Source organism: Pararhodobacter sp. (assembly GCF_034676545.1).
Taxonomy (GTDB): Bacteria; Pseudomonadota; Alphaproteobacteria; order Rhodobacterales; family Rhodobacteraceae; genus Pararhodobacter.
Genome location: NZ_JAUCBZ010000015.1, coordinates 465001 through 521873 on the forward strand (window position 1 = coordinate 465001; position 56873 = coordinate 521873).

Sequence of the window (56873 nt, forward strand, 5' to 3'; positions counted from 1 at the left end):
ATGGATCGCATTGACGAGCTTGTCCTTGGCGAGGCCGGGGTGAATGGAGACGCCGGTGATTGAGACGACAGCCTGGTCAGCAGAGAAGGTCTCGTATTCGATCTCGCCCACCTCGGCCGCATCATAGGTATAGGCGAAGTCGACGCCGAGGTCCGCGGGGAGCTTGGAGTCGACGCCCCGGCCGATCTCTTCGTCGGGGGTGAAGGCGATCCGCAGCGTGGGATGCGGGATCTCGGGGTTGGCCAGCAGATGCCGGGCGGCGGCCATGATGATCGCGATGCCGGCCTTGTCGTCGGCCCCCAGCAAGGTCTTGCCGGAGGCGGTGATGATGTCGTGGCCGACCTTCGTCGCGAGATAGGGGAACTCGTCGGGGGTGAGGGTCAGGTTGGGGGCGTCGGGAAAGGTGATCGCGCCGCCATTATAGCCGCGGATCACGCGGGGTTTCACGTTGGTCGCGTTGAATTGGGGGGCGGTGTCGACATGGGCGAGGAATCCGATGGTCGGGCCGGGGGCGGTGCCGGGGATCGTGGCGAGGACGGTTCCGTAATCGGTGAGGGTGACATCTTGCGCGCCGATCTCGGTCAATTCGGCCACCAAAAGCCGTGACAGATCGAGTTGAATCGCGGTGGAGGGGCTGGTGGGGCTGTCGGCGTCGGATTGGCTGTCGATCGCGCAATATCGGATCAGGCGGTCGGTGAGTTCGGCGGTGAAGTCGGTCATTTTGCACCCTCTGGTTTTCGGAATGAGGCAACCAGATCGAGGGTTTGTCAAGCTGGGCTGGAGCGCGCCCGGCAGATTGTCCCGCCGTGGGACAAAACGCGGGACACATGATTTCAAAGACTTGGCGTGCAGCATTTACCCGGTGTTAAGGCTTGTGGGCGGGATGTCTGCCGGGACGGACGGTGCGTGCAAGCACGCACCCTACGGGTTGCACATAGGATTGACGCAGCAGGGCAGCCGCGCCAACGTCGCCCGACACGATAAAGGGGAACAGAATGCATCCGACGATTGAACGCATGATGGCGGTGGTTGCCGCGGGCCGTGAGGCGGATATCCACAGCCTTCTGGCCGAGGATGTCGATTTCCTGCCGCCGACCTACTGGAAAACATGGACCGGCCGCGAACCGGTGGCGGCTTTGCTGGGCCATGTCGGGCGGATCTTCTCGGATTTCGAATATCGCCGGATCATGGGGGACGGCAACGACTGGGCGCTGGAGTTCCAATGCAAGATCGGGGATCTGGACGCCGTGGGTGTCGACCTGATCACGCTGGACGACACCGGGCTGATCGCCACCTTTGAAGTGGTCATGCGCCCGCTGAAATCCGTCGAGGCGCTGCGGGCGGCGATGAATGCCTCGGTGGCCAGCGACCCGCGCTTCGCGGCGTTTCGGGCGGCGCTGAGCTGACACTATAATGGCAAAGGGCGCAGCAAGGCGGCTGCGTTGACACCCCGTGTCCTGACAAGAGCACCTTTGACCGGCAGCGACTGCAGGGCCAGCAAAACCCTGCAACAACCGCACGGGTTTCGGACGGGATTTGTGGAAGGGCCACGCGGGATCGTTTGCGCCTGTTCCAAAAAGGAGGGTTATGAGAACATGCGCGTAATATTGTCTGGTGTATGCCATCTGGGTTAAAGACAGCCGGTTAAAAAATAAGGAGCTTTAGAATGAACATCAAACGTGCACGTGTAATCAGTGAAAATATAACTTTTTTCAACACCGCACTGGAAAATCTCGCGGCGAGGCATTTCTTTACTGAGGCTGTGCGTTGCGTCGAATACGATCCCCCACTATCACTTGCAGGCATAACTTGCTTGATATGCGGGATCGAAGGTTCGTTACGATTTAGTGTGGAAGAGCATTGCACACAAAAAAAATCGTCCGAAACGATTGATTTAGATAGTTCTCTTAACTTCAATAATCGCCTCTTACAGAAGGCGGCTCAACTTGGTTTCAACATTGAGGTGCTCGCCTTCCACGAGGAGGTTGGTAAAATGGCAAAACTCGTCGAAGTTAAAAAACCGCCAGTTGGGATAGTTATGTGGAGAAACGAACTGACACATGGTCGCGCGTATAGGGCGGCAGCGAACTTCGGACAAAGTGACTGGAGTGATCCAATTATGCTGGAGCCAGCATTCAAAGAAATGCTGGATATTTCTTACAGATACTCCCAGGAATTAGCAAAGTTCAGAGGCGTCGAGTTAAGTCCTGACAACGATTTAAATCCTTTTGGTATTTAGTTTAGAATATTTGGTCAAAACCAAGCCTCCCAAAAACCACCGTTCCCGAACGCAAAACGCGCGCCCCAAGGGACGCGCGCTTTTTTGTCGTCTCGTGACAGACCTTAGCCCAGCGACGGATCAATCGCTTTGCAGGCGTCGACCAGACCTTTGACGGCCTTGACCGATTTGTCGAACATCTCCTGCTCTTCGGCGTTCAGGGTGATGTTGACGACACGCTCGACCCCGCCCGCGCCGATGATGGTTGGCACGCCGACATACATGTCGTTCACGCCCAACTCACCATCGCAATAGGCCGCACAAGGCAGCAGGCGCTTTTGGTCGCGCAGATAGGCTTCGGCCATTTCAATGGCGCTGGTGGCCGGAGCGTAGAACGCCGAGCCGGTTTTCAGCAGGCCAACGATCTCGGCGCCGCCGTCGCGGGTGCGCTGAACGATGGCGTCCAGCTTGTCCTGCGTGGTCCAGCCCATCTCGACCAGATCGGGCAGCGGGATGCCGCCAACGGTGGAATAGCGCACCGAGGGCACCATCGTGTCGCCGTGGCCACCCAGCACAAAGGCGGTGACGTCGCGCATGGAAACGTTGAATTCCGAGGCGAGGAAGTGACGGAAGCGCGCCGAATCAAGCACGCCAGCCATGCCGACAACCTTGTTGGTCGGCAGACCCGAGAACTGCTGCAGCGCCCAGACCATCGCATCAAGCGGGTTGGTGATGCAGATCACGAAGGCGTCGGGGGCGTGCTGCTTGATGCCTTCGCCAACCGATTTCATGACCTTGAGGTTGATGCCCAACAGGTCATCGCGCGACATGCCCGGCTTGCGCGCCACGCCAGCGGTGACGATGCACACGTCAGCGCCAGCAATATCGGCATAGTCGTTGGTGCCGGTGAAGCTGCCGTCAAAGCCCTCGGACGGGCCGGATTCGGAAATGTCGAGCGCCTTGCCCTGGGGGATACCCTCGGCAATGTCGAACAGGACAACGTCGCCGAGTTCCTTGATCGCGGCGAGATGGGCGAGCGTGCCGCCGATCTGGCCCGCGCCGATGAGGGCAATTTTGGGTCTGGCCATTAGAGTTCTCCGGTCAGTTGCGGTTTTCGCGCTATGCGTAAGCCCTCAGCGGGCGTCGCGCAAGCCTCGCGGCGTCGCAGCAAACCGGATTATGTCGCTGTTATCGCTGTCAGCGTCGTTTTGCCACGACGCTATGCGATCAGGCGGGGTTGCCGCGCGCGGGTTGCAACCCGTGAGTCGCGTCAAACCCGGTGCCGTTCGCCAGCAGACAACTGCGGCCATCGGGGAGATGCAGCACCAGGCTCCAGGTGCCGGAGCTGGCCGCGAACAGGTCAAGCGTGGCACCGCGATTGGCGACCCCGGTGGCAAGGCGCTCCTCGCCGCGCTGGTCGATGACGAATTGCAAGACCTGCTCGCGTGGGGCGCAAGGCAGGGATTGGGCGGCCGCGGGCGTGGCGGCAATGACCAGGGAGGCGGCGACGGATCCAAGCGAGCGAAACATGGGGAAACCCTTTGTGGTTGATGCGTCGGACCAGTCTGCCGGGGTATGGGAAATGAGGCCCTAACGGTGCGTTCTCTCTGCACCGCAGAAAATACCGCTTGCCATTTGTGACGGAATTTGGTGGTTTGCGCGCAATATTGTTTCACGGGAGAAGATCATGGACAGCCGCCCTTTCCGCTCGATGCTGTATATCCCCGGCTCGAAAGAGCGCGCGATGGAGAAGGCCCGGAGCCTTGCCACCGACGCGATCATCTTTGATCTGGAAGACGCGGTGGCGGTCGATGAAAAGGCCAATGCGCGCGAATTGCTGGCGAAAACGCTGATGACGTCGGAGTTTGGCCCACGGGCAAAAGTCATACGGATCAACGGCTTCGATACGGAATGGGCCGAGGCGGATCTGGAGGTGATTGCCCAGGCGCGGCCCGAGGCGATCTTGTTGCCCAAGGTGAACTCGGCGGCGGATATTCAGGCGCTGGCCGACCGGCTGGAGGCGCGCGCACAAACCGCCGACACGGTGATCTGGGCGATGATGGAGACGCCGCAGGGCATCCTGAACGCCGGGGAAATCGCCGCCGCGCCGCGGATGGCCGGGTTCGTGATCGGCACCAATGATCTGGCCAAGGAGCTGAACTGCCGATTCCGCGCCGACCGATTGCCGATGCAGTATGCGTTGCAGACCTGTCTGATGGCGGCGCGCGCGGCGGGGATCGTGGCGGTGGATGGCGTTTACAATGCGTTCAAGGACGACGAAGGGCTGCGGGTCGAGTGCGAACAGGGCCGCGATCTGGGGTTTGACGGCAAGACCCTGATCCACCCGGCGCAACTGGCAATTGCCAACGCCGCCTTTGCCCCCGACGCCGCCGCGATTGATCTGGCGCGGCGCCAGATTGCCGCCTTTGACGAGGCGACGGCCAAGGGGCTGGGGGTTGCGGTTGTCGATGGCAAGATCGTGGAAAATCTGCATATCGTGACGGCCCGTGCGACTCTGGATCGTGCCGAGGCCATCGCAACGCTGCAAAAGGGACTGTAAGATGGGATATGTACTGCTGACGGCAGGGGTCCTGTTATGGGCCTACTCGCATTTGATGAAACGACTCACACCGGGCCTGCGCGCCAGGATGGGTGAGAATGGCGGCAAGATGGCCGTCAGTGTGATGTCGATCATCGCGATTTACCTGATGGTCAAAGGCTATGGCCGCGCCGCGCCGATCGACCTGTGGAACCCGCCCGCGTTCATGACGCATATCAACAACACGCTGATGCTGATTGCGGTGTTCCTGCTGGGGCTTGGCTATTCGCGCGGCGTGCTGCGCAGCAAGATGCGGCATCCGATGCTGGGCGCGGTCAAGGTCTGGGCACTGGCGCATTTGCTGGTCAACGGCGATCTGGCCTCGGTGATCCTGTTTGGCGGGTTGCTGGCCTGGGCGGTGGTCGACATGATCATGATCAACCGGCAAACACCGCCCTGGGTGCGGCCCGCGGCTGGCCCGGTGATCAACGACGTCCTTTATGGGGTGATTTCGCTGCTGGTGTTCGGCGTGATCGCCTATGTTCACCTGTGGCTTGGCGTTTCGCCGTTTGGGGGCTGATATGAAACTGTACCGACTGCTGACCGAGGACGACACGTCAGAGTTCTGCCACAAGGTCACCTTGGCCTTGAACAAGGGCTGGGAGTTGCATGGCTCGCCAACCATGGCGTTTGACGCGGCGCGGGGCGTGATGCGCTGCGCGCAAGCGGTGACCAAAGAGGCGCCGGGAACCTATACGCCCGAGACGAAATTGGGCGTGCAATAGGGGGCGCTGCCCCCTCGCCCTGCGGGCTCACCCCCGGAGTATTTTTGAGCAAGATGAAGGGGCCCCAAAACAAGGGGTGAAGGATCATGAAAACCAATCCCGGCCGTTTCTTTGAGGATTACCGTCTTGGCGAGGTGATCCGCCATGCGGTGCCGCGCACGCTTTCGGGGGGGCGAGCGGGCGTTGTATCATGCGCTGTATCCGGCGCGGGGCGCGTTGTATTCCTCGGATGAATTTGCCCGCGCCAGTGGTCTGGCCGCCAGTCCTCTGGATGATCTGATCGTGTTTCACACGGTGTTCGGCAAGACAGTGCCCGATATCAGCCTGAATGCGATTGCCAATCTGGGCTATGCCGAGGGGCGGTTTTTGCAGCCGGTCTATCCAGGGGATACGCTGGCCTCGCGATCCGAGGTGATCGGGCTGAAGCAGAACTCGAACGGGAAATCGGGCGTGGTCTATGTGCGCACCACCGGCACGAACCAGCGCAGCGAGGCGGTGCTGGAGTATGTGCGCTGGGTGATGGTGCGCAAGCGCGATCCGGAGGCCCCGGCGCCCGAGGTTCTGGTGCCGGATTTGGCGGATGTTGTCGATGTTAGCGATTTGGTCATCCCTGAAGGGCTATCGTTTGAGCGTTACGACTTTGAACTGGCTGGCGAGCGGTATCGGGCGCGCGATTACGCGGTCGGCGAGGTGATTGAACATGTCGACGGTGTGACGGTTGAGGAAGCCGAGCATATGCTGGCGACCCGGCTGTGGCAGAACACCGCCAAGGTGCATTTCGACGCGACGCACCGCGCCGACGGGCAACGGCTGATTTACGGCGGGCATATCATCAGTCTGGCGCGGGCGCTGTCGTTCAACGGCCTGGCGAATGCGCAGATGATGGTGGCGATCAACGGCGGGGCACATGCCAATCCGTGCTATGCGGGCATGACCGTCAAGGCATGGTCCGAGGTGTTGGATGTCGCTGCAACCAGCGCACCCGGTGTTGCAGCGGTCCGGTTGCGGTTGGTGGCGACCAGCGGCGCTGGGACGGCCTTGCGCGGCGAGGATGGGAAATACCGGCCCGAGGTTTTGTTGGACCTGGATTATTGGGCCTTGATGCCGGCGTGAGTGCTGCGCCACTGTTTCGCCCTTGGCGTAGTTACAAAAAATCAACATTCCCGCGCCATATGATGGGTGCCGACGTATTTCAGTTGCCGGATCGCGGATCATGGTGCTTGTGCTCAGGTATCATTGGAATGGCCTTGCATGGCCACTCTTCAACAGTCATGGAGATGACCCAGAATGAAGCCTTCGTTTGTCGTGATCGCAATGGCCGGTTTGCTGATGGCAACCGGGACGGCCTCGGCGCAATCGCTGTCCTTTGGCGCGACTTTAACTTCGGACTATATCTCTCGTGGCGTCAGCCAGACGGGTCACGACCCGGCGTTTCAGCCATGGATCGAATACGAGTCGAATGGCTGGTACGCGGGTCTGTGGGCGTCAAATGTGGCATTCGCACCGGACAACGTGGAAATCGACCTGTATGGCGGCTATCGCTGGGCGATGAACGCCACCAGCCTGGACGTCGGTTATGCGCGCTATTTCTATGACAGCACCGGCGACGCAAGCGGGGAACTCTATTTGCTGGTCGAGCAAGGTCTGGGTGAAACCGCCGCGATCAATGGCGGCATCTATCTGGGGCATTCGGGCGGGCTGACGATAAACGACGCGCATATCGGCTTCAGCGCCAGCCTGATGCCCAATCTGACCGCCTCGACCACCTTTGGCGTGACGCCCGGGTCGATGTATTATGGGCTTGTCGGACTCAGCTATGCGGTGAATGACAATTTCTCGCTCGAGGCCGAGATCCATGACGCCACCGCGCAGTCCACACGCCTCGTGGTGTCCACCGACCTGAGCTTTTGAGGCGCACAGGCCGTGCTGCGGAATCAGGCGGGCGATCCTGGCTCGCCTTTTTCTTTGTGTGCAGGTCAGAAGATGTGATCACACGCCTTTGTGGTGTGATCACATCGCGGGTTTTTTCGGTATCCCGCCGCATACATTCACGTCAAACGCAAATGGTCGCGTGACTTGAGCGAAAAATCCGCTATCTATCCGACTGAAGCCAGCCGGCCCCGTGGGCCGACGCGCCAACCAAAGAGGGACCGATCATGGCTGATGTGAACCGGGGCAACAGGCCGCTTTCTCCGCACTTGCAGGTGTACCGCTTACCACTTGTGTCGCATATCTCGATTCTGACGCGGATCACGGGTGTCGGGCTGATTGTCGGCCTGACGCTGATTGTCTGGTGGTTCGTCGCCGGGGCCTATTCGCCCGACTATTTCGCCAGTGCCGATACGCTGATGTCGTCCTGGTTCGGATCGCTGATCCTGATCGCCTCGCTCTGGGCACTGTGGTTCCATTTCTGCAACGGCGTGCGCCATTTCTTTTTCGACTTCGGCAAAGGGATGGAATTGGAGAGCGTCGCGCGCAGCAATTATTTCGTGATCGGCGGATCGGTGGTCTTGACCATCCTGACGCTGCTGCTGGTCTGAGGGAGAGTATCATGGGTTTCAAAACCGATTTTGCCCGCGTGCAGGGCCTGGGCGGGGCTGGCGAGGGGGTGCACCACTGGTGGATCCAGCGTCTGACCTCGGTCGCTCTGGTGCCGCTGACCATCCTGTTCCTGATCCCGTTCGGTCGCGCCCTTGGTGGCGGCACCGAGGCGTTGATCGCGACCTATGGCCAGTTCGGCAACGCGCTGACCGCTGCTCTGTTCATCGGCGTCGCCTGCTGGCATTTCGCCATCGGCATTCAGGTGGTGATCGAGGATTATGTCCACGGCAACGCATCCCGTGTGACCCTGCTGATCCTTGCCAAACTGTTTAGCTACACGCTGGCTGCGGCCGGTATCCTGGCTGTCGCCACCATTCTGTTCCGCGCCTGAGGATCTGACCCAATGTCTGCTTATGAAATCGAACACCATACCTATGACGTGGTTGTCGTCGGTGCCGGGGGTGCGGGTCTGCGCGCCACGCTGGGCATGGCCGAACAAGGCCTGAAAACGGCCTGTATCACCAAGGTTTTCCCGACCCGCTCGCATACCGTGGCGGCGCAGGGGGGCATCGCTGCCTCGCTGTCGAACATGGGCCCCGACAATTGGCAGTGGCATATGTATGACACGGTCAAGGGCTCGGATTGGCTGGGCGACATGGACGCGATGGAATACCTGACGCGCGAAGCCCCCAAGGCGGTGTATGAGCTGGAGCATTACGGCGTGCCGTTCAGCCGCACCGAGGATGGCCGCATTTACCAGCGCCCGTTCGGTGGCCACACGACGGAATTCGGCGAGGGTCCGCCCGTGCAACGCACCTGCGCCGCCGCCGACCGCACCGGCCACGCCATGCTGCACACGCTCTATGGCCGCTCGCTGAAGGAAAAAGCGCAGTTTTATATCGAATACTTCGCAACCGACCTGCTGATGTCCGACGATGGTGAATGCACCGGCGTTCTGGCGTGGAAGCTGGATGACGGCACGTTGCACCAGTTCAACGCGAAAAAGGTCGTGCTGGCGACCGGCGGTTATGGCCGCGCGTTCTTCAGTGCAACCTCGGCGCACACCTGCACCGGCGACGGCAACGGCATGATCGCCCGTGCGGGCCTGCCGCTACAGGACATGGAATTCGTGCAATTCCACCCGACCGGGATTTACGGCGCGGGCTGTCTGATCACCGAGGGGGCGCGTGGCGAAGGCGGCTATCTGACCAACTCGGAAGGCGAGCGGTTCATGGAACGCTACGCGCCGACCTACAAGGATCTGGCGTCGCGCGATGTGGTCTCGCGTTGCATGACGATGGAGATCCGCGAAGGGCGCGGCGTGGGTCCGAAGAAGGATCATATCCACCTGCACCTGAACCACCTGCCGCCCGAAACCCTGGCGCTGCGGCTGCCGGGAATTTCCGAGTCCGCGCGCATTTTTGCCGGCGTTGACCTGAACAAAGAGCCGATTCCGGTGCTGCCGACCGTGCATTACAACATGGGCGGCATTCCGACGAATTATTGGGGCGAGGTGCTGAACGCTGACGCCGAGAACCCGACACGCGTCGCGCCCGGCTTGATGGCGGTGGGTGAAGCGGCCTGTGCCTCGGTGCATGGGGCGAATCGCCTGGGCTCGAACTCGTTGATCGACCTCGTGGTGTTTGGCCGCGCGGCGGCGATTCGGGCCGGTCAGACGATTGATCCGAATTCGGCCAATCGCGAGACCTCCAAAGCCTCGATCGAGGCGGCACTCGAGCGATTCGATCGCTTGCGCCACGCGAATGGCGGCACGCCGACCGCCGAACTGCGGTTGGAAATGCAGCACACCATGCAAAACGACGCCGCCGTCTTCCGTACCGACAAAACCTTGGCCGAAGGGGTCGAAAAGATGACCGCCGTCGCCGGGAAGATGGGCGACCTGAAGGTCACCGATCGGTCGCTGGTGTGGAATTCGGACCTGATGGAAACGCTGGAACTGGAAAACCTGATGCCCTGCGCCTTGGCAACCATTGTCGGTGCCGAAGCGCGCAAGGAATCGCGGGGCGCCCACGCCCACGAGGATTATCCGGACCGCGATGACGTGAACTGGCGCAAACACACGCTGGCCTGGATCGAGGGCAACCAAGTGCGCCTCGGCTATCGCGGCGTCGTGACCGAGCCGCTGACCAAACTGGCCGATGGTGGCATCGACCCAAAGAAAATCGCGCCCAAAGCGCGCGTGTATTGAGGAGGCGACAATGGTAGAACTGGCACTCCCCAAGAATTCCCGCATTCGGACCGGAAAAACCTGGCCGAAACCGGCGGGTGCGACCAAGCTGCGCACCTTCCGCATCTATCGCTGGTCGCCAGACGACGGCGAAAACCCGCGGGTCGACACCTATTTCATTGATCTGGATGCCTGCGGGCCGATGGTTCTGGACGCGCTGATCAAGATCAAGAACGAGATCGATCCGACGCTGACCTTCCGGCGCTCGTGCCGCGAGGGGATTTGCGGATCCTGCGCGATGAACATCGATGGCCGCAATACGCTGGCCTGTATCTTTGGCATGGATGAGATCAAGGGTGACGTCAAGATTTACCCGCTGCCGCATATGCCGGTGGTCAAGGATCTGATCCCGGATCTGACGCATTTCTACGCGCAGCATGAGTCGATCATGCCGTGGCTGGAAACCAAATCGAACACGCCCGCAAAAGAATGGAAGCAGTCCATCGAGGATCGCGCCAAGCTGGACGGGCTGTATGAATGCGTGATGTGCGCCTGTTGCTCGACCTCCTGCCCGAGTTATTGGTGGAACGGTGATCGGTATCTGGGCCCGGCGGCGTTGCTGCACGCCTATCGCTGGATCATCGATTCGCGCGACGAGGCGACCGGGCAACGGCTGGACGAATTGCACGATCCGTTCAAACTGTATCGCTGCCACACGATCATGAATTGCACCAGCACCTGCCCCAAGGGCCTGAACCCCGCCAAGGCCATTGCCGAGATCAAGAAGCTGATGGTTGAACGGGTGGTCTGATCCACGCCGCCGCCAAGCGGGTCGTTTCAAAAAAGAGGCCGCAGCAAATGCTGCGGCCTTTTACTTTTGCGGAATTGATCGGTTGAGATGCCAGGCGCTTCAGTTGGTGGTCATGCGCGGCCTATCGGCCCAACAAACCTCTTAACGACGCTTGTCCGGATTGCAGCAGAGTCAGCGCCGAGCTACCGCCACTTTGGGATTGAAACTGCTGAATTTGCCCGGCCAGCATGAACCGTTTGGTCAGGGCTTCCAGATTGGCGGAATCGGTGAATTGCGCGATTGACGAACTGCCGGTCAGGCGTTCCGTGCGCTCTTGCAACACCTCGACCTGGCGATCAATGTCCAGAGTCCCGAAACTGGAGGGCAGCAGAAACGCCGTTTCAAACACCGACCTGAGGCTCGGAGTGCCCAGAACCGTATACCATTTTGTGGCCTCGGAACTGCCCTGCGCGGCGAGGCTGCCAAGATCACGCTCCAACGCCAGGGCCATGCGCATCGTATCATTCTGCGCGCCGACCGCCGCTTCGAAAGAACGATCCTGAAACTTCTGAATCAAAGTGTCGGCAAAGCCGCTTGCCTGATTTCGCGGGGCTCCGCCGTCACCGAACCCGAACGCCGTCGCCAATTGATGATACCGCTTGTCTGTCAAACGGTTCACAAAACTTCCCGCTTCACCCGTTGCGCTTTCCAAGACCTTTTCGATATAGGCGCGATTGGGCAAGTCATCCTCAAGGCCGAACGCTGTCAACGCAACGCGCAGCAACCGCCGGTCCGAGACCAGCTCTTGTGCGGTCTGTATGGAGCCGATCTTGTCGCGGACATAGGATTCATCCCGTTGCGCGGTGGGCGTGTTGGCATGGGCGCTGCTCTGCGCCTCAAGCGTTCGTTGCAAGAAACGCCAGCCAACAAACCCATCCAGCGGCAGAACCGGTTGAAAGCTCATTGCCTTGTGACCCCCATCAGGCGCTGCTCGCGCGGGAGCAGGGCGCGAAGGTGCCGCATGGCCGGGTAATAATCGCCATCAATAACGGCTTGAGAGGCGCGAGACAGCAACTGACGGCTGTCTTCATCGGTCAACACCTGGCTGAGCTGCTCGATTCCGCGCAGGAGTTGCGGCTCCGCGTCCTTGGGATCGGCATCGCCCGACAGGACAAGCTGCGCGATGTAACACACACGGCTCACTGGTGAACTTGCATTTTCGGGATGAATCGCATCACGCAGCCGCAAGATATTTGCGTTGCGCGTGACGATGGAGAACCGACTGCGCCGGTCGCCATTTTCAATGACCGCACCGTTGATCAAGACACGCTCATGCGGCGCAAGTTTCAGGATGAGACCGCTCATGGTGTGACCCCCTGCCCGCGCAATCCACGCATGACCGCAGTGTTGATCTCGGCAAGGACATCGGCGGTTGCCGTTCCGGCCAGAACCTGCGTTGTGTGGCGCAGGGTAAATTCTGCAAGGTAGAACAGACGTGCCTTGAGATCGTTCGGAAATGCGTTCCCTTCGCCCGCAAGGTCGGTGGCAAAGGCCGTCCAAAGCCGACGGTTGTCATTCAAGGCAGCCACAAGCTGCGGGCTGGTGCGCCCTTTGGGATGTGGCAATTGCGCCTGAAGGCGCCCTGTGACGCGGGCCAGGACGTCATATTCAATGTCGCGTGGCGTTTTCAGGGTTCTGGTGTTCAGTCCGTAGGTCGAATGTGCGTGGGCAGCGACGCTCATAATTGGGCCTCATGGTGCGAAGTCATGGGTCGGATGAAAAGGCCGGGGTGTTTAGCCCCGGCCAGTGTCTTAGCGGAAGAGCGACAGGATGTTCTGCGGTGCCTGGTTGGCAATCGACAGAGCCTGAATGCCCAGCTGCTGCTGCACTTGAAGCGCCTGCAACTTGGCCGAGGTTTCTTCCATATCGGCATCCACCAGCGAGCCGATACCTGACTTGAGCGAGTCCATCAGGTTGCTGACGTATTTACCCTGGATCTCGACCCGGCCCTGGGCCGAACCGAAGTCGGCGGCAGCCCGCACGGCGGTTTGGGTCAGACCCTCGATCGCGGACAACGCAGCCTCGGCACCTCTTTCGGTCGAGACGTCGATATCACCCAGGATCGCAAGCCCGCCACCTGCGGTTCCCGCCGTGGTCAATGTCGCAGTCGTGGTGATCGACGCCGTCGTGTTGTTGGTGATGTCGATGGCACCGTTGCTGCCCAGTTTGGCGGAGATGTTCACACCCGCTGCCTTGGCCTCAAAATTGAGGCGTGCGGTCAGTGCGGTTGCAATATCTGTAACCGTATCGCCATCACGGGCAACGTAGCTTACGGCGTTCGAAATACCCGTAAGGCCGCCAATGGAATACCCGTCACCTGCAAGGACCTTGTTGCCCGCACGCGCGGCCTGTACCCGTGTCGCCGACCACGGTCATCGTGGCGGTTGCCGCCGCCGCAATCGCGCCAGCGCCGGTCATGGCGGCTGCGGCCAGGTCGGTTCCTGCACCAGCGACGGCTTTCTGGGTGCCAAGGTCCACCTTGCCGGTCGAGATATTCGACGCGCTGACGTTGCCCGAACCATCACGGTCCAGCGACGCGAGAATATCAACCGTGCCCGAGCCTTTGATACCAGCGCCAGCACCCGTGCCGGCGACGGTCAGCGCAACACTGGCGCCGCCCTTGCGGTTCGACAGCATGTTGAGACCGTTGAACTGCGCCGAGCTGACGATGGTCGAGATCTGATCGCGAATCGCCGACAGATCGGTCTGCAATTTTTCACGGTCAACGTTGGCTTCCTGTGCACCAACGATCTTGCCCTTCATCTGGCCCAGGAGGTCGGTGATCTGTTCCGACGCCGAGCGCGCCGTGGCAATCGTCGATTCGCCGAGTGCCAGGCTGGATGAGATGGCCTTGAAGCCGGCGACGTCCGATTCCATCGTCTTGGAGATCGCCCAGACCGCAGAGTTGTCCTTGGCATTGGAAACCGACTTGCCGGTCGAGATTTCGTTCTGCGTCTGGCCCATGTTGGAGTTGATGTTGCGCAAAGTCTGCAACGCAACCATCGCGGAGTTGTTGGTCATAATCGAGGACATTGGTATTCCCTTTAAGAACGGGCGTTTTTACGCCGATTGAGCGCCGTCCGGGACGGCAACAATGCCCTTTCTGAGCCTGCGGGGTTCTGGTCTTTCAGAGGCCGCGCCACCGTGTTGGTGCAAGCTCAAAGTCGCGGTCAATCGCTAAGATGGCCTTAATTGCGCACCGCAAGACACAGAGCATTTCCTTCAAATTCTATGAAGTTGCCGAACGCTCGAACGCAAGACGGCGACCCTTGCAACAGGACCGCCGTTTTGTTTTTCAAGTTTTCATTCAGTGGCTTAAGCGCGCTTTTCCAAAGTTCCCCGGGGTGGATCGACATAATGCCTCTCACCATCGCGGGCATAGGTTTGGTCATCGCGCCGCGCCTTGAAGCGCTCGATCAGGCTGCGGGCGTCCCGCAATCCGCGCAACGCCGCCTCGAACAATTGCGCGTTTCGGGCGGCGTCACGCTGCACTTGCCGCGCCAGATCCACCTCATCTGATTTGGGAACGGGCTCTGCGGCCTCAATCCGCGCAAGTGTCGCCTCTTTGCGTGGCGCCAAACGAATCAGACCCGCCATATCGGCCTGTTTGAGGGCGCGTTTTTCCTGATCCAGCAAGACCAGCATACGCGCCAGATCGGCGCGGGCGGACCGGCTCATGCCCCCTGCCCCTGTTGCCGCGCAATCAGCGACCGTTCGATCTGGTCCGCCAGGCCAATGCCGCCACGCGCGACCATCGCACGCGCCTGTGCATCGGCCAGGAATGAGGTGAACTGCTCTTCGCCCTCGCCGCCGCCAAAGGATTCGGCCGCTTATAGACCCCGGCGCTTTTCAACATCTCGGCGAGAAACGACGTTTCAAGGGCCTCTGCACTGCGGCGAATTGGTGTCTGTTGCGCCGGCACCGGCGGGAGCGAAGGGGGGATAATGGTCATGTCGACTCCTTGGTTACCGCGCCAATCTGTCTGATCTCGGTAAAGAAGCGGTAACCAACGCCTGCTAAACCAACAGGACCCAACGAAAAGGAGGGGTTTATGTTTCCGGCCCTGCCAAGTGACCTTGCACCAAAAGCGACACTGCCCGCATCGCGCGCACTCTCGGGCGGTGACAACTCCGCATTTCATGCGTTTTTCGCAGCTTTCATGGGTGAAAATCGTGCCAAATCGGCGGATTTACCCGGCGACGAAAACGCGAAACATCAGGTGGCAGAGACCGAGGAAACCGTTTTGGCCGAGGCGGACGGCGTTGCTTTCGCACGCGAATCACCAAGCCGTCCGGCGATTGACCGCGGGCCGGCGGCAGCAGAATTGGCGTCTGCCAACCCTGCCGACCCGGGCACTGCGGCGGCGCCCGTGGCAGAGGCATTGCCGGAAACGCCCGTCGCCGCGCATGAAAACGATGCGCCGGATCTGCCGCAAGTGAGTCGCCCGGAGGCGGCTCTGGTTGCGGCTGTCAGCAATGATGCGCCATCGCCAGATACGCGTCGCCCTGACGGTTCACAGATGGTGGCACCAAAGGCCACGACGTCTGGTTTTCCGGCATCATCGCCGCCGGTGCCGGATGCCACGCCCGGGAGCAGTCAGCAATCTCCCGCCACGATCCCAGTAGCCACCTCACGCGCTGAGCCTTCGGGCCAGCCAAATGCCGCGCTTTTGTCGTCCGCGGATCGCGTCGATGTTGCCAGAAATGTTGCGGCCCCGGTTGCGGCCCCGGTTGCGGCCGAGCAGCAGCCGATAGAAGCCGGGTCGCAAGAGCTGTCAAACCGAACCGCAGATGCGTCTGACGTGCCCGCCGATTTGCCGATTGCCGAGCCGCGCACAAGGACAAGTCAGGGCACCCTTGCTGGCGAAAACGCTGGCTTGGTGCAGCGTTCTATGGCCACTGACCTTGCCAAACCACACAAGGTCGCAACCAGCGCCCACGCCGCGCTTGTCCAAGGTCGCCTTTCCATCGCGCAACCGCGCGATTTCGTGCCTGTTCTGGCCCGAGAGGTCGCGCCACACGCGGAATTGGCCGTGCCTGGCCCGTTGTCCGGATCGCCAGTCGGCCCCGCAGTCGCGGTCGAGGCCGCTGGCGTCAAGCCACCCCTCGTCACAAAGGCCGATACGATTGCCAAGGCCGCGTCGGTCACAGTCACCGCGATTCCCCCGGCAACAAGCGCAATTCCTGCGGCAACAACACCCACGCCAGTGCTGGACACGCCCGCGCTTGCCGCCAACCCTCAGATCAACAGCGCCGTACCGCAGAAACCCGCCCTTCGGACTGACGGCTCGGTGCCGGCGATGATGATGTACCACCGAATCAATCAACCGACCGAGCAGACCCGAACTCCCGGAGTCGCGCGGCCATTGGTCGGGTCATCTGCTGGACATGTCCCTGCGCCGATGGCGCACCAACCCATTGTACCCAAGTCAGCGCCAGGCGCTCAAAACGCCGAGCCCCCCTTGGTGACGCCGCCCGCAACGACCACGACGCATGCCGAGTCGCCGGAACCGACGCCGCTGGAATTCGCACGCCCAGCGCCCCTGGCTGACCCGGCAGCACCGCCAAGACACGTCGAAACCGTTCAGAGCATTGCCCGCCAGATCGCCACGCAGATCCCATCCGCCAACTCCGCCGGGTTCGAGGTCGCGTTGGCCCCGGATGAACTGGGGTCCGTTCGAATCAGACTGCACGCCGCCGAAGCGGGCAGTGTGTTGATCGTGCACGCGGAACGCCCCGAAACGATGGATTTGATGCGCCGCCATATTGCCACGCTGGAGCAGGATTTGCGCAATCTGGGCCATGAGTCGCTCTCGGTCCGGTTTGCCGGTGGTGGCCCCGGCGCGGGCTTCACGGGTGGATTTGGCAACGCCCACTCCGGCCAACAGGCCAACGCAGAATACGCGGCCACACACGGTGAGTCGGACCGATCGCACAGTGCAGACACGCCGCCAATTTCAGATCGCCTCAGGCCACCCGCCGCGATCGAAACCGATCACCTCGACCTTCGTCTCTGATAGGAAAGCCAATGGAAATCACCTCCAATTTCGGAACACCCGGCCCCGCAATGGGGACCGCGAGCGCGGGACAGTCTGATTACCAGACCTTCCTGAACATGCTGACGGTCCAGATGCGCAACCAGGACCCGTTGAACCCGATGAATTCGACGGAATTCGCGGTGCAACTGGCCACATTCTCTGGGGTTGAACAGCAAAGTTACACGAATCAGTTGCTGTCCTCGATGTTGAACCAGACCGGCCTGTCCGACCTCGGCTCATGGGTCGGCATGGAGGCGCGGATCTACGGCGGTGCGTGGTATGAAGGCGAATCCATCAAACTGACCCCGGACCCGGCCTTGGGTGCCGACGAGGTGACGCTGATCGTGCGCGACAGCAACGGCAATATTGTCGACAACAGATCTCTGGAGACAGACGCGTTGAGTTATGAGTGGGATGGCCTCGGTGCCGATGGCCAACCCCTGCCCGATGGCACTTATACCTTTGAAATCGAATCGAAATCCGAGGGTGAAGTGATCGACACGCAGCCTGTGGCCGCCTATGTGCCGATCCTCGAGGCGCGGTATGAAAACGGGGCAACGATGCTGGTTTTGCCGGGCAACCTCTGGGTTGACAGCGCCGCCGTGACCGGATTGCGCCGACCGTCATAGGGAAGATCAGAGCATGAGCAGAACCGTCGTGAACGCAGCCCAGGCAAAACTCGCGCCCGCGAAAAACCAGACCCAGGCGGGCGTGGTCTTGGGTGGGGTTGCCGCCGGATCGGGTTGACGGATCTTGAGCAGCGTCGATTCGACGAGACCCGGAAAATGCGGTCCGAAACGCGACACCATGCGCGCCGCCTTCGCCAAGTCTCGAGCCAGGGCGGCCGGCCCCAGGGTGGTGCGGATGTAGTCCTCGACCACGGGCTGCGCGACATGCCAGATGTTGATCGAGGGGTTCAACGACCGGGCGACCCCTTCGACCACAACCATCGTGCGTTGCAGCAAAATCAGCTCGGTCCGCGTCTCCATGCCAAACCGCTCGGTGACCTCGAAAAGATAGCTCAGCAAGCGCGCCATCGAAATCCCGGTCGCGTCCATACCGAAAATCGGCTCTCCGACCGAACGCAGCGCCCGCGCGAATTCATCAATGTCGCGATCGGCGGGCACATACCCTGCCTCGAAATGCACCTCGGCGACGCGGCGGTAATCCTTGCGGATGAAGCCAAACAGGATCTCGGCATAAACGCGGCGCGTGTATTCATCCAACTGCCCCATGATGCCGAAATCATAGGCGATCAGCGCACCATCCGCCCCGACCTTCAGGTTTCCCTGATGCATATCGGCGTGAAAATAGCCATCTCGCAACGCGTGTTTGAGGAACAGCCGCAAGACCCGCTCGCCCAATTCCATGCGATCAACGCCCAGCGCGTCGATTGCGTCGTTATCCCCCAGCGAGGCCCCCTCGGCCCAGCCCAGAGTCATCACGTTGCGCCCCGACAGATGCCAAACCGGGCGCGGCACGCGAAAACCCGCGTCGCCTTCGGTATTGGCGGCAAATTCGGCGGCCGCGGCGGTTTCCAGACGCAGATCCAGCTCGCCCATGACGACGCCCTCGAAATGCGCGATGACTTCGGTGGGCCGCAACCGCCGGGTCGAGGGCAGCGCGAATTCGATCAGGCCCGCGGCCAGATAAAAGGCGTCGATGTCGCGGCGAAACGCGCGCACGATGCCGGGGCGCAGAACCTTGACCGCCACATCCTCGCCGGTTTTGGCGATTCGCGCGCGGTGAACCTGCGCGATGGAAGCCGCGGCAACCGGTTCCGAGAACGCGCAAAACAGCACATCGACGGGCTGTTCAAGCTCGGCCGTGATCATCGCCCGCGCGCGATCAGTCGCGAAGGGAGGAAGCTGGTCTTGCAAATAGCGCAACTGGTTGGCCAACTCGAAGCCGACAATATCGGGCCGTGTCGACAGGATTTGGCCGAATTTGATATACGCGGGGCCAAGCGCCGTCAGCGCCCGCGTGACGGGTGGCAGCGCCGAATCACCGCGCAAACCCAGGAATTTGAACGGCCACCCCATGACCCGCGCCAGGATCCGCAAGCGGGGCGGCGCGTTCATGGCCTCCAACACGACTCGCATCGCGCCGGTGCGCTCGAAGGTGGCGCCGGTGCGAATCAGGCGCCAGAGATTGTGCGGACCGCGCATCTCAGAGCTTCCAGCCGGAGTGCAGCGCTGCGATGCCCATCGTCAGATTGCGGTATTTAACCTGATCGAAACCCGCCTCGCGGATCATCGACGCGAAGGTTTCTTGATCCGGAAATTTGCGGATTGATTCGACCAGATACTGATACGACTCGCGGTCATTGGCGATGATCTTGCCCATCACCGGGATCACATTGAAGGAGTAAAGGTCATAGGCTTTTTGCATGGCCTCGTTGGGAAGTTGGCTGAATTCCAGCACCATCAGCCGCCCACCGGGCTTCAGGACGCGGTAGGCCTCGGACAAGGCGTCGGGGATGCGGGTGACGTTTCGGATGCCGAAACTGATGGTGTAAACATCAAAGCTGTTGGCCTCGAACGGCAGGGCCATGGCGTCACCGACGACCCAATCCAGGCGCTGCGACAGACGTTCGGCCTCGGCGCGTTTGCGGCCTTCTTCAAGCATCGGTGCCGTCATATCCAGCACGGTCGCCCGCGCCGAATCACCCGCGCGCGACAGGAACCGAAACGCCACATCGCCAGTACCGCCTGCAACATCGAGCAAATGCTGACCCGGCCGCGGCGCCAGCCAATCCATCATCGCGTCTTTCCAGACCCGGTGGATCCCCATCGACATCACGTCATTCATGATGTCGTATTTTGAGGCCACGTTGGTGAAAACCTCGTGCACCATGCCGGCTTTCTGGTCTTCATCAACGGTTTGAAAGCCGAAATGCGTGGTGCGATTGTCCGGGCTCATGGCGTCCCCTCTCATGTCGAAACTGGGTCGATCTTGCGGATTGACCTTCCTTATCCGAGGATGCACCCCCTGCACAATGCGACGCCGGAGCCCGATGTGCCTGAATTACCCGAAGTCGAGACCGTTCGCCGGGGTTTGTCGCCCGCCATGGAAGGTCGGATCATCGAACGCGCCGAGATCCGCCGCGCGGGGTTGCGCTGGCCGTTCCCGGCCGGGCTGGCGGATCGGCTGACCGGCGCGCGGGTGGAACGGCTGCGCCGACGGTCGAAATATATCCTGATTGATCTGGATACGCAGGAGACGATTCTGATCCATCTGGGCATGTCAGGGCGCATGACCGTTTCGGGGCTGACGGCGGCTTTTGTGCCCGGAGAGTTCCACCACGCCCACCCGCAGATCGAGAAACACGACCATGTGGTGTTGCATATGGCGGGGGATGTGCGCGTGACGTTCAATGATCCGCGGCGGTTCGGGGCGTTGGATCTGATCGCGACGCACACCGCCGACGCACACCCTTTGCTGGCGCCGCTTGGCCCCGAACCTTTGGGCAATCTGTTTTCCGCCACCTATCTGCACGCGCGGCTGAAAGGGCGCAAAGGGCCGATCAAATCGCTGCTGCTGGATCAGCGAATCGTTTCCGGTCTGGGGAATATTTATGTCTGCGAGGCGCTGCACCGAAGCGGGATCCACCCGGAACGGGCGGGCGGACGGATTGGAATGGCACGCATCGAGCTGCTGACGACCATCATCCGCGAGGTGCTGCGCGAGGCCATCGAGGCGGGTGGTTCAAGTCTGCGCGACTACCGCCAGGCAGACGGCGAACTTGGTTATTTTCAACACAATTTTCGGGTTTACGACCGCGAGGGCGCACCCTGCCCGACACCCGCGTGTGGCGGAACCATTCGGCGCATCGTTCAGGGGGGTCGCTCCAGCTACTTCTGCCCGCAATGTCAGAGATAGCTTGATCCCTCTGCCCGTCCTGCTAGACGTGGGCGCTTAATTCGACGAACGAGGCTCTTATGGCTTACGAAACCATCGCAGTAGAGATCGCGCATTACGTCGCCCTGATCCGGTTGAACCGGCCCGAGGCTTTGAATGCGCTGAATGCACAAATGCTGACTGAATTGGCGGACGCGATGAAGGCCGCGGACCGCAACGACAAAGTGCGTTGCATTGTCCTGACCGGGTCTGAAAAGGCGTTTGCCGGGGCAGACATCAGCGAAATGTCGAGCAAGACTTTTGTCGAGATGTTCGAGAGCGACTATTTCACCGCCGAGACGGATTCGATCTGCAACACACGCAAGCCCGTCATCGCTGCCGTTGCCGGCTATGCGCTGGGCGGCGGCTGCGAGCTGGCGATGATGTGTGACTTCATCATTGCCGCCGACACCGCCAAATTCGGCCAGCCAGAGATCAATCTGGGCGTGGTCGCGGGCATTGGCGGCACGCAGCGCCTGACGCGGTTTGTCGGCAAATCCAAGGCAATGGACATGCATTTGACCGGTCGCTTCATGGATGCCGAGGAGGCCGAGCGCTCGGGACTGGTCAGCCGCGTGGTTCCGGCCAAGAAACTGATCGAAGAGGCGATGTCGGCAGCGCAAAAGATCGTCTCCAAGTCGGGGATCGCAACCAAGGTTGTCAAGGAAGCGGTCAATCGCAGCTATGAGACGACCCTGCGCGAAGGCATCCTGTTCGAGCGGCGGATATTCCACGCGCTGTTCAACACCGAGGACCAGAAAGAGGGCATGAGCGCCTTTCTGGAAAAGCGCGAAGCACAGTTCCGCGACCGCTAAACCCACGACCGGATCTGCGATGGCCAGCCTGTCGGGCTGGCCTTTTTGCAGGGTGGCAGTTTGCGCTTTCCTTTGTCGACGCTTTGACCTAAAAGCCGCCCCACATGCGCGTGGGCCCGCTTAGGCAAGAATCGACCTGATCCAGTGTGATCGGTGGGTCTGTGCGCAAAGATATTGAAACAGACCCGAAAGAGATCGTCCCATGGCCAATACCCGTCAATCCGCAAAGCGCGCCCGTCAAAACGACGCCCGCTTCGAAATCAACAAAGCCCGCCGCTCGCGCATCCGCACCTATTTGCGCGCCGTCGAAGACGCGCTGGCAAAAGGCGACGCAGAAGCCTCGAAAGCGGCGCTGATTGCCGCCGAGCCGGAACTGATGCGCGGCGTTACCAAAGGCGTTCTGCACAAGAACACCGCAGCGCGCAAAATGTCGCGCCTGTCGTCGCGCGTGAAGGCTCTGAACGCCTGATCGACCGAAATCGAAACTGATTGAAAAGCGCATCCCCGGGTGCGCTTTTTTGATTCTGACATATGCCTTTTTTGATTCTGGCTTGGTTTTCAGGGCCTTGTTTTTGACCCTGTGGCCGGAAACCCACGACCCCTCCGATTCCTTTCACGGCAATTCATGTCAAGCGCGTTGTTCGGTTGCCGCCGCCGCCGCCGAGTTGGTATCGTCTTCGTGAGACGCACGAACCCTGGGGGGGTTCCCGGCTGATTCTGACACTTTCCCAACCTGCGGTTTTTCCGCGGGATGCTGTGTCAATCGCCCTGCGACAGCGATGTCCGCAGGGCTGCCGTTTGCCCCTGACTTTGTGGCGAGTCTGCGCACTGCCAAGCGCAAAGGGTGTTGTGCGTTGCTGAACTGGGACTCGGAAAACCGGGCACAAAAAAAATGGAATTACCCGCACGGGCTCTGTGCGGACGATGGGTCGGGACAGGATGACAAAAGCAGCGTGGGGCGATGTCCGCAAAAATCTACGGACGTCGGTTGGGGAAAACAATTTTATCACTTGGATTGCACCATTGGAACTGGCCGCTGTGGACGCTGATGTCGCCACGCTGACCGCACCGACGAATTTCATTGCAAACTGGGTCAACCGGAATTTCGCGGATCATATCCTGCGGGCGATGGCCTCGCATGGGTTGCCGACGCAGCGCATCGAGATTGATGTGCAGGCGCGGAGCTCCTCGGCCGCCGAGCGCATTCAACGCACGCTGACAGCGCAAGACGACACGGCACGCCCTTTGCGCGCGACGCCCGCCGCAGCCCAGCGCCCAGAGGAGGATATCCCCACCGCAACGCTGGACGCGCGCTTTACCTTTGACAATTTTGTCGTCGGCAAGCCGAACGCGCTGGCCCATGCCGCCGCGCGTCGTGTGGCCGAGGGTGGGCAGGTCACGTTCAACCCGCTGTTCCTCTATGGTGGCGTCGGTCTGGGCAAGACCCACCTGATGCACGCGATCGCCTGGGAATTGCAGGCCCGGCAACCGGGCGCGCGGGTGCTGTATCTCAGCGCCGAGCAATTCATGTACCGTTTTGTGCAGGCCCTGCGCGACCGGCAGATCATGGATTTCAAGAGCCTGTTCCGCTCGGTGGATATCCTGATGGTGGACGATGTGCAGTTCATCGCCGGCAAGGAAAGCACGCAAGAGGAATTCTTCCATACCTTCAACGCGCTGGTGGATCAGGGCAAGCAGATCGTGATTTCCGCCGACCGTGCGCCCGGGGAAATCAAGGATCTGGAGGAGCGAATCAAGAGCCGCCTGTCCTCGGGTCTGGTGGTCGATCTGCACCCGACCGATTACGAATTGCGGCTGGGGATCTTGCAGCAAAAGGTCGAGCTGAACCGCACGACCTATGGCGATGTCGACATCGGCGCGGGCGTTCTGGAGTTTCTGGCGCATCGCATCACCACCAATGTGCGCGTGCTGGAAGGCGCCCTGACGCGGCTCTTTGCGCTGGCGTCTCTGGTCGGCCGTGAGGTGACGCTGGATCTGGCGCAGGATTGCCTGTCGGATATTTTGCGCTCCTCGGATCGCAAGGTCACGGTCGAGGAAATCCAGCGCAAGGTGTCCGAGCATTACAACATCCGCCTGTCGGATATGATCGGGCCAAAGCGGTTGCGGGTGATCGCGCGTCCGCGTCAGGTGGCGATGTATCTGGCGAAACAGATGACCACGCGGTCGTTGCCGGAAATCGGGCGGCGCTTTGGCGGGCGGGATCACACGACGATCATGCATGGGGTGCGCAAGGTCGAAGAACTGCGGGCAAATGACACGCAACTGGCCGAAGACCTTGATCTGTTGCGGCGTTTGCTGGAAAGCTGAACCTTGACGCGGCCTTCAAAGGGCCGCAAACAAACAAGAAGAAATATGTGACCGGGCCGGGCTGGCATATGTCAGCACCGGCCTGAGTTGTCGGAGGGGATCGCGATGAAACTGAGTATTGAACGCGCAGCGCTGCTGAAGGCAGTGTCCCAGGCGCAATCCGTCGTCGAGCGTCGCAACACGATCCCGATTCTGGCCAATGTGCTGATCGAGGCCGAGGGCGACACGGTCAGTTTCCGCGCGACCGATCTGGATATCGAGGTGGTGGACCGCGCCAACGCGATGGTGGAACGCGCCGGGGCGACCACCGTGTCGGCGGTGATGCTGCATGAAATCGTGCGCAAGCTGCCGGATGGCGCGCTGGTGTCGCTGACCGACGATCAGCGCACCGGGCGTCTGGCGGTCGAGGCGGGGCGCTCGACCTTCTCGCTGGCGACGCTGCCCAAGGAAGATTTCCCGGTCATGGCCAGCTCGGAATATCACAGCAATTTCTCGGCCAAGGCGGGCGATCTGCGCCGCCTGTTCGACAAGTCGAAATTCGCGATCTCGACCGAGGAAACCCGCTATTACCTGAACGGCGTCTATATGCATGTGGCAACCGGCGAGGATGGCAAGGTGTTGCGCTGCGTGGCGACCGACGGCCACCGTCTGGCGCGGATCGACACGCCATTGCCCGAGGGTGCCGAGGGAATGCCCGGCGTCATCGTGCCGCGCAAAACCGTGAACGAGCTGCGCAAATTGCTGGAGGAAGACGACGCCGCCATCGCGATTTCGGTGTCGGAAACCAAGGTGCGGTTCGCGACGCCCAGCATTGCGCTGACGTCCAAGGTGATCGACGGGACCTTCCCCGATTACACGCGGGTGATTCCGGCGGGCAACACCAAGCGGCTGGAAGTGGATGCCTCGGAATTTGCCAAGGCCGTGGACCGGGTTGCCACGGTGTCGTCCGAACGCTCGCGCGCCGTGAAACTGGTGCTGGAAGAGGACAAGCTGACCCTGTCGGTGAACTCGCCAGACAGCGGCAACGCGCAAGAAGAACTGGTCGTCGCCTATGCCGATGAACCGCTGGAAATCGGCTTTAACGCCAAATATCTGCTGGAGATCTCCAGCCAGATCGACCGCGAGAATGCCGTGTTCATGCTGAACTCGTCGGGCGACCCGGCGCTGGTGCGCGAAGGCTCGGACACCAGCGCGGTGTATGTCGTGATGCCGATGCGCGTCTGACGCCGTTGCCTTGACCCGTCTGACACACCTGCGGCTGGCGCATTTTCGCTCGCATATCCGCGCCGAGGCCGGTTTCGACGGGCGGCCCGTGGTGCTGTTTGGCGACAATGGCGCGGGCAAGACCAATCTGCTGGAGGCGATTTCCCTGTTGTCCCCCGGTCGCGGCTTGCGGCGGGCGGCGGCCGAGGATCTGATCGCGCAACCCGAGGGGTTGGGCTGGAAGATTGCCGCGACCCTGAACCGTGCCGGCACTTTGCACGACATCGAAACCGAGGGACGACCCGGATCGCCGCGCAGCCTGCGGATTGATGACAAGGCCGCGCCGCAATCCGCGCTGGGCCGGGTGTCGGCGATGTTGTGGTTGACCCCGGCGATGGATCGGCTGTGGATCGAGGGGGCCGAGGGGCGCCGGCGGTTTCTGGATCGTCTGGTGCTGGGGTTCGAGCCGGACCATGCCGAGGCCGTGCTGGGCTATGAAAAAGCCATGCGCGAACGCAACCGGTTGCTGCGTGAGGAGGTGCGCGATGCCGCATGGTATGGCGCGCTGGAGACGCGGATGGCCGGGTTTGGCGCGCAGATCATCGCCAATCGCGCGGCCACGCTGGCGCGGCTGGCGGCGGCGAGTGACCCCGACAGCCCGTTTCCGCACGCCGATCTGACGCTGCTCGATGACGCCCCGCCCGATGAATTTTCGCTGGCCGAGGCCTGGGCCGAGGGGCGCCGCCGCGATATGGCCGCCGGGCGCACGTTGATCGGGCCGCACCGCGCCGATCTGGGGGCGGTCTGGGGAGCGCGTGGAATGCCCGCCGCGCAATGCTCCACCGGCGAGCAAAAGGCCATGCTGATCGCGCTGATCCTCGCCCATGCCCGCGCGCTGCGGCAGGACACGGGCATACCGCCGATTGTCCTGCTTGATGAGGTCGCAGCGCATCTTGACGAGGGTCGCCGCGCCGCGCTTTATGACGCGATCTGCACCTTGGGCGCACAGGCTTTTCTCAGCGGAACCGGCCCCGAATTGTTCACCCATCTCGGCACTCGCGCGCAATGTTTTCGCGTCCACGCGGATGCGGGACACTCCAACCTTCAAGAAAGCCCGTTGCCATGAAAAGCCAACGCGTCACGTTGATCACCCTGGGCGTCGCCGATCTCGACCGGGCCAAAGCGTTTTACGCGGCTTTGGGCTGGCACCCTGAGGAGGCCACCGAGGGCGTGGTGTTCTACGATCTGGGCGGGATGAAGCTGGGGCTGTTCGGGCTTGGCCCTCTGGCCAAGGATCAGGGCCGCGCGGGGACCGCGCTGGGCACGGGTGCCATGACCCTGGCGCAGAATTTCCCCGACCGCGCCGGGGTGGACGCCGCCTTTGCACAGGCTGAAGCCGCCGGTGCAACCGTGTTGAAGCGCCCGGAGGCGGTGTTTTGGGGTGGCTATAGCGGCTATTACGCCGACCCTGACGGCCATGTCTGGGAATTGGCGCACAACCCGTTCTGGCCGATGGATGCCGACGGAACCCTGACAACGGCGGCCCCAGACGTATGACCATCACAGCGCATCAACTGCTGCTCTACGCGGGCGGCATGGCGATCTTGTGGGCAATCCCCGGCCCGGTCTGGGTGGCGCTGATCGCCCGCGCCTTGTCCGGCGGGATGCGCGGGGCGTGGCCTTTGGCGGTGGGCGTGGCGCTGGGCGATCTGATCTGGCCGCTCTGCGCGATTTTCGGCCTGACCTGGATCCTGTCGCTGTACGGCGGTTTCCTGGAGGGGTTGCGCTGGGTGGCGGCCTTGATTTTCATCGGCATGGGCGTGATGCTGCTGCGCAAACCCGCCGAGGCCCCCTCGGCCAATCGCGCCATGACGCGACCGGGCCTGTGGGCGGGGTTTGTCGTCGGCCTGGCGGCGGTGATCGGCAACCCCAAGGCGATCCTGTTCTACATGGGCATGTTGCCGGGCTTCTTTGACCTGACCCGCGTCACGGCGGGCGATATCCTGGCGATCATCGCCGTCTCTGCCTTTGTGCCGATGGTGGGCAACCTGTGCCTCGCACTGTTTCTGGACAAGTCGCGCAAGCTGTTGTCCAGCCCCACGGCGCTGCATCGCCTGAACCAGGGCGCGGGCGGATTGCTGGTGCTGGTCGGTCTGGCGATCCCGTTTACATGAGCCACCAAGCAAACCCCTAAATCTTGTGTCCAAGGCGTGACATTCCCCCTGCCAACCGCTATGAATGGCGCAGGTAATTCACGGATTTGAAGCATGACGGCAGACCTCGCTCCGCGCGAAGATTATGGCGCGGATTCCATCAAGGTTCTCAAGGGCTTAGACGCTGTTCGCAAGCGTCCTGGCATGTATATCGGCGACACCGATGATGGCTCTGGCCTGCATCACATGGTGTACGAGGTCGTCGATAACGGGATCGATGAGGCTTTGGCCGGTCACGCGACCTCTGTGTCGGTGAAAATTCATGCCGATAGCAGTGTTTCTGTGCGCGACAATGGGCGTGGCATACCGACCGACATTCACACCGAAGAAGGGGTCAGCGCCGCCGAGGTCATCATGACCCAGCTTCATGCGGGCGGAAAATTCGACCAGAACAGCTATAAGGTTTCGGGCGGTCTGCACGGCGTTGGCGTGTCGGTGGTGAACGCGCTCTCGGATTGGCTGGAGCTGCGCATCTGGCGCGGCGGCAAGGAATGGGTCGCGCGGTTTGAAAACGGCGATACCGTCGAGCACCTGCGCGAGGTTGGCCCGGCGAATGGTCAAAAAGGCACCGAGGTGCGTTTTATGGCCAGCTCCAAGATCAATCGCCCGGACGGGACGTTCTCGAATCTCGATTATGTGTTCAAGACGCTGGAAAACCGGCTGCGCGAATTGGCGTTCCTGAATTCGGGCGTCAAGATCGTTGTCGAGGATGAGCGCCCCGCGGAACCGCTGAGAACCGAGTTCTGTTTCGAGGGCGGCGTGCGGGAATTCGTGCGCTATATCGACCGCTCAAAAACCGCCGTGATGCCCGAGCCGATCTATATCGAGGGCACGCGCGACGATATCGGCGTCGAGGTGGCGATGTGGTGGAACGACAGCTACCATGAGACGGTGCTGCCCTTTACCAACAACATCCCGCAGCGCGACGGCGGCGCGCATCTGGCCGGCTTTCGCGGTGCCCTGACCCGGACGATCAACAACTATTCGCAATCCTCGGGCATCGCCAAGAAGGAAAAGATCAGCTTTACTGGCGATGACGCGCGCGAGGGTCTGACCTGCGTGCTGTCGGTCAAGGTGCCGGACCCGAAATTCAGCAGCCAGACCAAGGACAAGCTGGTCTCCAGCGAGGTTCGCCCGGCGGTGGAGAATCTGGTCGGTGAAAAACTGGCCGAATGGTTCGAGGAAAACCCGCAGATCGCCAAGGCCGTGGTCGGCAAGATCATCGAGGCCGCGCTGGCCCGTGAGGCGGCGCGCAAGGCCCGCGACCTGACCCGGCGCAAGACCGCACTGGATGTCGCCAGCCTGCCCGGCAAGCTGGCCGACTGTCAGGAACGCGACCCGGCGAAATCCGAACTGTTCCTCGTCGAGGGGGACTCGGCCGGTGGGTCGGCCAAACAGGGCCGTTCGCGCCACAATCAGGCGGTCCTGCCGCTGAAAGGCAAGATCCTGAACGTCGAGCGGGCGCGGTTTGACCGGATGCTGGGCAGTCAGGAAATCGGCACGCTGATCACCGCGCTGGGCACCGGCATCGGGCGCGACGAATTCGACCTGAGCAAATTGCGCTACCACAAGATCGTCATCATGACCGACGCCGACGTGGACGGCGCGCATATCCGCACGCTGCTGCTGACGTTCTTCTTCCGGCAAATGCCGTCGCTGATCGAGGCAGGCCACCTCTATATCGCCGAGCCGCCGCTCTACAAGGTGGCACGCGGCCGCTCCGAGGTGTACCTCAAGGATCAAGCTGCGCTCGACGATTACCTGATCGCACAAGGCATCGAGGGCGCTTTGCTCAAGCTGAAATCAGGGCTTGAGATTGCAGGTGCCGATTTGCTGCGGGTCGTGGGCGAGGCGCGCGCCGTGAATCGGGCGCTGATGTCGTTCCCGACGAACTATCCCCGCAACATCCTGGAGCAGGCAACGATTGCCGGGGCGCTGATCCACGGCCAGTTGGATGAAAACGCGCAGGGCGTGGCCGATGCGGTTGCGCTGCGTCTGGACCTGATCGCGCCGGAATATGAAAAAGGCTGGCAGGGTCGCCCCACGCAGGACCACGGGCTGCGCCTGTCGCGGATGCTGCGCGGTGTCGAGGAACAGCGCGTGCTGGATGGCCCGGTGCTGCGCTCGGGCGAGGCGCAACGACTTGCGCGCTACACGGGCGCGTTGCAGGAAATCTATCGCGAGACGGCAACCCTGGTGCGGCGCGACCGCAGCGTCGCCGTGCATGGCCCGCTGGATTTGTTGCAAGCGATCCTGACCGAAGGCGAAAAGGGCCTGTCCTTGCAGCGTTACAAGGGTCTGGGCGAAATGAATCCCGATCAGCTTTGGGAAACCACGCTGGACCCGGAGGCCCGCACCCTGCTGCAAGTGCGCATTGATGATCTCGCCGAAGCCGACGACATCTTCAGCAAGCTGATGGGCGATGTGGTGGAGCCGCGCCGCGAGTTCATTCAGCGCAATGCCCTGAGCGTGGAAAACCTGGACGCATAAAAGCCTGTAGGGGAGCGCATATTTTTTGGGGGTGTTGGTCAATGCCTTTCCGCAGTTATTAAACTTTTCAAAGGGTTAGGCTCCAAGTACGTCACTTGGGCTTCCTGCTTCGCTCGACTTCAAACCGAGCGAGCGTCAGGTTCATAGCATCGGGACAGACACCGCCGCATCCGGCTTTTCGGCCGGAGGGTATACGGCAATGGCTGTAGCTGGCGCGCGGGTTTTCGGAATGGCGCACCGTCGAGTTCAACCGCGGCAAAGGCGGCGCAGACACCGTGCATTCTGGCCCGCCGGAGGAGGTTTGCCGCGAGACGTGACTGGCCCTGGGAGAGCGGCTGTGTGTCCGGGAACCGGCTATACGCGAGCCGACATGGTGTTCCACAACGCGATCATCGAAAGCGGTGGCAACCGGTCGATCGGACGGGTCTATCCACACACCATCGGGCCGCCAATGGCGCTGCGCACGACTCTGTTCACGGCACTGAACGCGCTGTTAGGCCGGTCGATGGACAAGCATACTCGGTTGATCGAGGCCTGCCGGGACCGGGGCGCCGACCGGGCAGCAGCGATCGCGCGCGAACACATCTTTCATCTGATCGAGGATTTCGAGGGTCTGCGCGCGACGCCGCGCCCAAGGGCCAAAGCGCCAAACTGTAGCCCGGGTTCACCCAGCGCCATTTCAGGGCGTCGTTGAATCCCCGCGCGTCCGCAGGGCTATTCGGTGTTTGATCGACCAAACGTTTCCACAATCTCAGCGGGGATTGGTGCCGAAGACAAGCGACCGGTCTCCGGGTCTTTGACCGACCAGACGCGGGTATCCACGGCCTCGACGCACAGCCGGTCGCCCAGCGTGACCCGGTGCCGGATCTTGAAACTCGAGGTCCCAAGCTCGATAAACGCGCTCTGGATGGTCACCGTGTCACCATAGCGGGCAGGCGCCCGAAATCTGGCGTTGGTCTCGACCAGCGGGCAGCCGACGATGTTGAACGTCTTGACCATCTTTGGCTTTGGCCAACCCGCGGCCCCATAGAGCAGGGTCGTGCAATGGTCGAACCAGCGGGCAAAGTTGGGGTTGAAGACGATGCCGGCGGGGTCACACTCGCCCCATTCGACGTCGCGGGTCACGGTGTTCGTGGTCATGCTGGCATCCTTTCATCGAAGACCCGTTTGGCCTTCATCGGTGATTTGGGCAGGCTGTCCGGCGCCACCACCTGAACATCGCAGCGCACCTCGCAGCGGCTGCGGATTTCCCTGGCCACAGCAGCGGCTGCCGTTGGATCGGTGTGCTCCACTTTCACAGTCATCACATCCAACCCGTCTTCCTGTTTGCGCAAATGGATCTGGAACTCGTCGCCGGTGCCGGAGACGGCGCGCACGGCTTCTTCGATCTGGACCGGAAAGAACTTGATGCCGCGCAGGTTGATCAGGTCGTCTGCGCGGCCGGTCATGCAGCCCATGCCCTTGACGTGGTTGCGTCCACAGGCGCAGGGCGCGGTGCTGAGCGTGGTGTAATCGCCCACCAGAAACCGAAGCTGCGCCGAGCTTTCCGAGGTCAGGTTGGTACAGACGGTCAACCCCTTGTGTCCCTCGGGGGTTGCCGCCAAGGTATCGGGATCGACAGTTTCCCAGACCTGGATATCCTCCATCAGGTGAATGAAATTCTGCGCGCCGGTCTGGTATTCGGGGCAGGAATAGCCGCCGCAATGCGGGCTGACCTCGGTGCAGCCGTAGAACTCGATGGCGGTTGCCCCCCACAAGGCTTGCAGCTTTTCCATGGTCCCAGCGACGCCCGAGAACGGTTCGCCGCCGGTGATCATCCAGTTGATCGAACTCGCGGCAGGGTCCAGCCCCATGTCCTGCATCACGCGCGCGAGGTAAAAGGCGTAGGACGGCGTGCAGACCAGGGTCGTCGGCTTGAAGCGGTCGATCAACATGGCGCGCGCCTGGCCGTCCATCCCGCCGCCAGGGATCACCGGCATCTCCATGGCCGCCAGAGTATACTGCACGCCCCAGGCGAACACATGCGGGCCAAAGCCGACCATCGGGATCGCGCTGTCGCCCTTGCGCAGCCCGCCGGAATAGAGCGCCCGCGCATTCGCCTGTTCCCAGAAACGCCGGTCGAAATGGGTGTAGCGGAACACACGCGGCGTGCCGGTCGAGCCCGACGACGAGAACAGCATCCAGCCCCGGTCCGCCCATTCCGCCGGGCCGCAGGTGGTGTAGGTCCCATAGGGCGGATGGGCCCGCGCATCGTCCATCATCTCCTGTTTGGTGACGACGGGCCAGTTGGCGATCAGGCTTTCGACCGAGGTCAAGTCAGTCGGCGCGACCCCCAGTTTGTCAAAGCGGCGGCGGTAAAAGGCGCTGTTCTCATACAGGAAGGGCGCGACGGCGGCGATCTTCTGGTCCTGCACCGCGCGGGTCTGGTCGCGCGACCAAGTGTCCTTGGGTGACCAGTAGTCGGCACTGAACGGAGTCACGCGTTCGTCCAGCGTCGCTTCAAGCACCCGTTTCCAGTGCGTGCGGGTTTCCTCGGCCCGCGTGGACGGATGGGTCATGGTGTTCCTCCCGGCAAATGGTCCGGCCCGCATGTCGCGGGCCGGGAGTGTTCGTCCTTAGACGTCGTGCAGCGAGCCGCGCTTGATGCCGATATCGCTGCGATAGCTTTGCGCCGCGCGGCTGATCGGGCTGGGCGCGACGGTGGCGCGGATCTTGACCTGCTTGTGCGGTTCCAGGTTGCCCCCGCTGCGGCTGCCGCCGCCATCCTCGCCCCAATGCAGGATCACCTCTGTGCCCGGCTCGGCAAAACCTGCATCGACCGAGGCCAGCGACATCATCGCGCGCTCGTTCTCGGTATAGCCGGGATAGGTTGCGAGGCCGATCATGTTGCCCTCGGTGTCCGTAACCTTGTCGTAATGCATCCGCGCCGTGGCCGCCAAGGGCAACGTGATGGTCAGCGCTTTGTCCTTTTGCTCGCCGCCCTCGAACTGCGCCTGCATCACCGAAAGCACGTCGTCGGCGTTCCAGACCAGCGTCACTTTCTTGCGATGCGGTTTGTCCTTGATCGCTTCCAGCGCTGCGCGGCCGATATAGTCGTGATCGAACTTGATGATATGGCCATAGTTCACGTCGTAAGGTGTGAGATAGTAGTCTTGGATGTTTTCGGAATAGAAACTGCCGCCCAGCGACATCCGCATCGAGGCGTTCTTGGACGACATCCAGTCACGGTAGCCGCTGGTTCCCGGGCCGGTATAGACCGCCGAGACCGGCACCGCCCACCAGCCGGATTCAATCACCGTCGTGAAATAGGCGATTGAGCCGACCATCCGCAGGCCGTATTTTTCGCCGGCTTTCTGAATCAACCGTTTGACATCGCGGTATTCTTCCCAGGGACCATAGATTTCCAGCCCGGGCATGCCGCCCATCGAATGCCGCATCCCGCGCGCGCGGTGCTTGCCCAGACCGATCTCGGCCGATTTGAAGAACTTGATCTCGGGCAGTGGGCCGCCGTTGAGTTCTTCCAGCAATTCCCAGGCCTTGGGCCCTTCGACCTGAAAGCGGTAGAACTCGCGCTTCTTGGCCTTGTTCAAGGTCCACATCGGGTCGGCCTCGACGGTCACGTCGAACTCCAGCGCCTCGGCGTTGTATTCTACCCATTCGGTGGTCGCCGGGTTGCCGACGACCATGTAGTCGTTCTCGCCCTGCCGATAGAGGATCGCGTCGCCAATCAGGTAGCCCTCGGGCGAGCAGCACACCAGTTGCTTGGCCGCGCCGACCTCGAAATTCTTGAACGTGTTGACCGACAGATATTGCGTGAATGCCAGCGCATCAGGCCCACGCACATGGGTCGAGCACATGTGATAGCTTTGATCGTGCACGGCGATGGTATTGCGCCACGCCCATTGCTCGTCACGCCAGGTGGTGAACTCAGGGCGCACGCCGTCGCCCGGCATCATCTGCGTGTAGATCGTCAGCGCGTTTTTCGGCGCATTGCGAAACAAGTGGTCCGTAATATTCGGAACCACCTTCAGCAGGTCATTCATCGTCTTGATTTCGGCTTCGTTGGCCATGGGTCTCTCCTCCGCAAGAGCTCTGCCGAAGGCATTCGGCACGAGTTGATATCGCAACCAATTAAGGGTCTTTGAGTTGTTATGTCAACTTGAACCCTTCATCGTCAGTCAAACATCGAATTTGGCAAGATCAGCGCCAGTTGCGGGAACAGGATCAGGAAGACCAGGCACACCGCCATCGCGATCCAGAACGGAAACACGCCGCGAAAGATCTCGCCCATCGGGATGTCGCGCGCGATGGCCTTGACCACGAACACGTTGATTCCCACCGGGGGCGTGATCATGCCCATCTCGATCACGATCACGGCGATGACGCCGAACCATATCGGATCATAGCCCAGCCCGATGATCACCGGGAAAACGATGGGAATCGTGATCACCAGCATGGAAAGTGCATCCATGAACATGCCCAGCACGACATAGGCCAGCAGAATCACGATCAACGACCCCAGTGGCCCCAGCCCAAGACCGACCAGCCAGTCGCCCAGGTTCTGCGGGATTTGGGTCATCGCCAGGAACGGGCTGAAGATCGCCGCGCCGATCACGATGACATACAGCATGGCGCTGGTCTTGACGGTTTCAAGGAACATCTCGTGCAGGTCGCCAAACGACAGCTTGCGGCCGATCAGGGCGAAGACAAGCACCAGAAGCGCGCCAATCCCCGCGGCCTCTACGGGTGTGAAGGCTCCGACATAAATCCCGCCGATCGAGATCACCACGACCGACAGCAAGGGCAGAGCACCCAGCAGCGCAGACACGCGCTGCGCCATGGGAACCGCCTCGCCTGCCGGGGCGGATTTGGGGTCGATGCGGGCGATCAGCATGATGGTGACAATGAACAGCGCGGTCAGCAGCAGACCTGGGATGATCCCCGCCATGAACAGCCGCCCGAGGGATTCTTCGGTCAGGATCGCATAAAGGACAAACCCGGTGGACGGCGGGATCAGGTAACCCAACGTCCCCCCGGCGGCGACGGAACCTGTCGCCAGGCGGTTGGAATAGCCGAAACGTTTCATTTCCGGGATCGCGACCTTGCCGATGGTCACGGCGGTCGCCACCGATGAGCCGCTCACCGCCGAGAAGGCCGCGCAACCCAAAATCGAGGCCGCCGCCAACCCGCCGCGAAACCGGCCGACCCAGGAATAGGCGAGATTATACAACCCCCTGCTGAACCCGGCCGCAGTCGAAATGTTGCCCATCAGGACAAACAGCGGGATCACGATCAGGGAATAGGACGACACCGAGGAAAAGGTCTCGGTGGTCAGCAGGGCCAAGGCGGGACGTTGGCCGTGAAGAAACCAGGTCCCGGCAAACCCTGCGACCAGCATGGCCATGGCGACCGGGATTCGCAGCGCCAGCATCACAAACATCCCGGCGATCGAGATCGGGCCGATGGTTGTGTCGGTCATGTCCGCTTCCCGATCCTGATGACGATGAACAGCAACTGGACGGACAGGATCAACGCATACAGCCCCATGCCAAGCGCCACGAGCCCGCAAAATGGCCAGATCGGGATGCGCAGCAGGTTTGTGACATCGCTGTATTCCAGCGCATCCAGGGTCCGGTAAACATAGGACCGCACCAGGTAAAACAGCACCCAGGCCGCGAGGCCGCGATACAGGATTTCAGTCAGCCACCGACCGATGTCACCCAGCACCTTGTCCAGCAGGTCGATGCGAACATGGGCGTCTTCGAGGGTGCAATAGGGGATGGCCAGCATCACCAGGGCGACGGCGGCCATTTCCAGCACTTCGTTGTTGCCCAGGATCGGCGCGTTGAAGACATAGCGCAAGACCGTACCGGCAAAGACAAAGACCATCATCGCCGCCAGCACAACCGACGAAACGGTTGCCAGCCAGATATCAAACCGGCCAGCGCGATGACGGCCGATCCTGGGATTGATCGTGCATCGCGATCAGTTCTGCAATGCGTCGACAAAGGCGCGTGCCGGTCGCCCTTCGGCTTCCAGAGCCGCGACGACTTGTTCGATCACCGAGGCCGAGGCCGCGTTGAACTCTGCCGCCGCTTCGGGCGTCAGGTCGATCCACTCGCGGCCCTCCATCTCGCGGAACATCTGCTCGCCGCGCGCGGTGCCTGTCAGTTGGACGCCGTTGGCGATGGTCGCGATTTCACGACCGATGCGATCGAACGCGGCCTGCTGGTCGGCGGTCATCTCGCCCATCCGGCCGTAAACCTCGGTTTGATAAGGATGTTGCGGCGGAAGGAAGTCTGCCAGGCGCAGAACCGTCTGCGCAACAGCCGAACTGCCAGCGACCAGAAGCGCGCCGGCAAGCGCGGCGCGGGTGAATGCCTTGAATGTCATCGGAACCTCCCAATTTCAATGACTCCAGCGCAACATATCGTGTTGATATGTCAACTTGTGACATCAACCCAAAACACCAAGGGCACCGCATGCAGGCTGTCCGGGCAAGGCCTTGTTGTTCTTCTGTTTTGATTATCGCATCGCCTCGACGTTGCGGGTCATGATCCGGATTGCGCGCAAGAACGCCTCAAGATCGCGCGGATCGATTCCCGTGATCAAGCGCCGTTCGCGGCCCAAGGCGAGTTGCAGAATCGTCTCGTGCAACTCCAGCCCGGATTTACTGAGCCACCAGATCCGTTTGCGGGGGTCCGACGCAAGGACCTCGTGCTCGACAAGGCCTTTCTCATCGAGCCGTGACAGGGCGCGACTGGCCGCACCCTTGTCGATCTTGATGATCTCGCAGATCTGCGTGGCCTGGATGCGGGGTTCGATCGCCAGCATCGACATGACACGCCATTCCACGATGCCGATATCGAACCGGTCGAGATACTCTTGGGACGCACCCCGAGAGAGGGTGTTGTTCACCGCCGACAACAGATGCGGGACGTAGTTTTCGAGATCAACAACAAGATGCCCATCCCGATCCTGCGTGGACCGGGAAATACGACCGTCGGGGCAAAGGTCGGCACGGGCTTCCGCGCGCGGGTCTGACTCGTTTGTGTCCACGTTCGATGTCCTGAAAATCGCAGCTTGGAAAAACGCACGTCGCAATCGGTGCGACGACTGTGTGTCAGAATCGACCGGCGAAAGCAACCGGCGAGCCTTGCACGGGCTGTTCTGCTCTCAGCCTCACGTCTGCTGTTTCCAGGCATGGCGCATTGATCTCGATGCAATGGAATGCGCGAAACATACGGCCTTGCCATGCACCTGTTGTGACGTGTTTGCTCAGGCCGAACGGCCCTCACGCCCGATCACCCGCGGGCGTCCGGGTCCCGGCCTGTTGGCCCATGTTCTGGTCGGCAAGTATTGTGATCACCTCCCGCGCTATCGCCAGTCTGAAATCTATGCCCGTGACAAGGTCGACCCGCACCGTTCCACGCTGACCGATAGGGTCGGACGATCAACGGCACTTCTCGAACCGCTGGCAGCTCTTTGTTTGCGCGAAACTGTCCCACAGATGGGCCTTCAGGTCATCCGTCTTGCCCAGCCGTTCAAGGCACTCCTCGTAGACGGCATCGAGATCGTGGCGGAACATGCGGAACGGTTTTCCGTCCTCGGCGGCCTTTGCACCCATGATGATCTTGTAAGCCTCGTCGACACGATCCGCGTCCAGCAAGCGGCGCGCGACGTCGGGGGCAATGGTGCCATAGGTCAATTGCTCGGCCGAATAGCGCGCCATATAGGCGTCAACGTCGCCTTGGGCGTCGGCCACATCCGCAAGGATGATCGAGGATGTCAGCTGCTTGTTGCGCAGCACAGCGTCCTCGGGCGCGGAAGAAAGCCCGTAACCCCGATAGCGCTCCAGGTCCTGCGCGCTTGGCGGGGCGGCTTCCCAAGCCTTGGTGATCGTCTTGAGATGCTCCAGCCCCTCAGCGCCCAAGGCATCCGCGGTGGCCGGGATGATGCCGTCGAATTCGCCATAGCCGGCATCGGTCACCGCCTCGAGAATGCGCTCGGCCAGAGATTTGGCGTCAAGGCTGATCTTGGGGGACAGGTGCTCGATCCTGTCCACGGCCTCGCCAAAAACATCGCCGATCACGCCGTTGCTATCGTCCGTGCGCTCATAAATCGACGGGGCCAGCAGCAGGAAAGACCAGAGCAACTCGAAACCCTCAAGCGGGTCTTGTGGTGTTATCACCGTGTCGATCATTGATAGCAGGCCGTTGAGATCCTTGACCAAAGCGCGTTGCTTTTGCCAGTCCACATAACTGGTTGAGCGGCGCAGCGAGGCAAAGCGCTTGCGCAGATCGGCGGCCACGTCTTTGGGGCCTTGCGCGGCACTCAGCTCCATCCGCGCCCGGCGCTGAAGCGCGGCGCTGCCTTGCACGAGGTTCATCACCAGCGCGGCGAGCTTTTCCAAGTTCGTCTGATTCAGGGTCTTCTTGGCCAAGAGTTCAGGCTATCAGGCTTCGTGCCCAGATGGCTGACGTTTTCACACTACCTTCACGGATTAACGGTCAGTTGATGAAGGCGGTGACCGTCACAAGGTTGGCCAGAGGGTGTCGTGGCTGCCCACGCTCCCTTCAGCTTTTCGGGGGCTGCTTCTCGCCGTGTTGCTTGGCTGAGGCCGTTCTCGACCACATGGTCGTGCTGCGTCGTTGCACGGGACACCATATCCAGAACAGACTACCTGGCCTTCACCAGTTGCCGAGGGCACCCCTCTAACCCGGCGAAAATCATGCCACTGTTGCTGCGGCCCGATGCTCAACATCGCGATCTTCCGAAGCGGTCACGCGCCTCGGCTGCTCTTGTCGTGGCATGTCCCGCCGATTTCGTTCAAGACCGGCAGAATTCCGTGACGGCGCAGGCGACGATCATCCGCCCCTAGGCATCTTCAATAGCCGAAGCTCTCGGATAACCATATTTTTATGGATTCGCTTGCCTTTGGAGGCGGGGTTATGGTGCCCAGGAGAGGACTCGAACCTCCACTTCCTTGCGGAAACTAGCACCTGAAGCTAGCGCGTCTACCATTCCGCCACCTGGGCAGGGTGCGTGAGCGGGTGATTAGCCTTGCGGTTCGGAACTGTCAACGGGGGTCGCATAAAAATCGACACAAGATCAACAAAATGACGACCTCGCGCCCGATCCCGAGATTTGCCCGACGGTTGGTTTTGACTTGTCCGTTTTGGGGTGCGAGGGTATTGAGAGGGCGCAATGCGGTGCACTCTCGGAGGGCGATATGACGAAACTGGTCACGATCATGGGCGGCTCGGGCTTTGTCGGGCGCTATGTCGCGCGGCGGATGGCTCTGGCTGGGTGGCGCGTGCGCGTTGCGACGCGGCGCCCCAATGAACACATGTATGTTCGCACCTATGGCACCGTCGGTCAGGTTGAGCCGGTTTTGTGCAATATCCGCGATGAGGGCTCTGTACGCGCCGTGATCAACGGCGCCGATGCCGTGGTGAACTGCACCGGGATCTTGCTTGAGGGCGGAAAGAACACCTTTGACGCCATTCAATCCAAGGGTGCCGGCCGAGTCGCGCGGATCGCCGCAGAAGCCGGTGTGACGAATCTGGTCCATATTTCGGCCATCGGCGCGGATGCAGACTCCGAGATTGCCTATGCCCGCACCAAAGGCGAGGGAGAGGCGGCGGTGCTGGCCGCATTCCCGTCCGCGGTGATCCTGCGCCCCTCGATCATTTTCGGCAGCGAAGACGGGTTCTTCAATCGCTTCGCCAAGATGGTTCAGTTCTCGCCCGTGTTGCCGATCACCGGCGGGCAGTCGCGGTTTCAGCCGGTCTATGTTGACGATGTCGCCCTGGCCGCCGCCAACGCCGCGCAGGGTTTGGTCGAGGCAGGCACTTATGAATTGGGCGGTCCGGATACCGACAGCTTCCGCGGCCTGATGGAAATGATGCTGGCCGAGATTCGCCGCAAGCGCGTGATCATCGACATGCCCGGCGTCTTGGCGCGCCTGACCGCGCGCGTCCTGAACATTGCGCAGTTCCTGACGGCGGGCCTGTTCACCAACAGCCTCCTAACTCTGGATCAGATCAAAAGCCTGAGCCGTGACACGGTTGTGTCGGACGGCGCCAAGGGGTTTGCCGAGTTGGGGATCGACCCGACGCCGATGCAGATGATCTTGCCGCAGTATCTGTGGGTTTACCGCCCGACCGGGCAGTTTCTGGCAATGCGCGAAGCCACGCAAACCATGCGCGGTCAGGAATAAGCGAGGCCCAGCAGCACAACGCCCAGGATGATCCGATAGATCACATAGGGCGTGAAACTGACGGATTTCAGCAAGCGCATCATCAGACTCAGCGCCAATAGTGCCGAGAGAAACGCCAATACAGCCGCGATCGCCCCGTCGATTGCGGCTTGTCCATTGGTGTTGCCGATCAGGTCCAGCGCGGTCAGGCCGCCGGTGGCCATGATGGTCGGAATCGACATCAACATCGACAGGCGCGCCGCGTCGGTACGCTCGAACCCCAGGAACCGCGCGCCGGTAATGGTGATACCAGAGCGCGATGTGCCGGGGATCAGCGCCACGGCTTGCCACAGACCCAACAGAATCGCGTCGCGCAAGGTCCAGCCTTCGGCCTGCCGCCGCTCGGCCCCGCGCTTGTCGGCGACATACAGAACGATCCCGAACAGCAGCATCGCCCAACCAATGACGGTGATGTTGCGCATTTTGTCGATCAGGCCGGTCTCTTTCAACACCAGGCCAACCACCATCACCGGGATCGTGGCCACGAACAAAAGCAGCGCCATCCGCGCACCGGGCGAATCGAATCGCCCGCGGAGGAGGTCTGGAATGCCGCGCAGCACCAGCATCACGTCGGCGCGGAAAAACAGCATGACGGCAAACAGGGTTCCGACATGCACGGCGACGTCAATGACGACGCCTTGGTCCTGCAGTCCGGTCAATTCCGGAAACAAGATCAAATGCGCCGAGGACGAGACCGGCAGAAACTCGGTAATACCTTGAATGAGCGCCAAAATCAGGAGGTGAAACAAGGTCATTGCAAGGGTCCAGATTGAAAACTCGGCTAAGGTAGCCTCTTTTCCAATGCTCCGAAATGTGAATATTGGGTAAGCATAAGTTACCCATTATGCGTGAGGATTCACTGCGCGCTGGCAAAAGTCGGAAAAAAAACTGCTTATAGGTAAGCCTTGCTGACTTTTATTGACGTTCGAGGCAGAGTATTCCGGCAAAGCACTTTGAGAGGGTCCAGTCATGGCAACGCAGCGTATGCTTCAATTCGTCACGAAATCGAAGGAAATGCCCACCAAACGGGCCGCCGACGACCGCCGTGAGGATTTCGACGAGATTTACCGCGAATACGCAGCGGAAAAAGCCGCCGAGCAAGCCAGCCGGTGCAGCCAGTGCGGCGTGCCCTATTGCCAGACGCATTGCCCCTTGCACAACAACATCCCCGATTGGTTGAAGCTGACCGCCGAAGGCCGCCTGCAAGAGGCCTATGAGATGTCGCAGGCCACCAACACCTTTCCGGAAATCTGCGGCCGCATCTGCCCGCAGGATCGTCTGTGCGAAGGCAATTGTGTGATCGAGCAAGCGGGCCACGGCACCGTCACCATCGGCGCGGTCGAGAAATACATCACCGATAGCGCCTGGGAACAGGGCTGGGTCCTGCCGGTCACGCCGATGCAGGAACGCCCCGAATCCGTGGGCATCATCGGCGCGGGGCCGGGCGGTCTGGCGGCGGCGGATCATCTGCGGCGCGCCGGTGTGCAGGTCACGGTCTATGACCGTTATGATCGCGCGGGCGGCTTGCTGACCTATGGCATTCCCGGGTTCAAATTGGAGAAACCCGTCGTCATGCGCCGGATCGAGCAGCTTGAGCAAAGCGGCGTGCAATTCGTGCTGAACTGCACGGTGGGCGAGGACATCAGCTTTGACGCGATTCGCGGCAAGCATGACGCGGTGCTGATTGCCACCGGCGTCTACAAGTCGCGCGATCTGGAGGCACCGGGTTCCGACCTGCCGGGCATCGTCAAGGCGATCGACTATCTGACCACCTCGAACCGCCAGGGCTTTGGCGATGATGTGCCCGAGTATGACTCGGGTGCGCTGAATGCCGAGGGCAAACGCGTGGTCGTCATCGGCGGCGGCGACACGGCGATGGATTGCGTGCGTACGGCGGTCCGTCAGGGTGCGGTCAGCGTGAAACTGCTGTATCGCCGCGACCGCGAGAACATGCCCGGTTCGCAACGCGAAGTGCAAAACGCCGAGGAAGAAGGCGTGGATTTCGTCTGGCTCACCGCCCCCGCCGGGTTCACGGGCGACACGGCGGTTGACGGCGTTCTGGTGCAGAAAATGCGCTTGGGCGTGCCGGATGCCTCGGGCCGTCGCGCACCGGAATTGATCGAGGGCGCGGATTACGTCGAGCCCGCCGAACTGGTGATCAAGGCGCTGGGATTCGAGCCCGAAGCCCTGCCGACCCTGTGGAACACGCCGGAACTGGCGGTGACGCGCTGGGGCACGATCCGCTGCGATCACACCACGCATATGTCCAGCTTGCCGGGCGTGTTCGCCGTGGGCGACATTGTGCGCGGCGCGTCGCTGGTGGTCTGGGCGATCCGCGACGGACGCGACGCGGCAGAAGCGATGCTCGACTATCTGGCGCAACCCGCCAGCCTTGCGGCGGAGTAAGCGGATGAAAACCGACGCAAGACAATTTGATGCGCAACCGACCTCTCAGAAATTCGGACCCTCGGATAAGGAAAACCTAGCATGACCAACTATGATGAAAATTGGGTTGCCGCCGAGGAAGCCAAGCGCGCCTGGATGGCCGAACAGGGCCTGTATCGCGAGGAGGATGAGCATTCCTCGTGCGGTGTCGGCCTTGTGGTGTCGATCAACGGCAAACCCAGCCGTCAGGTTGTCGAAAGCGGGATCAACGCGCTGAAAGCGATATGGCACCGCGGTGCCGTGGATGCCGATGGCAAGACCGGCGACGGCGCGGGCATTCATGTGCAGATCCCGGTGCCGTTCTTTTACGAACAGATCCGCCGCACCGGCCATGAGCCCGACATGAACGCGCTGATTGCCGTCGGTCAGGTGTTCTTGCCGCGCACCGATTTTGGCGCGCAGGAACGCTGCCGCACCATCGTTGAATCCGAAGTGCTGCGCATGGGCTATTATATCTATGGCTGGCGGCATGTGCCGGTCGATACCTCGGTGCTGGGCGAAAAGGCCAATGCGACCCGGCCCGAGATCGAACAAATCCTGATCAAGAACACCAAAGGCACCGACGAGGAGACCTTTGAGCGCGAGCTGTACGTCATTCGCCGCCGGATCGAGAAAGCCGCCGCCGCCGCGCAAATTCAGGGGTTGTACCTGTGTTCGCTGTCCTGCCGCTCGGTGATCTACAAGGGCATGATGCTGGCCGAACAGGTCGCCGTGTTCTACCCCGACCTGATGGACCCGGCCTTTGTGTCGGCCTTTGCGATCTATCACCAGCGCTATAGCACCAACACGTTCCCGCAATGGTGGTTGGCGCAGCCGTTCCGCATGCTGGCCCATAACGGCGAGATCAACACGCTCAAGGGCAACGTCAACTGGATGCGCAGCCACGAGATCCGCATGGCCTCTTCCGCCTTTGGCGACATGGCCGACGACATCAAGCCGATCATCCCGGCGGGCACGTCGGACTCGGGCGCGCTGGATGCGGTGTTCGAGGTGCTGGTGCGCGGCGGGCGCATCGCGCCAATGGCCAAGACCATGCTGGTCCCCGAGGCCTGGTCAAAGATCACCGTCGAGCTGCCGCAAGCGTGGCAGGACATGTACGCCTATTGCAACGCCGTGATGGAGCCCTGGGATGGCCCCGCCGCCCTTGCGATGACCGATGGCCGCTGGGTCTGCGCCGGATTGGACCGCAACGGCTTGCGGCCGATGCGCTATGTGGTGACTGGCGACGGGCTGCTGATTGCAGGGTCCGAGGCGGGCATGGTGCCGATTGACGAACTGGCGGTGCGCGAAAAAGGCGCGCTGGGGCCGGGGCAGATGATCGCGGTCGATATGGTCGAGGGCAAACTGTACCACGACGCGGCGATGAAGGATCGGCTTGCGGCCGCGCAGCCGTTCAGCGAGTGGATCGAGAAGGTCGTGAACCTCAACAGCACGCTGATCGCGCTGCCGGAATATGCGATGCACAGCGGCGAAGACTTGCGCCGTCGTCAGATCGCCGCCGGATACTCGGTCGAGGAAATCGAGCAAATCCTGGTGCCGATGGCCGAGGACGGCAAGGAGATGATCGCCTCGATGGGGGATGATACGCCCTCGGCGGTGCTGTCAAAGCTCTATCGCCCGCTGAGCCATTTCTTCCGCCAGAACTTCAGTCAAGTCACCAACCCACCAATTGACAGCCTGCGCGAAAGCCGGGTGATGAGCCTGAAAACCCGGTTCGGAAACCTGAAGAACGTGCTGGACGAAAGCAGCGCGCAAACGGAAATCCTGGTGCTGGAAAGCCCGTTTCTGGCGAATGAGGAATTCAAGGTCATGGTCGCGCAATTCAGCGACAGCGTGACCTTTGTCGATTGCACCTATGACGTCAATAGTGGGGAGGACGGGCTGCGTCAGGGGTTGGAGCGTATCCGCGCCGCTGCCGAAGATGCGGTGCGCTCTGGTTCCGGGCATCTGGTTCTGACCGACGAACATCAAGGCCCGGATCGCGTGGCGATGCCGATGATCCTGGCCACCAGCGCCGTGCATTCCTGGCTGACGCGCAAGGGGCTGCGCACCTTTACCTCGGTCAACGTGCGCTCGGCGGAATGCATTGATCCGCATTATTTTGCCGTGCTGATCGGCTGCGGCGCGACCACGGTGAACGCCTATCTGGCCCAAGACACGCTGGCCGACCGGATTGATCGTGGCCTGCTGGATGCCAGCCTGATGGAGGCCATGCTGCGCTATCGCGATGCGGTGGATGCGGGCTTGCTCAAGATCATGTCCAAGATGGGCATTTCGGTGATCTCGTCGTATCGCGGTGGCCTGAATTTTGAGGCCGTCGGATTGAGCCGTGCGCTGGTCGCCGAGTATTTCCCCGGCATGCACAGCCGTATCTCGGGCATCGGCCTGCACGGGATCCAGCGCAAACTGGAGCAGATCCACGCCAAAGGCTGGCGCAGCACCGTCAGCCCCCTGCCCGTCGGCGGGTTCTACAAGGCACGGCGGTCGGGCGAGAAACATGCCTGGGAAGCGCAGACCATGCATCTGCTGCAATCGGCCTGCGACAATGCCAGCTATGATATGTGGCGCAGATATTCGGCGGCAATGCAGGCCAATCCGCCGATTCACCTGCGCGATCTGCTCGATTTCAAACCCATGGGCCGGGCGATCCCGCTGGAAGAGGTCGAAATCGATCACCGCGATCCGCAAGCGCTTCGTGACGCCGGGCATGTCGCTGGGCGCGCTGTCACCCGAGGCGCATCGCACCTTGTCGATTGCCATGAACCGGATCGGCGCGAAATCGGACAGCGGCGAGGGCGGCGAAAGCCCCGATGACTTCACGCCCGAACCCAATGGCGACAACGCCAGCGCCAAGATCAAGCAAGTGGCCTCTGGGCGGTTTGGTGTGACGGCGGAATACCTGCTGGCCTGCGAGGAATTGGAAATCAAGGTCGCGCAGGGTGCCAAGCCCGGCGAGGGCGGCCAGTTGCCCGGCATGAAAGTGACCGCGCTGATCGCCAAGCTGCGCCACTCGACCCCCGGCGTGACGCTGATCTCGCCGCCGCCGCACCACGATATCTATTCGATCGAAGACTTGGCGCAGTTGATCTACGACCTCAAGCAGATCAACCCGAAAGCCAAGGTCACCGTGAAACTGGTGGCGTCCTCGGGCGTCGGCACCATTGCGGCGGGCGTCGCCAAGGCCAAGGCGGATATCATCCTGATCTCGGGCCACAATGGCGGCACCGGCGCATCCCCCGGCACCTCGATCAAATACGCGGGCCTGCCGTGGGAAATGGGCCTGACCGAGGCGCATCAGGTGCTGGCGATGAACAACCTGCGCGACCGCGTGACGCTGCGCACCGACGGCGGGCTGCGCACCGGGCGCGACATCGTGATTGCCGCGATGCTGGGGGCCGAGGAATACGGCATCGGCACCGCCGCGCTGATTGCGATGGGCTGCATCATGGTGCGTCAGTGCCAGTCGAACACCTGCCCGGTCGGCGTCTGCACCCAAGACGACGCGCTGCGCAAAAAGTTCACCGGCAACGCGGATAAGGTGGTCAATCTGATGACCTTCTACGCGCAGGAAGTGCGCGAGATCCTCGCCTCATTGGGCGCACGCTCCATCGACGAGATCATCGGTCGCGCCGATCTGTTGGCGCAGGTCAGCCGTGGCTCGGCCCATCTCGATGACCTCGATCTGAACCCGCTGCTGATCACCGTCGATGGCACGCGCAACATCCGCTACGACCGCGACAAGCCGCGCAATGCCGTGCCGGACACGCTGGACAGCGAGATCATCCGCGATGCGGCGCGCTTCTTTGGCGAGGGTGAAAAGATGCAACTGTCCTACGCCGTGCGCAACACGCACCGCACCGTGGGCACCCGCGCCTCAAGCCATATCGTCAAGGAATTCGGCATGAACAACGCGCTGATGTCCGATCACCTGACGGTCAAGCTGGCGGGCAGCGCCGGGCAATCGCTGGGCGCTTTCGCGGTGCGTGGCCTCAAGCTGGAGGTTTACGGCGATGCCAATGACTATGTCGGCAAGGGCCTGTCGGGCGGGTTGATCGTCGTGCGGCCGCGCATGTCGTCACCGTTGACGGCCTCGGAAAACACGATCATCGGCAACACGGTGCTTTATGGCGCAACCGCCGGGATGCTGTTTGCAGCGGGCCGTGCCGGCGAGCGTTTCGCGGTGCGAAACTCAGGCGCGACGGTGGTGATCGAGGGCTGCGGCTCGAACGGGTGCGAATACATGACCGGCGGAGTCGCCGTGATCCTGGGGTCGATCGGCGCGAACTTTGGCGCGGGCATGACCGGGGGGATGGCCTATATCTATGACCCGGACGGTTTGGCGGCCAACATGATGAACATGGAGACGCTGGTGACCTGTCCGGTGACGGTTGACCACTGGGAGGCCCAGCTCAAATCACTGCTGGAGCGTCATGTGGCGGAAACCGGCAGCGAGAAGGCCGCCGAGATCCTGCGCCGTTGGGATGTGGAAAAGGCGAATTTCGTGCAGATTTGCCCGAAAGAGATGCTGGTCCACCTCAAGCACCCCCTGGTGGTCGAGGCCTCGGCGATGCCGGCGGAATAAGCCACCGGATCAAGACCGCAAAAAAGGGGCCGCAATTGCGGCCCCTTTTCCTGTGTCGCGGGATCGAGGATCTTACATCTCGTCGCCGTCGATGCGGACCAGTGTATTCCACTGGCCACCAGAAACCTGGCTGATGAAGATGTCATTCGCGCCTTGGTGATCGGTCGCCGAGAAGTTGATATGCGTGCCCAAAAGCGCATCATCATAATCCAGCGATTCCATGCCGGCGATGAACCCTTCGGTCGTCAGATCGGGGCCCGCGGCCTCAAGCGCCATCACCATCTGCTCTGCGGCGGTATAGCCGAGCATGGCGAAACCGCTGGCCGGTTGACCATACCGCGCCTCGAAGGCGGCGATGAAGGCGGCCGGGGCCTCTTCGGTTGCGCGGGCGCGCAGATCCTGCCAGCCAGAGGCCGCATAAAGACCATCGGTCACCCCACCCGGAACCATCGCGACCGGCTCAAGGAAACCCGCCGACGAGACGAGGAAGCTCACGTCATCCCAGCCCAATTGCTTGGCGGTGCCGACAACGGTGATGCTGGCACGAACGCCCAACGCCAAGGTCACGATGTCACATTCAGCGGCGCGCAGACGGCTGACTGCGCCGACGAAGTCCTGATCATCCGGGCGGTGCGTGGTTTCATCGCCAAACGACATGCCCAGACGCTCTGCCGTTTCATGCGACGACAGGGCGATCTCTTCGCCAAAGTCGGTCGGCAGATACATGGAGCACACGGTGGTCGCGCCGGTTTCACCCTGAAGATACTCGATGCCCGCCGCGATCTGATCGTAATAGCTGGAGAACGACGAGAAGTTCATCAAGGGCGGCTCTGGCAGGATTGCCCGCGCGGCGGTCAACGGGGCCACGTTCGGAACGCCGCGACGCTCCATCAGTGGGTAATGCGCCAGATTGTGCGGCGTGCCGAGGTTCAACAGCATCGCAAACACTTCGTCACGCTCGATCAGCTTGTTATAGGCCTGCGTGGCGCGCGGCAGTTGATAGCCGTGATCCTCGGTCAGATAGTTGATGCGACGGCCATGCACGCCGCCATTTTCATTGACCATGTCGAAATAGAGGTTCGCACCGGCAACCGCGGGCGTGGAAACCGCCGCGAACACGCCGGACAGGTCGTGCACGCCGCCGATACGGATTTCGGTGTCGGTGACACCGCGGGTCTGGGCGCTGGCGCCGACCGCAAGGGTTGCCGCAGCGGCTGCGGCCAGAAGGGTCTTGGTATGTTTCATGGTATCCTCCCCATTGTGAGCCTTGGGCCCTGTTTAGTACATAGCATCAATCAGAGCGCTGTGGCGTTTTTCCACAGTGGCTCGTTTCAATTTCATCGTCGCGGTCAGTTCTTCATCCTCGGCGGTCAAGAGCACGTCGATCAGCCGGAATTTCTTGATCTGCTCGACCTGCGCGAATTCCTTGTTGACCGCATCGACCTCTTTCTGGATCAGCGCCACCACTTCGGGCGCGCGGCACAGGCTGCGGAAATCGCTGAAGGGTATCTTGTGATCCTGCGCGAATTTCTCGACGTTTTCCTGGTCGATCATCACCAGACAGGTCAGATATTTGCGCTTGTCGCCGATCACCACCGCGTCGCTGATGTAATGGCTGAATTTCAGGCGGCTCTCGATCTCGGCCGGGGTGATGTTCTTGCCGCCCGCCGTGATGATGATGTCCTTGATCCGGCCGGTGATGGTGACAAATCCCTCGTTGTCCAGCCGCCCGACGTCGCCGGTGCGCAGCCAGCCGTCCTCGGTAAAGGCCTCGGCGGTTTTCTCGGGCTTGTTCAGATAGCCGCCAAAGACGTTCAACCCCTTGATCTGGATTTCCCCGCCGTCGCCGATCCGCACCTGCACGCCGGGGCTGGGCTGCCCGACCGAGCCATTCTTGTTCGCCTCCGGCAGGTTGATCGTCGCCACGCCGGTGGTCTCGGACATGCCGAACCCCTCGAACAGCGGCACGCCGATGGCATGATACCACTTCAGCAACTCGGGCGAGATCGGCGCGGCGCCGGTCAGGCCGCGTTCGATGCGGTCCATGCCCAACATGCGCCGCAGGTTGGAGAGCACCAGAAAATCCCAGACCTTGTAGCGCAGGGCGATGCCGCCGGGCACGTCCTTGCCCTCCATCGTGTAGACGGCCCGCGCCTGCCCGGCCTTCATCGCCTGCGCAAAGGCCCAGCGCCCGATCGCGGTGGATTCCTGCGCCAGGATCAGAACGCGGGAATAGACCTTTTCCCAGACGCGCGGCACCGCCACAAACCCATGCGGCGAGACCTCACGCAGGTTGTCGAACACGGTTTCCGGGCTTTCGGCAAAATTCACCGTCGTCGAGACCACCAGCGGCGTGTACAGCGACACGATCCGCTCAAGAATATGGCACAGCGGCAGGAAGCAAAGCTGTTCCGCGCGCTTGTCAAACCCCAGCCCATAGAGGCTGGTTTCCATCCCGGCGATGATGTTTTCCTGCGTCAGCATCACGCCCTTGGGCTGGCCCGTGGTGCCCGAGGTATAGATCAGCACGCCGACATCGCTGGCCTGCACCGCGTCGATTTCGGCGTTGAACACGGCCTCGTCGTCATGCGCGCGGCCTAGGTCATAGAGGTCCGACAGGAACATGCATTTGTCGTTGTCGAAATCGTGCAAGCCTTCGGGATCAAAGATGATGACCTTCACCAGACTGGGCATCTGGTCCTCGACCTCAAGGAACTTGTCCAACTGCTCCTCGTTCTCGACGAACAGGAACTTGGTCTGGCTGTCATTGACCAGATAGGCCAATTGGCTGGCGCTGTCGGTGGTGTAGACCCCGGACGAGATCGCCCCCATGCATTGCGCCGCCATGTCGCAATACATCCATTCCTTGTTGTCCTCGGACAGGATGCTCAACACATCGCCGCGTTTCAGCCCCAGCGCGCGCAGCCCCATGCCGATCAGCCGCGCGTGGGTCAGATAGTCGTTCCACGAATAGGCCTGCCAGATGCCAAGGTCTTTCTCCCGATGCGCCACGGCATCGCCATTCTCGCGGCAGCGGGCGCGCAAAAGGGCCGGAACCGTGGTGTGCCCGTCGATCCGCACCGGGCGCTGGCCCGGCTCGGCGTTGATGCGAACCCCTTTCAGCGTCTTTTCGGCCAAAGCGTTCATCGCCACGTCTTTCTCTTTTTCCAGCGTCTCTCGCCGCGCGCGCCCTCATTGGCATGACCCAGATAAAAGCTCTGGATATCTTCAGAGGCGGACAGGTTTTCGGCGGTGTCGGCCATCACGATGCGGCCCAGTTCCATCACATAGCCCCGATCCGCCAGATCCAGCGCCACGGCGGCGTTTTGCTCGACCAGCATCATGGTCACGCCCTCATCGGTGTTCAAGCGCCGCAGGATCTCGAAAATCTCCTGCGTCAACAACGGCGACAGGCCCAGGCTGGGCTCATCGAGCAGCATGATCTTGGGTGCAACCATCAGGCCGCGACCAATCGCCAGCATCTGTTGCTGACCGCCGGACAGAGTGCCCGCCTCCTGCGCGCGGCGCTCGGCAAGGATCGGGAAATAGGTGAACACCATGTCGCGGTCACGGGCGATCCCGGCCTTGTCGCTGCGGGTATAGGCCCCCAGCGCCAGATTTTCCTCGACCGTGAGCAGCGGGAACACCTCGCGGCCCTCGGGCACCTGCACGATGCCGCGCCGCACGATATGATGCGGCTCCTTGCCCTGAATCTCCTCGCCCTCAAAGACGATCTGGCCCTTTTCCGGGTCCATGATGCCGGAAATGGTTTTCAGCAGGGTCGTCTTGCCGGCACCATTCGCGCCCAGAACCGTGACCACCTGCCCCTTGTGAACCTCCAGCGACACGCCGCGGATCGCCATGATCGGGCCGTAGAATGTCTCAAGATTGCGGACTTCCAGAAGCGCGCTCATACCCGCTCTCCCTTGGCGTTCGCGGTTTTCGAGATGGCGGCGGTGCCCAGATAGGCCTCGATCACCGCCGGATGCGCCTGCACCTCGGCGGGAGTGCCCTGCGCCAGTTCCGCACCATCGGCCAAGGCCAGAACCCGGTCGCAGACCTTGCCGACCAGCCCCATGTCATGCTCGACCATCAACACAGTGATCCCCATCTGGCGGCGAATATCCTCGATCCACCAGCGCATATCCTGCGTTTCCTCGACCGACAGACCCGAGGCGGGCTCATCCAGCAGCAGCAAGCGCGGCTTGGTCGCCAGCGCGCGCGCCAGCTCCACCACCTTGCGCACGCCATAGGGCAGCCCCGCGATATGCTTGTCGCGGTAGGCTTGCAGGTCAAGAAAATCGATCACGTCCTCAACCGCCTTGCGGTGCTCACGTTCCTGCGCGCGCACCCGGCCGATAAAGAACATTTCCTCAAGCAGCATGGTCTTGCGATGCCGATGCCGCCCGACCAGCAGGTTTTGCAGCACCGTTGCCCGTTCGAACAACTCGATGTTCTGGAATGTGCGCGCGATGCCGTGGCTGGAGACCTCATGCGGTTTTTGCGTCAGCAGATTCTGCCCGTCAAAGGTGATCGACCCGTGAAACGGCTTGTAGAACCGGCTGATCATGTTGAACACGGTCGATTTGCCCGCACCATTCGGCCCGACCAGCGCGAACACCTCGCCCTCATTGACCGACATCGACAGGTTGTTCACCGCCGTCACACCGCCGAATTTCAGCGTTACGTTTTTCAGCTCCAGGAGGCTCATCTCAGGCGCTCCGTCTTCAGATAGGTTTTCTGCCGTTTGAACATGTCACGCCGGGCAAAGGGGAACAGTTGCAGCCAGGTTCGCACCTTGAGCCATCGCCCATACAGGCCCATCGGCTCGAACAGGATGAACGCGATCAGGATCATGCCGAACACGCCGGTTTCCAGACCCGGGATCGACGAGGAGCCCATGAAATCGGTGCTCATCGACAAAAGCTGCGGCAGGAAGGCAATGACAATGGCCCCCAGAAACGCGCCGTGGATGAACCCGAGGCCACCGATGATGATCATCATCAGCAACTGGATCGAGATCAGGAAGTTGAAGGTTTCATTGTTGAACGCCCCCGCAAACAGACCCATCAACGCGCCGCCCATCCCGGCAAAGGCGCAAGACAGACCAAAGGCAATCGTCTTGGTGCGCGCCACGTCAACGCCCATCGCCTGCGCGGAAATCTCGCTGTCGCGCACGGCAGCAAAGGCCCGGCCCATGGGCGAGCGCAGCAGGTTGCGGTAGATCAGCGTGACAAACAATGCCGTGCCCAGCGCCAGATAATACCACGCCGCCGGGTTGACCCAGCGGTTCACCTCGATGCCGAAAATCCAGATCTCGGGCGCGAAATAGCCGTTCACGCCGCCGGTCCAATGATCGAGGATCACGATGAAATCATCCGCCAGGATCGCCAGCGCCAGGGTTGCGATCGACAGGTAGACGCCGTGCAGTTTCAGCGCGGGAATGGCGATGATCGCGCCGATGATGCCGGTAATCGCCCCGGCCAGCAGGAACGCCACCAGAAACGGCATCCCGGTTTCCATCAGGTTCACCGTGGTGTAGCAGCCCAGCGCCATGAAGGCCGAATGCCCCAGACTGACCTGACCCGTTTGCCCGGTCAGCAGCATCAGGCCCAACCCGGCCACCGCCCAGATCAACACGTTGGTCATCTCGCCCAGAAAGAAGCTGTCGATCACCCAGGGCATCGCCATCAAGACCAGCAACAGCGCGGCATAGAGCGCGAAATTCCACCAGTCGGGGAACAGCCGGATGTCCTGATCATACGAGGTCTTGAAATGAAATCTCATGGGCTCAGACCTTTTTCACACGGACCTGCGCGAACAGACCATGCGGGCGGAATACCAGCACGATGATCAACAGGGCATAGGGGGCGATCTGGCTATAGCCAGCCGGAAGATAGCGCGAGGCAAAGGGCTCGATGACACCAACGATAATGCCCCCCATCAGCGCGCCGGGCAGGCTGCCGAACCCACCGATCACGGCGGCGGCAAAGGCCTTGATGCCGATGAACCCCGAGGAAATATCCAGCGTCCCTTTCGAAGCGTAGAGAATGCCGGCCACACAGGCCACAACCCCCGCCAGCGCCCAAACCGCGCCCTGCACACGCTTCACCGGAATGCCCATGTAATAGGCCGCCATCTGGTTCTGGCTGGCCGCCTGCATCGCCAGCCCCAGCTTGGTGCGCTGAAAGAACTGCCACAGGCCCAGCGTCATCAGCAGCGTGACCACGATCACCGACACATCGGCCAGACTGATCACCACATCACCCAGCCGGAAATCACCAAAAGCCAGCGGCGAATGCAGGCTCAACGGCTCGTGACCCCAGATCAGCCCCGCGACAAAGCGGATCACGAAGCCCAGCGCAATGGTCAGGATGATCACGGCGATCTGGCTCTGGCCGAACATGTGCCGCAGGACCAGCAGATCCAGAAGATAGCCCAGCGCCCCCATGATCAGCATCGCGATTGGCACCGCAAGCCAGAAATTCAGACCCCAGAACTGCGGGTTGACCAGCCCGATCATAACGAACGCGCCCAGCATCATGAAATCGCCTTGCGCGAAATTCACCGCTTCGGTGGCTTTGTAGATCAGCACAAATCCCAGTGCCACAAGCCCGTATACGCAGCCGTTGGCGAGCCCGCTCAACAGCAGTTGAAAAAATTCCATTGATGGTCCTCCCAGACCGGCACCCTCCTGACCCGTCGTTTTCCGCCGGTGCCGGCCAATATCGGATGCCTGTCCGCAGGATTGCCGCATGACGGTTTTGTTTCAAGCTTTATTCTTGGCACCCGGACAATGCGACGCGACGGAAAGCTGCGGTTTTGCAAGCGTTTCCCAAAACCAACACTCGCTACATTGTTGTTCTTTTGGAAACAAAGCTCTTCTTTAGCGTGAGTTCAGGCGCTAACCTGAAACAGTGCGCGATCCCAAAAGCTGCCTGCTTGGGGAGGGTCGGCACCAATTACCGTTTTTTTCACCTTGGGGGACACAATGAAAACTATCGCTGCAAACCGGCTCAACCCAGAATTGCTGGAACTCTTCGCCGATTCAACTCTTGGATTGTATCTTGACACCGAAACCGATGCGACCTTTGCGCAGGGCGCGGTGACGCAACTGGCACCCGGCGAGGCACTGCCCGAACTCGGCGCGCACCCATTGCATGTGGTGCTGGACGGCCGACTGACCGGTCAAAAGGACTGGTTTGGTCCGGGCAATCATTTCGAAACCCGCGGTCAAACCCTGACCGCGCTTGATCAGCCCGCGCGTGTCTGGTCGCTGGATCTGGCCGATGCGGGATGGATCAAATCCGAAAACCAGCCGCTGCGCAAATCGATGGTTCATGCCCTGATCGCCGCCGATGCGGCCGAACGCGACGCAACGCCCCCGGCCGCCCTGCCAGAACCGCAAACCCTGTGCGATGTCGATCACCCGGAAATCCGCCGCCGTGCCGCACGTCTGCGACGCACGACACCTGCGGCCACCGCCGAGGCCGTGCTGAAATTCGTGCATGGGTTCCCGTATCGGTTTGGCACATGGCAAGAGCGCGCCTCCGACACGCTGGCGCGCGGCGTTGGCATGTGCACCACCAAGACCAACCTTCAGGTTGCGCTGATGCGCGCCGCCGGGCTTGAGGCCGGTTACGTCGAGATCCCGATGTCCACCAGCGTGTTGGGCAAGCTGATGCCGACCGGCTGGCTGGCGTTGCAGCGCCCCACCGTCAAACACTATTTCGCGGCGGTAAAGCTGAACGGGGCCTGGCATGGCGCGGATTCGTCCTATGACGTCGCCAGCTACCGCATTTTCCTGGAAATGTTCCCCTGGATGGCGCATCGCGAAGACCCCGTCCTGACCGAGGGCTCGCCCTATATCCCGGCGCTGGAAATCCAGCACGCCAACCTGTTCGATATCGCAGCCGTTGACAGCATCGCCGAGGAAATGGGCAAACGCAGCCGCTTTCTGCCGCGCCATTTCGAGGCCCTGAACACCCGCATGGACCGTGCCCGCGGGGCGCATTTGCAATGGGGCAAAGTGGCGTTACTGTCCGAGTCAAAAAGCGGAGAAGCACGCGCATGAGCCTTTACGATTGGGATTTTTCGGCGCCCACCCTGTCCGGGATGGGCGATCACGATGTACCGCGCGCGTCCGACAGGTTGTCGGGCCGGCGGATCGCGCTGCTGGTCACGGGTGGCATTGCGGCGATGAAAGCGCCAGAAATCGCACGCGGCTTGCGGCGGCACGGGGCCCATGTCACGGCCTTCGCCAGCGAGGATGCGCTGCGCTACGTCGCGCGCGAGGCGCTGGAATGGGCGACCCTGGGGCCGGTGGTGACGGGCCTCACCTGGAAGGCCGAACACCTGAGCGACGCCGCTCCCTTCGACACCTATCTCGTTGCCCCCGCCACGCATTCGACGATTGCGAAAATGGCGCAGGGTATCGGCGATACGGTGGTCACCTCGACGTTGATTTCGGCGCTGGGCCGAATGGAGCGCGGGCAAACACAGGTGCTGGTCGCGCCGACCATGCACGGCACGATGCACAACGCGCAATTGGTGGACAACGCGCGCCGATTGGCGGCGCAGGGCGTGCACCTGATCCGGCCGCGCGATGCCTATGGCAAGCACAACCTGCCCGACACCGAGACGCTGTGCATTGCGGTTGGGCGTGCGCTCAGCGACTCGGCGCTCAAGGGGCGGGCGATCATGGTGACCGCAGGGCCGACGCCGGTGCCGATTGATGGCGTGCGGCGCATCGTCAATCGCTTCCGCGGTCGGTTGGGCGCACGCATCGCCGAGGAACTGACCTGGCGCGGCGCCGAGGCCGAGTTGATCCTGGGCGATGGGGCGTGGCGACCCAAGACGCCCATGCCGATCACCATCACCCGCACCTTTGACGAGTATCGCGACACGGTCGTTGCGCGTGCAAAATCAGGCCTGTGGGCGGGGATCTTTTCGGCGGGGGTGGCCGATTACCGGCCAAAACAGGCGATCAGTGGCAAGATATCGTCCGGGCAATCCTCGCTGTTGCTGGATCTGGAGCCGACCGAGAAAGTCATCGACCTGGCGATGAACGCGGGCGGCGCGATGCATGCCATTGCCTTCAAATACCTTGAAGGGGTCAGCGAAGAGGAGCTGATCCGCGTCGCCTCGAAACGCTTGGACCGCGCCAGTCTGGTGGTCGCCACACGCGGCGAGGACACGCGCGGCACCGAGCAACGCGCGCTGATGGTGCGGTCTGACGGGGTGACTCCGGTTGACAACAAAGCGCTGATTGCCGCCGCGATTGCCGATCATCTTGAGGGGTTGGCCCAGGCCGCAGCGATGGTGAAAGCCGCCGAATGACCCAGACGCGAGGGGGGCCACGCCCTCCTCGCGCCGATCTCAGATCATGCGGATGACGTCTTTTTCCACCGTCAACATATAGCCCTGCCGCGCGATGTTGCGCACCAGAAGTTCCGAGACAATCTGGTTGCCCAGGGAA

54 protein-coding genes, 1 tRNA gene and 3 pseudogenes (2 of these 58 only partly in view) are annotated in these 56873 nt (G+C 61.6%); 29 read left to right on the forward strand and 29 right to left on the reverse strand.

Features of this window, described 5'->3' with window-relative positions; translation table 11 throughout:
• Nucleotides 1–720, reverse strand: partial view of a peptidase T gene (gene pepT, locus VDQ28_RS05715; protein WP_323035014.1) — the 5' portion only. 519 nt of this gene lie to the left of the window's left edge; only the first 720 of its 1239 coding nucleotides appear in the window; the start codon lies at nucleotides 718–720; the stop codon falls past the left edge of the window.
• Between the two features lie 275 nt (nucleotides 721–995).
• Between pepT and VDQ28_RS05720 the strand changes: the two genes are divergently transcribed.
• Both VDQ28_RS05720 and VDQ28_RS05725 read left to right on the forward strand, forming a co-directional pair.
• Entirely contained in the window at nucleotides 996–1406 is a 411-nt protein-coding gene (locus VDQ28_RS05720; protein WP_323035015.1) for a nuclear transport factor 2 family protein, read from the forward strand.
• A 260-nt stretch (nucleotides 1407–1666) separates the two neighbouring features.
• Nucleotides 1667–2239, forward strand: a complete 573-nt coding sequence (locus tag VDQ28_RS05725; RefSeq protein WP_323035016.1) for a hypothetical protein — start codon at nucleotides 1667–1669, stop codon at nucleotides 2237–2239.
• 104 nt (nucleotides 2240–2343) lie between these two features.
• Here VDQ28_RS05725 and mdh read toward each other — a convergent pair whose 3' ends face one another.
• Nucleotides 2344–3306 carry a malate dehydrogenase gene (gene mdh, locus VDQ28_RS05730; protein ID WP_323035017.1) on the reverse strand — a complete coding sequence of 321 codons (963 nt, stop codon included), beginning with the start codon at nucleotides 3304–3306 and terminating at the stop codon, nucleotides 2344–2346.
• A 139-nt stretch (nucleotides 3307–3445) separates the two neighbouring features.
• Nucleotides 3446–3748: a hypothetical protein gene (locus tag VDQ28_RS05735; RefSeq protein ID WP_323035018.1), complete on the reverse strand. Its 303-nt coding sequence runs from the start codon at nucleotides 3746–3748 to the stop codon at nucleotides 3446–3448.
• 157 nt (nucleotides 3749–3905) lie between these two features.
• On the opposite strand from VDQ28_RS05735, the gene VDQ28_RS05740 reads away from it, so the two are divergent.
• From VDQ28_RS05740 to VDQ28_RS05780, 9 genes and pseudogenes are all read left to right on the forward strand, one after another.
• Nucleotides 3906–4778, forward strand: coding sequence for a CoA ester lyase (locus tag VDQ28_RS05740; RefSeq protein WP_323035019.1), 873 nt, complete (start codon nucleotides 3906–3908; stop codon nucleotides 4776–4778).
• 1 nt (nucleotide 4779) lies between these two features.
• On the forward strand, nucleotides 4780–5337 hold the full coding sequence (locus VDQ28_RS05745) for an NnrU family protein (RefSeq protein ID WP_323035020.1): 558 nt from the start codon (nucleotides 4780–4782) through the stop codon (nucleotides 5335–5337).
• A gap of 1 nt (nucleotide 5338) precedes the next feature.
• Nucleotides 5339–5542 (forward strand): DUF1737 domain-containing protein, encoded by a 204-nt coding sequence (locus VDQ28_RS05750; RefSeq protein WP_323035021.1) that lies wholly within the window; start codon nucleotides 5339–5341, stop codon nucleotides 5540–5542.
• Nucleotides 5543–5628: 86 nt separating this feature from the next.
• Nucleotides 5629–6655: pseudogene (locus VDQ28_RS05755) on the forward strand (MaoC family dehydratase).
• Between the two features lie 174 nt (nucleotides 6656–6829).
• Nucleotides 6830–7453 carry a TorF family putative porin gene (locus tag VDQ28_RS05760; RefSeq protein WP_323035022.1) on the forward strand — a complete coding sequence of 208 codons (624 nt, stop codon included), beginning with the start codon at nucleotides 6830–6832 and terminating at the stop codon, nucleotides 7451–7453.
• 245 nt (nucleotides 7454–7698) lie between these two features.
• A complete protein-coding gene (gene sdhC / locus VDQ28_RS05765) occupies nucleotides 7699–8082 on the forward strand; it encodes a succinate dehydrogenase, cytochrome b556 subunit (RefSeq protein WP_323035023.1) in 384 nt (127 codons plus the stop codon).
• Between the two features lie 11 nt (nucleotides 8083–8093).
• The gene (gene sdhD / locus VDQ28_RS05770) at nucleotides 8094–8474 is read left to right on the forward strand and encodes a succinate dehydrogenase, hydrophobic membrane anchor protein (RefSeq protein ID WP_323035024.1); all 381 of its coding nucleotides are present in this window, start codon (nucleotides 8094–8096) and stop codon (nucleotides 8472–8474) included.
• A 12-nt stretch (nucleotides 8475–8486) separates the two neighbouring features.
• A complete protein-coding gene (gene sdhA, locus VDQ28_RS05775; RefSeq protein WP_323035025.1) occupies nucleotides 8487–10292 on the forward strand; it encodes a succinate dehydrogenase flavoprotein subunit in 1806 nt (601 codons plus the stop codon).
• A gap of 10 nt (nucleotides 10293–10302) precedes the next feature.
• Complete coding sequence (locus tag VDQ28_RS05780; protein ID WP_323035026.1) at nucleotides 10303–11082, forward strand: succinate dehydrogenase iron-sulfur subunit; 780 nt, start codon at nucleotides 10303–10305, stop codon at nucleotides 11080–11082.
• Nucleotides 11083–11203: 121 nt separating this feature from the next.
• On the opposite strand, the gene VDQ28_RS05785 is transcribed toward VDQ28_RS05780, so the two are convergent.
• The 7 genes from VDQ28_RS05785 to VDQ28_RS05815 all read right to left on the reverse strand — a co-directional run bounded on the left by VDQ28_RS05785 (nucleotide 11204) and on the right by VDQ28_RS05815 (nucleotide 14900).
• A complete protein-coding gene (locus VDQ28_RS05785) occupies nucleotides 11204–12025 on the reverse strand; it encodes a DUF1217 domain-containing protein (RefSeq protein WP_323035027.1) in 822 nt (273 codons plus the stop codon).
• Nucleotides 12022–12426: a flagellar biosynthesis repressor FlbT gene (flbT, locus tag VDQ28_RS05790; protein WP_323035028.1), complete on the reverse strand. Its 405-nt coding sequence runs from the start codon at nucleotides 12424–12426 to the stop codon at nucleotides 12022–12024. The genes VDQ28_RS05785 and flbT overlap by 4 nt, the downstream gene beginning before the upstream one ends.
• A complete protein-coding gene (gene flaF, locus VDQ28_RS05795) occupies nucleotides 12423–12803 on the reverse strand; it encodes a flagellar biosynthesis regulator FlaF (RefSeq protein WP_323035029.1) in 381 nt (126 codons plus the stop codon). The genes flbT and flaF overlap by 4 nt, the downstream gene beginning before the upstream one ends.
• A gap of 69 nt (nucleotides 12804–12872) precedes the next feature.
• Nucleotides 12873–13304, reverse strand: coding sequence for a flagellin (locus VDQ28_RS05800; protein ID WP_323035030.1), 432 nt, complete (start codon nucleotides 13302–13304; stop codon nucleotides 12873–12875).
• A gap of 130 nt (nucleotides 13305–13434) precedes the next feature.
• Nucleotides 13435–14154 carry a hypothetical protein gene (locus VDQ28_RS05805; RefSeq protein ID WP_323035031.1) on the reverse strand — a complete coding sequence of 240 codons (720 nt, stop codon included), beginning with the start codon at nucleotides 14152–14154 and terminating at the stop codon, nucleotides 13435–13437.
• 282 nt (nucleotides 14155–14436) lie between these two features.
• A complete protein-coding gene (locus tag VDQ28_RS05810; RefSeq protein ID WP_323035032.1) occupies nucleotides 14437–14799 on the reverse strand; it encodes a hypothetical protein in 363 nt (120 codons plus the stop codon).
• Complete coding sequence (locus VDQ28_RS05815) at nucleotides 14796–14900, reverse strand: hypothetical protein (RefSeq protein ID WP_323038071.1); 105 nt, start codon at nucleotides 14898–14900, stop codon at nucleotides 14796–14798. Before VDQ28_RS05815 ends, VDQ28_RS05810 begins: the two co-directional genes overlap by 4 nt.
• A 272-nt stretch (nucleotides 14901–15172) precedes the next feature.
• Here VDQ28_RS05815 and VDQ28_RS05820 point away from each other — a divergent pair, with 272 nt between their 5' ends.
• A complete protein-coding gene (locus tag VDQ28_RS05820) occupies nucleotides 15173–17137 on the forward strand; it encodes a flagellar hook-length control protein FliK (RefSeq protein ID WP_323035033.1) in 1965 nt (654 codons plus the stop codon).
• Nucleotides 17138–17148: 11 nt separating this feature from the next.
• Nucleotides 17149–17787, forward strand: a complete 639-nt coding sequence (locus VDQ28_RS05825) for a flagellar hook capping FlgD N-terminal domain-containing protein (RefSeq protein ID WP_323035034.1) — start codon at nucleotides 17149–17151, stop codon at nucleotides 17785–17787.
• A 6-nt stretch (nucleotides 17788–17793) separates the two neighbouring features.
• Here the strand turns inward: VDQ28_RS05825 and ubiB are convergent, their stop codons facing one another.
• Nucleotides 17794–19326: a 2-polyprenylphenol 6-hydroxylase gene (gene ubiB, locus VDQ28_RS05830; protein WP_323035035.1), complete on the reverse strand. Its 1533-nt coding sequence runs from the start codon at nucleotides 19324–19326 to the stop codon at nucleotides 17794–17796.
• Between the two features lies 1 nt (nucleotide 19327).
• Entirely contained in the window at nucleotides 19328–20080 is a 753-nt protein-coding gene (gene ubiE / locus VDQ28_RS05835) for a bifunctional demethylmenaquinone methyltransferase/2-methoxy-6-polyprenyl-1,4-benzoquinol methylase UbiE (protein ID WP_323035036.1), read from the reverse strand.
• Nucleotides 20081–20176: 96 nt separating this feature from the next.
• Between ubiE and mutM the strand changes: the two genes are divergently transcribed.
• From mutM to VDQ28_RS05885, 10 genes are all read left to right on the forward strand, one after another.
• Nucleotides 20177–21040, forward strand: a complete 864-nt coding sequence (mutM, locus tag VDQ28_RS05840; RefSeq protein ID WP_323035037.1) for a bifunctional DNA-formamidopyrimidine glycosylase/DNA-(apurinic or apyrimidinic site) lyase — start codon at nucleotides 20177–20179, stop codon at nucleotides 21038–21040.
• Between the two features lie 59 nt (nucleotides 21041–21099).
• Nucleotides 21100–21873, forward strand: a complete 774-nt coding sequence (locus VDQ28_RS05845; RefSeq protein WP_323035038.1) for an enoyl-CoA hydratase — start codon at nucleotides 21100–21102, stop codon at nucleotides 21871–21873.
• A gap of 202 nt (nucleotides 21874–22075) precedes the next feature.
• Nucleotides 22076–22342: a 30S ribosomal protein S20 gene (gene rpsT / locus VDQ28_RS05850; RefSeq protein ID WP_323035039.1), complete on the forward strand. Its 267-nt coding sequence runs from the start codon at nucleotides 22076–22078 to the stop codon at nucleotides 22340–22342.
• 470 nt (nucleotides 22343–22812) lie between these two features.
• Nucleotides 22813–24201: a chromosomal replication initiator protein DnaA gene (gene dnaA, locus VDQ28_RS05855; protein ID WP_323035040.1), complete on the forward strand. Its 1389-nt coding sequence runs from the start codon at nucleotides 22813–22815 to the stop codon at nucleotides 24199–24201.
• Between the two features lie 105 nt (nucleotides 24202–24306).
• Nucleotides 24307–25425, forward strand: coding sequence for a DNA polymerase III subunit beta (gene dnaN, locus VDQ28_RS05860; protein WP_323035041.1), 1119 nt, complete (start codon nucleotides 24307–24309; stop codon nucleotides 25423–25425).
• A 10-nt stretch (nucleotides 25426–25435) separates the two neighbouring features.
• Nucleotides 25436–26530: a DNA replication/repair protein RecF gene (gene recF, locus VDQ28_RS05865; protein WP_323035042.1), complete on the forward strand. Its 1095-nt coding sequence runs from the start codon at nucleotides 25436–25438 to the stop codon at nucleotides 26528–26530.
• Entirely contained in the window at nucleotides 26527–26961 is a 435-nt protein-coding gene (locus VDQ28_RS05870; RefSeq protein ID WP_323035043.1) for a VOC family protein, read from the forward strand. The genes recF and VDQ28_RS05870 overlap by 4 nt, the downstream gene beginning before the upstream one ends.
• Nucleotides 26958–27578: a LysE family translocator gene (locus tag VDQ28_RS05875; RefSeq protein ID WP_323035044.1), complete on the forward strand. Its 621-nt coding sequence runs from the start codon at nucleotides 26958–26960 to the stop codon at nucleotides 27576–27578. The genes VDQ28_RS05870 and VDQ28_RS05875 overlap by 4 nt, the downstream gene beginning before the upstream one ends.
• A gap of 93 nt (nucleotides 27579–27671) precedes the next feature.
• Nucleotides 27672–30107, forward strand: coding sequence for a DNA topoisomerase (ATP-hydrolyzing) subunit B (gene gyrB, locus VDQ28_RS05880; protein ID WP_323035045.1), 2436 nt, complete (start codon nucleotides 27672–27674; stop codon nucleotides 30105–30107).
• Between the two features lie 337 nt (nucleotides 30108–30444).
• Nucleotides 30445–30801, forward strand: coding sequence for an FCD domain-containing protein (locus tag VDQ28_RS05885; protein ID WP_323035046.1), 357 nt, complete (start codon nucleotides 30445–30447; stop codon nucleotides 30799–30801).
• A 20-nt stretch (nucleotides 30802–30821) separates the two neighbouring features.
• On the opposite strand, the gene VDQ28_RS05890 is transcribed toward VDQ28_RS05885, so the two are convergent.
• The 7 genes from VDQ28_RS05890 to VDQ28_RS05920 all read right to left on the reverse strand — a co-directional run bounded on the left by VDQ28_RS05890 (nucleotide 30822) and on the right by VDQ28_RS05920 (nucleotide 37166).
• A complete protein-coding gene (locus tag VDQ28_RS05890) occupies nucleotides 30822–31247 on the reverse strand; it encodes a thioesterase family protein (RefSeq protein ID WP_323035047.1) in 426 nt (141 codons plus the stop codon).
• The gene (locus VDQ28_RS05895; RefSeq protein ID WP_323035048.1) at nucleotides 31244–32665 is read right to left on the reverse strand and encodes a phenylacetate--CoA ligase family protein; all 1422 of its coding nucleotides are present in this window, start codon (nucleotides 32663–32665) and stop codon (nucleotides 31244–31246) included. Before VDQ28_RS05895 ends, VDQ28_RS05890 begins: the two co-directional genes overlap by 4 nt.
• A 57-nt stretch (nucleotides 32666–32722) precedes the next feature.
• Nucleotides 32723–34177 (reverse strand): aminomethyl transferase family protein, encoded by a 1455-nt coding sequence (locus VDQ28_RS05900; RefSeq protein WP_323035049.1) that lies wholly within the window; start codon nucleotides 34175–34177, stop codon nucleotides 32723–32725.
• Between the two features lie 104 nt (nucleotides 34178–34281).
• Nucleotides 34282–35586: a TRAP transporter large permease gene (locus VDQ28_RS05905; protein WP_323035050.1), complete on the reverse strand. Its 1305-nt coding sequence runs from the start codon at nucleotides 35584–35586 to the stop codon at nucleotides 34282–34284.
• Complete coding sequence (locus VDQ28_RS05910) at nucleotides 35583–35999, reverse strand: TRAP transporter small permease (protein ID WP_323035051.1); 417 nt, start codon at nucleotides 35997–35999, stop codon at nucleotides 35583–35585. The genes VDQ28_RS05905 and VDQ28_RS05910 overlap by 4 nt, the downstream gene beginning before the upstream one ends.
• A 93-nt stretch (nucleotides 36000–36092) precedes the next feature.
• A complete protein-coding gene (locus VDQ28_RS05915) occupies nucleotides 36093–36500 on the reverse strand; it encodes a hypothetical protein (RefSeq protein WP_323035052.1) in 408 nt (135 codons plus the stop codon).
• A gap of 132 nt (nucleotides 36501–36632) precedes the next feature.
• The gene (locus tag VDQ28_RS05920) at nucleotides 36633–37166 is read right to left on the reverse strand and encodes a MarR family winged helix-turn-helix transcriptional regulator (RefSeq protein ID WP_323035053.1); all 534 of its coding nucleotides are present in this window, start codon (nucleotides 37164–37166) and stop codon (nucleotides 36633–36635) included.
• A 190-nt stretch (nucleotides 37167–37356) separates the two neighbouring features.
• On the opposite strand from VDQ28_RS05920, the pseudogene VDQ28_RS05925 reads away from it, so the two are divergent.
• Nucleotides 37357–37584, forward strand: a pseudogene (locus tag VDQ28_RS05925) (IS66 family transposase); the annotation flags it as partial.
• On the opposite strand, the gene VDQ28_RS05930 reads toward VDQ28_RS05925, so the two are convergent.
• Nucleotides 37561–38550: a DUF6880 family protein gene (locus VDQ28_RS05930; protein WP_323035054.1), complete on the reverse strand. Its 990-nt coding sequence runs from the start codon at nucleotides 38548–38550 to the stop codon at nucleotides 37561–37563. The pseudogene VDQ28_RS05925 and the gene VDQ28_RS05930 sit on opposite strands and share 24 nt — an antisense overlap.
• A gap of 509 nt (nucleotides 38551–39059) precedes the next feature.
• Nucleotides 39060–39145 (reverse strand) — tRNA-Leu (locus VDQ28_RS05935).
• A 194-nt stretch (nucleotides 39146–39339) separates the two neighbouring features.
• Between VDQ28_RS05935 and VDQ28_RS05940 the strand changes: the two genes are divergently transcribed.
• The gene (locus VDQ28_RS05940) at nucleotides 39340–40329 is read left to right on the forward strand and encodes a complex I NDUFA9 subunit family protein (RefSeq protein WP_323035055.1); all 990 of its coding nucleotides are present in this window, start codon (nucleotides 39340–39342) and stop codon (nucleotides 40327–40329) included.
• Here the strand turns inward: VDQ28_RS05940 and VDQ28_RS05945 are convergent.
• Complete coding sequence (locus tag VDQ28_RS05945) at nucleotides 40320–41123, reverse strand: undecaprenyl-diphosphate phosphatase (protein WP_323035056.1); 804 nt, start codon at nucleotides 41121–41123, stop codon at nucleotides 40320–40322. The genes VDQ28_RS05940 and VDQ28_RS05945 overlap by 10 nt on opposite strands.
• 214 nt (nucleotides 41124–41337) lie before the next feature.
• On the opposite strand from VDQ28_RS05945, the gene VDQ28_RS05950 reads away from it, so the two are divergent.
• A complete protein-coding gene (locus tag VDQ28_RS05950) occupies nucleotides 41338–42774 on the forward strand; it encodes an NAD(P)-dependent oxidoreductase (RefSeq protein WP_323035057.1) in 1437 nt (478 codons plus the stop codon).
• Between the two features lie 81 nt (nucleotides 42775–42855).
• Nucleotides 42856–47395, forward strand: a pseudogene (gene gltB, locus VDQ28_RS05955) (glutamate synthase large subunit).
• Nucleotides 47396–47467: 72 nt separating this feature from the next.
• Here gltB and VDQ28_RS05960 read toward each other — a convergent pair.
• The 6 genes from VDQ28_RS05960 to VDQ28_RS05985 are packed head-to-tail and all read right to left on the reverse strand — an operon-like array spanning nucleotide 47468 to nucleotide 54062.
• Entirely contained in the window at nucleotides 47468–48640 is a 1173-nt protein-coding gene (locus tag VDQ28_RS05960) for an ABC transporter substrate-binding protein (RefSeq protein WP_323035058.1), read from the reverse strand.
• 33 nt (nucleotides 48641–48673) lie between these two features.
• Nucleotides 48674–50542, reverse strand: coding sequence for a long-chain fatty acid--CoA ligase (locus VDQ28_RS05965; protein ID WP_323038072.1), 1869 nt, complete (start codon nucleotides 50540–50542; stop codon nucleotides 48674–48676).
• Nucleotides 50539–51309: an ABC transporter ATP-binding protein gene (locus VDQ28_RS05970; protein WP_323035059.1), complete on the reverse strand. Its 771-nt coding sequence runs from the start codon at nucleotides 51307–51309 to the stop codon at nucleotides 50539–50541. Before VDQ28_RS05970 ends, VDQ28_RS05965 begins: the two co-directional genes overlap by 4 nt.
• Nucleotides 51306–52106, reverse strand: coding sequence for an ABC transporter ATP-binding protein (locus tag VDQ28_RS05975; RefSeq protein ID WP_323035060.1), 801 nt, complete (start codon nucleotides 52104–52106; stop codon nucleotides 51306–51308). The genes VDQ28_RS05970 and VDQ28_RS05975 overlap by 4 nt, the downstream gene beginning before the upstream one ends.
• Nucleotides 52103–53182 carry a branched-chain amino acid ABC transporter permease gene (locus VDQ28_RS05980; RefSeq protein ID WP_323035061.1) on the reverse strand — a complete coding sequence of 360 codons (1080 nt, stop codon included), beginning with the start codon at nucleotides 53180–53182 and terminating at the stop codon, nucleotides 52103–52105. Before VDQ28_RS05980 ends, VDQ28_RS05975 begins: the two co-directional genes overlap by 4 nt.
• Before the next feature lie 4 nt (nucleotides 53183–53186).
• Nucleotides 53187–54062, reverse strand: a complete 876-nt coding sequence (locus VDQ28_RS05985) for a branched-chain amino acid ABC transporter permease (RefSeq protein ID WP_323035062.1) — start codon at nucleotides 54060–54062, stop codon at nucleotides 53187–53189.
• A 324-nt stretch (nucleotides 54063–54386) separates the two neighbouring features.
• Here VDQ28_RS05985 and VDQ28_RS05990 point away from each other — a divergent pair, with 324 nt between their 5' ends.
• On the forward strand, nucleotides 54387–55469 hold the full coding sequence (locus VDQ28_RS05990; protein ID WP_323035063.1) for a transglutaminase family protein: 1083 nt from the start codon (nucleotides 54387–54389) through the stop codon (nucleotides 55467–55469).
• Nucleotides 55466–56734, forward strand: coding sequence for a phosphopantothenoylcysteine decarboxylase (locus tag VDQ28_RS05995; protein WP_323035064.1), 1269 nt, complete (start codon nucleotides 55466–55468; stop codon nucleotides 56732–56734). Before VDQ28_RS05990 ends, VDQ28_RS05995 begins: the two co-directional genes overlap by 4 nt.
• A gap of 39 nt (nucleotides 56735–56773) precedes the next feature.
• Here VDQ28_RS05995 and VDQ28_RS06000 read toward each other — a convergent pair whose 3' ends face one another.
• On the reverse strand, nucleotides 56774–56873 hold the final stretch of the coding sequence (locus VDQ28_RS06000; protein ID WP_323035065.1) for a hypothetical protein. 605 nt of this gene lie beyond the right edge of the window; only the last 100 of its 705 coding nucleotides appear in the window; its start codon lies off the right edge, out of view — the gene reads right to left on this strand; its stop codon occupies nucleotides 56774–56776.

Coding starts and splice junctions, on each gene's coding strand:
- VDQ28_RS05720 (WP_323035015.1), top strand. CDS start 996: ATGCATCCGACGATTGAACGCATGATGGCGGTGGTTGCCGCGGGCCGT.
- VDQ28_RS05725 (WP_323035016.1), top strand. CDS start 1,667: ATGAACATCAAACGTGCACGTGTAATCAGTGAAAATATAACTTTTTTC.
- mdh (WP_323035017.1), bottom strand. CDS start 3,306: ATGGCCAGACCCAAAATTGCCCTCATCGGCGCGGGCCAGATCGGCGGC.
- VDQ28_RS05735 (WP_323035018.1), bottom strand. CDS start 3,748: ATGTTTCGCTCGCTTGGATCCGTCGCCGCCTCCCTGGTCATTGCCGCC.
- VDQ28_RS05740 (WP_323035019.1), top strand. CDS start 3,906: ATGGACAGCCGCCCTTTCCGCTCGATGCTGTATATCCCCGGCTCGAAA.
- VDQ28_RS05745 (WP_323035020.1), top strand. CDS start 4,780: ATGGGATATGTACTGCTGACGGCAGGGGTCCTGTTATGGGCCTACTCG.
- VDQ28_RS05750 (WP_323035021.1), top strand. CDS start 5,339: ATGAAACTGTACCGACTGCTGACCGAGGACGACACGTCAGAGTTCTGC.
- VDQ28_RS05760 (WP_323035022.1), top strand. CDS start 6,830: ATGAAGCCTTCGTTTGTCGTGATCGCAATGGCCGGTTTGCTGATGGCA.
- sdhC (WP_323035023.1), top strand. CDS start 7,699: ATGGCTGATGTGAACCGGGGCAACAGGCCGCTTTCTCCGCACTTGCAG.
- sdhD (WP_323035024.1), top strand. CDS start 8,094: ATGGGTTTCAAAACCGATTTTGCCCGCGTGCAGGGCCTGGGCGGGGCT.
- sdhA (WP_323035025.1), top strand. CDS start 8,487: ATGTCTGCTTATGAAATCGAACACCATACCTATGACGTGGTTGTCGTC.
- VDQ28_RS05780 (WP_323035026.1), top strand. CDS start 10,303: ATGGTAGAACTGGCACTCCCCAAGAATTCCCGCATTCGGACCGGAAAA.
- VDQ28_RS05785 (WP_323035027.1), bottom strand. CDS start 12,025: ATGAGCTTTCAACCGGTTCTGCCGCTGGATGGGTTTGTTGGCTGGCGT.
- flbT (WP_323035028.1), bottom strand. CDS start 12,426: ATGAGCGGTCTCATCCTGAAACTTGCGCCGCATGAGCGTGTCTTGATC.
- flaF (WP_323035029.1), bottom strand. CDS start 12,803: ATGAGCGTCGCTGCCCACGCACATTCGACCTACGGACTGAACACCAGA.
- VDQ28_RS05805 (WP_323035031.1), bottom strand. CDS start 14,154: ATGTCCTCGATTATGACCAACAACTCCGCGATGGTTGCGTTGCAGACT.
- VDQ28_RS05810 (WP_323035032.1), bottom strand. CDS start 14,799: ATGAGCCGGTCCGCCCGCGCCGATCTGGCGCGTATGCTGGTCTTGCTG.
- VDQ28_RS05820 (WP_323035033.1), top strand. CDS start 15,173: ATGTTTCCGGCCCTGCCAAGTGACCTTGCACCAAAAGCGACACTGCCC.
- VDQ28_RS05825 (WP_323035034.1), top strand. CDS start 17,149: ATGGAAATCACCTCCAATTTCGGAACACCCGGCCCCGCAATGGGGACC.
- ubiB (WP_323035035.1), bottom strand. CDS start 19,326: ATGCGCGGTCCGCACAATCTCTGGCGCCTGATTCGCACCGGCGCCACC.
- ubiE (WP_323035036.1), bottom strand. CDS start 20,080: ATGAGCCCGGACAATCGCACCACGCATTTCGGCTTTCAAACCGTTGAT.
- VDQ28_RS05845 (WP_323035038.1), top strand. CDS start 21,100: ATGGCTTACGAAACCATCGCAGTAGAGATCGCGCATTACGTCGCCCTG.
- rpsT (WP_323035039.1), top strand. CDS start 22,076: ATGGCCAATACCCGTCAATCCGCAAAGCGCGCCCGTCAAAACGACGCC.
- dnaA (WP_323035040.1), top strand. CDS start 22,813: ATGACAAAAGCAGCGTGGGGCGATGTCCGCAAAAATCTACGGACGTCG.
- dnaN (WP_323035041.1), top strand. CDS start 24,307: ATGAAACTGAGTATTGAACGCGCAGCGCTGCTGAAGGCAGTGTCCCAG.
- VDQ28_RS05870 (WP_323035043.1), top strand. CDS start 26,527: ATGAAAAGCCAACGCGTCACGTTGATCACCCTGGGCGTCGCCGATCTC.
- VDQ28_RS05875 (WP_323035044.1), top strand. CDS start 26,958: ATGACCATCACAGCGCATCAACTGCTGCTCTACGCGGGCGGCATGGCG.
- gyrB (WP_323035045.1), top strand. CDS start 27,672: ATGACGGCAGACCTCGCTCCGCGCGAAGATTATGGCGCGGATTCCATC.
- VDQ28_RS05890 (WP_323035047.1), bottom strand. CDS start 31,247: ATGACCACGAACACCGTGACCCGCGACGTCGAATGGGGCGAGTGTGAC.
- VDQ28_RS05895 (WP_323035048.1), bottom strand. CDS start 32,665: ATGACCCATCCGTCCACGCGGGCCGAGGAAACCCGCACGCACTGGAAA.
- VDQ28_RS05900 (WP_323035049.1), bottom strand. CDS start 34,177: ATGGCCAACGAAGCCGAAATCAAGACGATGAATGACCTGCTGAAGGTG.
- VDQ28_RS05905 (WP_323035050.1), bottom strand. CDS start 35,586: ATGACCGACACAACCATCGGCCCGATCTCGATCGCCGGGATGTTTGTG.
- VDQ28_RS05910 (WP_323035051.1), bottom strand. CDS start 35,999: ATGATGGTCTTTGTCTTTGCCGGTACGGTCTTGCGCTATGTCTTCAAC.
- VDQ28_RS05915 (WP_323035052.1), bottom strand. CDS start 36,500: ATGACATTCAAGGCATTCACCCGCGCCGCGCTTGCCGGCGCGCTTCTG.
- VDQ28_RS05940 (WP_323035055.1), top strand. CDS start 39,340: ATGACGAAACTGGTCACGATCATGGGCGGCTCGGGCTTTGTCGGGCGC.
- VDQ28_RS05945 (WP_323035056.1), bottom strand. CDS start 41,123: ATGACCTTGTTTCACCTCCTGATTTTGGCGCTCATTCAAGGTATTACC.
- VDQ28_RS05950 (WP_323035057.1), top strand. CDS start 41,338: ATGGCAACGCAGCGTATGCTTCAATTCGTCACGAAATCGAAGGAAATG.
- VDQ28_RS05960 (WP_323035058.1), bottom strand. CDS start 48,640: ATGAAACATACCAAGACCCTTCTGGCCGCAGCCGCTGCGGCAACCCTT.
- VDQ28_RS05965 (WP_323038072.1), bottom strand. CDS start 50,542: ATGAACGCTTTGGCCGAAAAGACGCTGAAAGGGGTTCGCATCAACGCC.
- VDQ28_RS05970 (WP_323035059.1), bottom strand. CDS start 51,309: ATGAGCGCGCTTCTGGAAGTCCGCAATCTTGAGACATTCTACGGCCCG.
- VDQ28_RS05975 (WP_323035060.1), bottom strand. CDS start 52,106: ATGAGCCTCCTGGAGCTGAAAAACGTAACGCTGAAATTCGGCGGTGTG.
- VDQ28_RS05980 (WP_323035061.1), bottom strand. CDS start 53,182: ATGAGATTTCATTTCAAGACCTCGTATGATCAGGACATCCGGCTGTTC.
- VDQ28_RS05985 (WP_323035062.1), bottom strand. CDS start 54,062: ATGGAATTTTTTCAACTGCTGTTGAGCGGGCTCGCCAACGGCTGCGTA.
- VDQ28_RS05990 (WP_323035063.1), top strand. CDS start 54,387: ATGAAAACTATCGCTGCAAACCGGCTCAACCCAGAATTGCTGGAACTC.
- VDQ28_RS05995 (WP_323035064.1), top strand. CDS start 55,466: ATGAGCCTTTACGATTGGGATTTTTCGGCGCCCACCCTGTCCGGGATG.